Raw genomic sequence first — 47,973 nt, 5'->3', positions numbered from 1 at the left:
ATATTCATCAAGTCAGCGTTTGACAGGCTGGTGCTGCGGTCGATGACAATACTGACCGCCAAACGGGAACTGCTGCCGGTACTGACTGTGCTCAAGCTGAAGGGCAAACTCTGGCCATCTTCGGCCAGAGTGAAGTTGCTGCCCGTCAGGCCACCGAGCGACTGACCAAACTGATCGGTCACCGTGACCAGCGCGCTCATATCCGGACAACTGCTGGCATCAATCTGGTTGATCACCAGGTTCAAGGCAGACAGCTTTTCAATTTCAACGGTCGCTGTGGAGGTGTCATTGCTCGGGTTCGGGTCTGGTGTTATTGCGCTCACACTGACCGTATTGTCGATCGCACCGGCCGGTGCCGTATCAGACACTTCAACTTCCAGGGTGAAACTGGCAACCGCTCCGGGCGTCAGATCGCCCACGCTACATTCAACAACGCTTAGGCCAGTACAGTCAGCACTTGCGCTCAACAACGCCAGGTCACCAGGCAGCGTATCGGTGAGGACGACGCCTTGGGCAGTATTGGGGCCATTGTTGCTGACGGTGAGCGTATAGCTGAACTGCTCTCCAGGCGCAGCCGTGGCCACTGAGGCAACCTTGGACACCACCAGGTCAGAGCGGCTCGGCTCCAGTGTGCTCGGCCCACACAGTCCAGTCGATACGCCGTCTTTGGAGTAGGTGCCAGAGAACACCCCAGTGCCCGACGCGTTCGCCGGCGGTGTCAAGTCGTATTGGAGCGTGCGGCTGTTTGCATCAAAGTAAGGCCCAAACTTCACCGTACCTGTCCCACTGTCGAAAACGCCGCCTTGAACATTGCTGACCGCCCAGCTCGACGGCGGCTGGTCTTCAATCGCATACGAGCCCGTCCCCGTCTCAGGCTGGGTCTGGATCGTCACGGTCAGCGGCAGACCCGGTATGTAGCCCTCAGGCAAGACACGCTGGGCTTCGCATCCAATCACGCTCGTTCCATCAAACGTGATCGTAAGCAAACCCTGGGCCTGACGGTCCAGCAGAGACTGCGGGATCGTGCCCGTCAGGCTCGGGTTCTGGGCCAGGCCCAGAAACTCAAGGTTTGTATCCAGGTTGCCCAGCTCCATCGGAACTGGGCCCGATAAATTATTGCGCTCAAGATCGATCTGAGTCGCATTGGTCAGCTCGCCCAGTTCAGGTGGAATCGGGCCGCCTAGCTGATTGTTAGAAAGCCAGAGCCATTGCAAATTGGTCAGCTGCGATAGTTCGGCTGGAATTGGGCCGGTCAACTGATTGTCTTCCAACCAAAGCCTTTGCAGATTGGTCAGCTGCGACAGCTCGACCGGGATGGGGCCGGAAAGCTCATTCTGCCAAAGCGACAGAGACGTCAATTGACCTAGCTGCCCTAATTCAGGTGGAATAGGGCCACTAAGCTGGTTGCTGCTCAGCGAGAGCAATTGCAGATTGGTCAGCTGCGACAGCTCCGGTGGAGTCAGACCGGTCAACTGATTGTTATTTAGAACAAGTTGTCGCAGATTACTGAGTTGCGATAGCTCAACCGGGATGGGGGCAGCTAACTGATTGAAATTTAGTAGGAGTTGGCGCAGATTACTGAGTTGCGATAACTCAACCGGGATGGGGCCAGACAACTGATTGAATCGCAAGTCGAGTAGTTGCAGATTGGTGAGCTGACCTAGCTCAAAAGGAATAGGGCCACTAAGCTGATTGCTGTCGAGACCAAGCTGTTCAAGCGCAATGAGCTGCCCCAACTCCGGTGGGATCGATCCCGACAGCTCATTGTTCCGAAGCGACAGAGACGTCAATTGAACTAGCTGTCCTAATTCAGGTGGAATGGGGCCGGATAACTCATTGCTACCAAGCCGGAGCATTTGCAGATTGGTCAGCTGCGACAGCTCAGCCGGAATGGGGCCAGTCAGTGCATTGGAGTTCAATACTAGCGATTCCAAATTGCTAAGCTGCCCCAATTCAGGTGGAATAGGACCGCTTAACTCATTGCGAGAAAGAGAGAGGCGTCGCAGATTCGCCAGCTGAGACAGCTCGACCGGGATGGAGCCACTCAACTGATTGTTGCTCAGCGAGAGCGTTTGCAACTTGGTCAACTGCGACAGTTCCGGTGGAATTGGACCAGCCAACTCATTCCCAAACAATTCGATAACTTCCAAATTGGATAGCTGACCCAACTCAGGAGGAAGTGACCCTGACAACTGGTTATCGTAAAGACTAATGAAGGTGGCGGAGCTGAGCTGTCCCCATTCTGGTGGGATTGGGCCACTAAGCTGATTATTTCCTAAAAAAAGTCTGTCGAGCGAGCCAAGTTGACCTATCTCCGGCGGAATTGTGCCGGTCAATCCATTGTTCTCTAGGAATATTCTGACAACGGCACCACCTGCACACGTCACTCCAAACCAGGAGCACTCTGTTCCCGCCGCACCCAGCCATCCAGCGTTGTTTGTCCAGTTGTCGCCGTCGGTCGCGTTGTAAAGCGCAATCAACGCATCGCGCTGAGCTACGGGATCTGCAGTTGTACTGATCGATAGACTCCAATTCAGACTAAAGGCTCCAGCAGATTGCGCACTTCCCCCAAACACACTCACGGCGTACTCCCCAGCCGGAATCGATTGAGTGAGTAGATTCGAGGAAGTTTGATTGACAGCTTCGGACTCGTTGACAAGATCCGACCCCACGTTTCGTATCATGAGTCGGAGTTCATTAATGGGACCGGTACCGCCGGAAGAGGTAAGAGTCAGACCTTCAATCTCAAGGCCAGCTGGAACTGTCATTAGGAAACTATCTTGGGTATCTCCCGCACTAGCTCCATTGCAATCGTTGTTCGAACAATTGCCCGCCAACCCCCCGGAAATCGTGTTCAAACCGGAATCCAGAACCCCTACGGAGACACCAGAAGTAAAACTGGAACCCCCTGGAAAATCTGTGGTCTCTTGAACATCCAACGCAGCAACCGGGACAGCAATTAGGGTAAGAGCCACCGAAAGCAATAACCGGACCTGAAGGAGCAGGCCATCACTCGCGATACTGCGGTTCAGCTCATGAATTGAAATTTGTTTAGATGTCATAATGTCCTCAAAAACCTTTTCTCATTGCGTAGCTTTCTCGGCCTCGCTGGAGCCGGGCGTCAGGATCAGAAACAACAAGACCACACACAACAGCTGGCGAAACTTCACATCAATCATGGGCAATACCGTCTCCAGGAATAGGATTTCATCGAACCGGTTCAGCGGGCACAGCGTGCCCAAGGGTATTGTCTGTACCGGCAACCCGGTAACGCGCGCGGGGCGTAGCCGCACGGGCTCCAAAAGCAGTGCAGTGCCTAGAGCCGAGATCGCCTTGGTAGCCTGAGTGGGCTGAGGTTTTTTCATGCGTCCCCCTGTAAAAACTGTTGCTTTCAGGCAGGCTCTTCCAACGCGAAGCGCCCTTATTGCCTTAAGGGCGTAAACCATGCCTGAAAAGGGTCATGCAAAAACGTGATGTTCAGCACGCCCTCAAACGCCTGCCGTGACCCTAGCAAACCCAGCGCGAGATTTCAAACTCTGGTCCTACCGCCCGCCACAGTAGGCCGAACTCAAGGTGCGGCTGGTTCGGCTTCGGCAGTCAATGCCCGCAAACGCTGGCGATAGGATTGCGCGCGGTCGACATCACCGGACTGCTCGGCAATGCGCTGGAGCAGGTCAAGATTGTCGGTCAGGGATTTGGGGCGGACGGGGATTTCGGAACTCTCGTAAAGCTGCGCGACCGCCAGGGCTTCGGCTTCTGCCTCGGCCAACCGGCCATTAACCAGCAGGGCGTCGGCATGGACGTTTCGAAAGTGACCGAGGAGCCAGTGTTTGGAGTCAATCACTTGCTCGGCGCCGTCGAGGGCCGATCGGGCCCACTGCAGGGCCTGATCGGGTTCGGCCAGATTGAGATAGCACCAGGCGATATTGACTTCGGCAATGGCCTGCGCGCGTGATGGTTGCCCCTGGGCGCGCATGCGATGGACCTCCCGGGCTTTCATCAATAACGTCAGGGGTTTCTCAAACTGTCCTTGGGCCATCAGGGCACTGGCCAGATTGCTGCGGGTGACCGCCAGGTCGTGATGGTCGTCCGGCAGCAGTTGGCGCTGAATGGCGAGGGCCTCGGCAAAGGCTTCGCTGGCCTTTTCCCAGTCCTGGCTCCGTTCGGCAGCCAGTCCGATCGCGCCCCAGATCGCAGCCATGCGCCGCGTTCGGGGCCCTACAAGTTCGCGCTCCATCTCTGCGGCCAGGTAGGCGCTCTCAAGCGCCTGGTCGAAGCGCCCGGCCTGCATAAGCACGTAGGCCCGGTTGATGTAGCTGGGTACGGTGCGAACATGGCGCGGCCCGAACATTTCGATGCGCAGGGACAAGGCCTCATCGGAGACCGCCAGTGCCTCATCGACCCGTCCCTGCCTTGAGAGCACGTCAGCCGTATTGAGCAGGATCGTGGCCAGCGTTTCGCGATTAACCGGCGTTCGTCGCGCCGCGGCGGCAGCGCGCTCGTACCATCGCAAGGCCTCGGCCGGCTGGCCCCTGAAACTTTGCACCAGGCCAAAACTGCTGGCGATCAGGGCTCGGCCGTGATGCTCGGACTCCGGCACAATCTGAAGAGCTTGCTGCAGGGCCTGCTCAGCGACCTCCAAATTGCCAGCGCTGAGCTCAAGCTGGGCGTGAGCGACCCAAACCCGCCAGTGGGCCTCGGGGTGCGGCCGATTCAGTTCGGCTGCCAGCAGCTCTCTGGCCCGGTCAGTCTGCTCAGTTTGCCGCAGCGCCGTGGCTTGTCCCGCCAGGAGCGCCGCGCGCAAACTCGGCTCGAATTCGGCGTCTGTATCGAGCAGCGCCAGCGCCTGGTCATAGATGGTAATGGCCGCGGCATGCTCGCCCAGCACCCGGCGAATGTCTGCAATGCGCAGCAGCGTTTCGGCCGCCAGAAGCGGATCGTCATCGGCATCCTTCTCAGCGCGTTGAACGGCCGCAGCCAGCATTTCGTCCACGCTGGTGGCCGAAGCACGGGTTCCGGTCGGGTCGGCTGCCTGAATGGCGCCCAGCAACAAGTCCGACGCGGCGCGAGCGCGGGTGGCCTCGAATTCGGCCCGGTCGCGCTGCAGGCGCAGATCGCCCGCCTGCCAGGCAAGCTGGCCGGCCAAAATAGCAATCGCCAGAACCGATAAGGCACCCAGCGGCGCGGCGATCGGGTGGCGCTGGATCAGCTTTTTGAGTCGATAGGCCGGGCTGTCCGCACGGGCCATCACCGGGCGGTGGGCCAGAACCGCGCGGAGGTCGTCGGCCAGAGACTGAGCACTGGCATAGCGCCGGCTGGCATCCGGGTGCATGGCGCGAGCAATCACGGATCTCAAGTCAACCGGAAGCAGACTGCGATCGATCCCCGCGGGTCTGGTCGATTTTTCCAGCCGGGCCAGTGCATCGGTGACCGAAAGGCCGCTTAGGTCATACGGACGCTCTCCCGTCAGGAGCTGATACAGCAAGACCCCCAAAGCATAAATATCAGCGGAGGCGGACGCTGATTCCCCGCGCAGTTGTTCCGGGCTGGCATAGTTGGGAGTGAGCCAGCGCGTAAGGGTCGCCGTGACAGCCGCACCGTCGTCGGCCAACACCCGAGCCACACCAAAGTCCAGCAGAATCGGGTTGCGCTGAGCATCAACGACAATATTGTCGGGCTTGAGGTCAAGATGAACGATCATCTCTCGGTGCGCCGCCGCCACCGTCTCGGCCACCCGGACCATCAGCGCGATCTTCTCTCGTTTCGACCAGTCGGCAGCGGCCTCATCAATAGGCCGGCCTTCGATGAGATCCAGCACCAGGTAGGGCCAGCCTTGCTCGGCTCGTCCCCAGTCGCGCAAACGGCAGATGCCCGGATGATTCAGGCGCGCCAGCATCCTGGCCTCTCTCACGAAGCGCTCGGCTACTGCCGCATCAAAAACAGGCAGCGACAGAAATTTGATGGCAGCGCGCTGCTCCACCCCTTCGGATGCTCGCCGAGCCGAAAATACGACACCCATGCCGCCTCGACCCAGCTCGCCGATCAGCTCCCAATCACCGACGCGTTGCCCGATCAGTTGCTGTGGATTGAATGCAGCCCAGCGGCGCACCTGGCCATCAATCAGCCCATCCAGATCCAAAGTCTTTGCCTCATGGGCATCGAGCAGTGCCGCAAGTCGGCGGGCCAGATCAGGATTGAGTTGTGCTAATCGACTCACCTCGGACACTCGCGCGCGCTCATTCATCGCCGCCAGGCGCGCAAAATGCCTTTCTAATTCTCCAGGATCAACCATATCGAGCGCCTCCGTCGTTAACGGCGTCGCCGAGCCATGCGCGGGCAAAGTTCCAGTCGCGCTTGACGGTCGACAGACTGACTTCCAGTGTTTCGGCGATCTCTGGCATGGTCAGCCCTCCAAAACAGCGCAGATCAACCAGCTCGGCATGTCGAGGGTATTGCTCGGCCAACTTAGCCAAAGCGGCTTCGAGATCCAGCAAGCGGACATCGTCATAATGATGATCCGACTGCACCAGCGCCAGCGTGACACGAACCCGGTCACCGCCTCGTTTATGGGCCAGGCGTTCGCGGGCCTGATCAACCAGCAGATTGCGCATGACGGTGGATGCCAACCTGAAAAACTGCTTGCGATCCGTCAATGCCTCGCTCGGCGGACGGATGCTCAGCCAGGTCTCATGCACCAGTTCGGTCGGCGTCAAAGGCCGTCGGGATTCATCCCCGAGCCGCGCCTGAGCCAATTTGTGCAGATGACGGTAGACCAGCGTCCCCAGCCGAGCAGCTATTTCAGCATCGCCTGGATTGGCCTGCCAATCGAGCAGGTAATGGGTTATCTCAGTCACTTTTGGCATGGTGTCTCAATTGACAATGCTTGCGCTGAAGCTTAGCCGCACCTTCCCGTATAACCGCCATGGCCACGCGCTACAACCTGCGCGAACCGGCCGAGGAGCTTGTGTTCTCGCCCGGCGAAGCAGCCAGTCCATAGCGGTCGGCCAGGACGACGAACTGGTCCTGGACCAGGGCGCGCTCGGTGCGCAACAATTCGACCAGTTCGCGCTCGTCCCAGAACAGGGTGCGCACCAGGATCCGGTCGCGGTAACGCAGTATGTTGCGCCGATAGCGCAGGGCGACGAACCCGGTCGGCGGCAATGCGGCCAGGTAGACCAGGGTCGGCGCCAGACCCAGCTCGGTGTGCTGCCAGAGCCCGTAGCCGATCAGCGCGTAGCAGGCACCGAACCCCACCACGCCGAGACCGAAGTAGGCGAACACCCGGATCGCCTCGTCGCGGACCAGCAGCGCGCCGAGGCGGGCGAACGCGTACGGCAGTACGTTGTGAATCAGCCCAAACAGGGCGATTGGCGCCATCAGGATTGCGTAAGCGGTCATCTTCAGGCGCAGCAGGCGACCGGTGACCGGCGTGCCGGTGGATCCGGCCAGGGCCTGGCGCACCTCGGTCTGGCGCAGATGGTCGCGGAAACGCTCGACGTTGCGCCGCAGTTCGACAACGCGCGCCGGATCAGCCTGCCACGCCTTTCCGACCACTGCCCCGATGAACTGGCGGGTATAGACCCGGCGCTGGAACGCGGCCGCTGTATCAGCTGAACTTCGGCTGTAGAGTCCGGTCAGTCGCCCCAGCCAGCGCTTGACAAAACGCTTGCGCTGCGGCGGCGCCGGAGGCGGCAGATCGGCCACCTCGCCCAGCGATCCGGCCAGGGCATCGACGAGTTGATCAACCAGTTCGGCCAGCCGATCATCCTCCAGGTGGAGGGTCTGGCGCCGCAGCGCCTGCTGCACGTCATCGGTCAGCCTGGCAACGGCCTGCTCGGGATCGCACCGATGCAGTTCGGCGTATTCGGCCACCCGAATCGGGCGACCGATGCGCAGCAGGGCCGCCGAGCCCAGAAACTCGCGGTGCTCGAGATTGACCCCGGCCGGCACGATCACCAGGCCCAGCGCGTAGTCGTTGCGCGCCTCGGCACCCAGCGCGATGCGGGCAATGCCCTTGCGCAGCTGCCCGACCTGCAGCCGCGGGGAATTGCGGCCCTCGGGAAAGACCCCGACGCAGCCGCCACGATCCAGCAGATCGAAAACCTGGCCGAAGACCGCCTGGTTGCGGTCGGCATGGTCGCCCACCTCGCCGCGGCGATAGATCGGGATGGCGCCCAGGGTGCGAAACAATGCCGCCACGGCGGCAAAGCGGAACAGCCCCGAGCGGGCCAGGTAATGAATCGGCCGGCGAATCTGGGTCGACAGGATCACCCCGTCGAGAATCGAGCTGGGGTGATTGGCGGCCACGATCACCGGTCCAGTAGCCGGCATTCGCTCCATCCGAACCGAGCGGATATCGACGAAATACAGCCGGTTGATCAGGCGCAGGAATCCGATCAGCAGCGCATACAGCCTCATGGCATCACATCATCGCCGATTTGCCCGACCCATTCTGGGCTATGCTCTCACAACCACTTCCTCAACCCCCCGGTTTCGTCGAGCATGAGCAATGCCTATCAAGCCTCCGACATCGAAGTATTGCAGGGACTGGAACCCGTCCGGCGCCGGCCCGGCATGTATACCGACACCACCCGGCCCAACCACCTGGTCGCAGAAGTGGTTGACAACGCCGTCGATGAAGCGCTGGCCGGCCATGCCCGCGCCATCGATGTCACGCTGCACGAAGACGGCTCGGTCGAGGTCGTCGATGACGGCCGCGGCATGCCGGTCGATCCACACCCCGAACACAAGCTGCCCGGTGTCGAACTCATCCTGACCCGACTGCACGCCGGCGGCAAGTTTTCCGGCAAGAACTACACCTTCTCCGGCGGGCTGCACGGGGTCGGCGTCTCGGTGGTCAATGCGCTGTCGAGCCGGCTGCTCTGCCGCATCAAGCGCGACGGCAAGGTCCACGAAATGGCCTTCGAGCACGGCGAGACCACCCGCCCCCTGCACGTCGTCGACGACGTCGGCAAACGCAACACCGGCACCACGGTGCACTTCTGGCCCGACGGGCAGTACTTCGACTCGGTCAATATTTCGCGCCCGCGCCTGAAGCATCTACTGAAAGCCAAGGCAATCCTCTGCCCGGGCCTGAAGGTCAGCCTGGATGACCGGCCTGGTGGTGAGATCGAGTCCTGGCAGTTCGAGGACGGCTTGACCGACTACCTCAGCGACAGCCTGGCCGATCTCGAACGGATACCGCAGGCACCGTTTACCGGGGACTTTTCCGGCGCCGACCAGGAAGCCGCCTGGGCGCTGGCCTGGTTGCCCGAAGGCGAACTGCTGCAGGAATCCTACGTCAACCTGATCCCGACCCCGGCCGGCGGCACCCATACCAACGGTTTGCGCACCGGCCTGATCGAGGCCCTGCGCGAGTTCTGCGACATCCACAGCCTGCTGCCGCGCGGGGTCAAGCTCAGCCCCGAAGATGTCTGGGAGCGCCTGAGCTTCGTGCTGTCGATCAAGCTGGCCGACCCGCAGTTTTCCGGACAGACCAAGGAGCGCCTGAGTTCGCGCGCGGCGGCCAGCTTCGTCGCCGGCGTGGTCAAAGACGCCTTCGCCCTGTGGCTGAACAAGCACGTGGCCGACGGCGAGACGATCGCGCGGCTGGCCATCGACAACGCCCTCAAGCGCCAGAAATCGCGCAAGCAGGTCGCCCGGCGCAAGGTCACGGCCGGCCCCGCCCTGCCGGGCAAGCTCGCCGACTGCGCCTCGACCGACCCCGAAGAGACCGAGCTGTTCCTGGTCGAGGGCGACTCGGCCGGCGGCAGCGCCAAGCAGGCCCGAAACCGCGAGTACCAGGCGATCATGCCGCTCAGGGGCAAGATCCTCAATACCTGGGAGAGCGAGCCCGACCAGGTCTTGAGGTCGCAGGAAGTCCACGACCTGGCCATCGCCATCGGCATCGATCCGGGTTCGGATGACCTGGCCAAGCTCAGATACGGCAAGGTCATCATCCTGGCCGACGCCGACTCCGACGGCCTGCATATCGCCACCCTGCTCGCGGCCCTGTTTCTCAAACATTTCCGCCCCTTGGTCGAGGCCGGGCGAGTGTTCGTGGCCATGCCGCCGCTGTATCGCATCGACGTCGGCAAGCAGACCTTCTACGCGCTGGATGCCGAGGAGCGGCGCGGCCTGCTGGCCCGGATCGAGGCCGAGAAGATCAAGGGCAAGCTCAGCGAGACGCGCTTCAAGGGCCTGGGCGAAATGAACCCGCTACAGCTGCGCGAATCGACCATCGATCCCGACACCCGGCGCCTGGTCCAGCTGACCATCGATGATGCCGCGGCCACCGACGCGATCATGAACATGCTGCTGGGCAAGAAACGCGCTTCCGACCGCAAGAACTGGCTGGAAGAGAAAGGAAATCTGGCCGAGATCGAGGTTTAGGCTGGGGCTCGGGGACGAGGAGGCCAGATTCACGGAACCGTGCCGGGATATCTGGTCTATTAATGGTATGAAAACAAACATTCAATTTCTCAAACGCCGGCAGCTGCTGACTGCCGTCGGTCTTGCGGCGCCGGCCTTCTGGCTGAGCGGATGTGGTGGGCAGCCGGCCTCCGCGACCGCAGACGCGAATCGGCCGTTCCAGACCCTGGAGCTTTCGGAAGACCAGTGGCGCGAAATCCTCACCAGCGAGGAATTTCGCGTCCTGCGCGGCGAAGGCACGGAGCCGGCGTTTTCCAGTCCGCTGGATGCCGAATACGGCGACGGGACTTACATCTGCGCCGGCTGCAACCTGGCGCTGTTTTCGAGCGAGCACAAGTTCGATTCGGGTACCGGCTGGCCGAGTTTCTGGCGGCCGATCGACGCGGATCACGTCGGCACCAAGCGCGACTTCAAACTGATCCTTCCGCGCACCGAGTATCACTGCGCGCGCTGCGGCGGGCACCAGGGCCACATCTTTGAAGACGGCCCGGAGCCAACCGGCGAGCGCTGGTGCAACAACGGCGTGGCCCTGCGGTTTGTGCCGGCGGGCGAAGAACCGCCGGCGCTGCGGACACGCGCTTGACGATGGCTGGGAAGCTTGGAAACCGGCGATGAAAACTGATCAAAAGACTTTCGGCTGGCTGAATCGTGCGCTGATTGCTGTGGCCTTCCTGGTGCCAAGCCTGTCGGCCATGGCCGAAGAGCCGGGTGAGCTGGCCCGCGCGACCTTTGCCGGCGGCTGCTTCTGGTGCATGGAGCCCCCATACGACAAGCTCGACGGCGTGATCGAAACGATTTCCGGGTTCAGCGGCGGGGACGTGGCCAACCCGAGCTACGACGCCGTCGTGCGCGGCGGCACGGGCCACCTGGAAGTCGTTCAGGTGGTCTATGACCCGGCCGTGGTCGGCTACGACCAATTGCTCGACGTGTTCTGGCGCAATATCGATCCGTTCCAGGCCGACGGTCAATTCTGCGACCGCGGGCCCATGTACCGATCGGCCATCTTCGTCGACGATGAAAAACAGCGCGAAATGGCCGAAGCGTCGCTCGAACAAGTCAGCGCGCTGGGCCTGGAAGACGGGCCGATCGACACTCGCATCCTGGACTTCGATGCCTTTTATCCGGCCGAGGATTATCACCAGGATTACTACCTCAACAATCCGACGCGCTACCGGTTCTATCGCTGGCGCTGCGGGCGCGATCAGCGGCTCGAAGAACTGTGGGGAAACGAGGCCGGCGGCGCACCATGACTTCTGACTCATGCCATCGGCCCGTCCGCGGGGCATGATGCGTGCAACCGATCGGCTCAAGGCCGGTCCGATCCTCCAGTCCATCAACACCCCAACAGGAACCAGAGACTCATGCCGCGAGCCCTGATCCACTATGTCCTGGTCGCGATCGCGCTGACCTTGGGCGCGAGCACCCTGGCTGCCGCGCAAACCGATCGTATCCGCCACATCACCACCGTCGAAGGCATCAGCGAATACCGCCTCGACAACGGCCTGCGGGTGCTGCTGATGCCCGACCCCAGCCGGCCGACCGCAACCATCAACATCACCTACTTCGTCGGCTCCAAGCACGAAAGCTACGGTGAGACCGGCATGGCCCATCTGCTCGAGCACATGCTGTTCTACGGCACGCCCGATCACCAGGACATCAAGGCCGAGATTTCCGAGCGTGGTGGTTCGGCCAACGGCACCACCTGGTATGAGCGCACCAACTACTTCCAGACCCTGCCGGCCGGCGAAGAGAACCTGGAGTGGGCGATCCGCATGGAAGCCGACCGCATGGTCAACTCCGTCGTCGATGGCGACGACCTGGCCTCGGAAATGACGGTGGTGCGCAACGAGTTCGAAATGGGCGAGACCAATCCGATCGGGGTGCTGATGCAGCGGGTGATGGCCACCGCCTATCTCTGGCACGGCTACGGCCGCTCCACCATCGGCGCGCGCTCCGACATCGAAAGCGTGCCGATCGAGCGCCTGCATTCGTTCTACCGCCGCTACTACCAGCCAGACAACGCGGTTCTCATTCTGTCCGGCAACATCGACCCGGAGCGCTCGCTCGCACTGGTCGAGGAATACTTCGGCGCCATTGAAGCGCCCGAGCGCAGCGGCGACATGCTGCTGTGGCCGACCTACACCCGCGACCCGGTCCAGGACGGTGAGCGTTCGATCACCGTGCGCCGCTCGGGCACGGTGCGCGCGCTGATGAGCGCTTTCCACATCCCTGCCGCCGCCCACGAAGATTTCGCCGCCGTTGAGGTGTTGGCGCACCTGCTCGGCGACATGCCCTCCGGGCGCCTGTACGACCAGCTGGTCGACAGCGAGCTGGCCACGCGGGTGGCCGCCTTCAGCCTGCGCCTGCGCGAACCTTCGCTGCTGCTGCTGTTTGCCCAGACCCGCGACGGCCAGGACCTCGACGAGGTCGAAACGGCCATGCTCGATACCCTGGACGGCCTGGCTGAGGAGCCGCCGACCGAAGAAGAGGTCCGGCGCGCGATCAACGCCCTGACCCGCAACATGGAAATGACCTTAAACGACAGCGGCCGGGTCGGCATTCAGCTAAGCGAGTGGGCCGCAGCCGGCGACTGGCGCCTGATGTTTCTGCACCGTGACCGGCTCGAACAGGTCACGGTCGATGACGTGGTCCGCGTCGCCGACCGTTACCTCCGGTCCAACAACCGCACCGTCGGTCGCTTCTACCCCGAAAATCGCCCGGCCCGCGCCGACATTCCCGAGGCCCCCGATCTCCAGCCGCTGCTGGCCGACTACACCGGCCGCGAAGACCGGGTCGCCGGTGAGGCCTTCGTCCCCAGCCCGGAAAACATCGAACAGCGGCTGATCCGCTTCGAGCTGGCCAATGGCGCACAAGTCGCGCTGCTGCCCAAACAAACCCGCGGCCAGCGGGTGTTTGGACGCATCACCATGCGCACGGGCAATCTCGAAAGCCTGCGCGGCCAGGGCCAGGTTCCGTCGATGACCGGCAGCATGCTCGGCCGCGGCACCGAGAACCTCAGCCGCCAGGAGATTCGCGATTCAATCGACGAGCTGCAGTCTTCGCTCAGCGTCGGCGGCGGCGCCACGGTCGGCGCCAGCCTCGAAACCCAGCGCGAACAGCTGTTGCCGCTGCTCGAGGTGGCCGAGGAAATGCTGATGCGTCCGGTCTTCCCCGAAGACGAACTCGCTGAACTCAAGCGCCAGCAGCTCAACGGCCTGGACCAGCAGCGCGACGATCCCGGCGCGGTCGCCGGACGCCTACTCGGCCGGCATTTCAATACCGTCGACCCGGCGCATCCGGACTACGTGGCCGACTGGGACGAACAGGCCGCGCGCATCGAGGGCGTCGAGCGCGATCAGCTGGTTGATTTCCATCGCTCGCACTATGGCTTCGGGCCGGGCACGACCATCAGTTTTGTCGGTGACTTCGATCCCGAGGAACTGCGCGCGGCGCTGGAATCGCGCTTCGGCGGCTGGACCGCCCAGACCCCGTTTGAGCGCATCGATCGCGAGCACGAACCGATTGTGCCGATGGCGCTGAGCGCCCAGCTCGACGACAAGGCCAACGCGGTTCTGGTCGGACGAACAACTTTCCCGCTGGACGATGAACATCCGGACTATCCGGCCCTCAGCCTGGCCGGCCATTTGATCGGCGGCGGTTTCCTGAGTTCGCGCCTGGCCACCCGCATCCGCGACCAGGAGGGCCTGAGCTACGGCGTCGGCGCCGGATTCGGCGCTTCCAGCCTGGACGAAATCGCGAGCTTTCAGTCCTATGCGATGTTCGCGCCCGAGAATCGCGAGCGGCTGGTCGAGGTGATGTTCGAAGAACTCGACCGGGTCGTGAGCGACGGCTTCGAGTCAGACGAAGTCGAAACCGGCCGCCGCGGCTACCTGCAGCAGCGCGAGCTGCAGCGCAGCAACGACGCCAGCCTGGCCGGCATGCTCAACTCCAACCTGTACCTGGATCGCGACATGTTCCATCAGGCGCGCTTCGAGCAGGCCCTTGAGCAGCTCAGCGCCGACGAGGTCAATGCCGCCGTCCGCCGCCACTTCGATCCCGAGCGCATCACCACGGCCGTCGCCGGCGATTTCACTGAAGACGCCAGCGATTGACGTTAAACAACAGGATTCCGGAGAAGCGGCCGGGCCGGTCAGGTAGAGCGCTTGAACCAGTCCGGCCGGGAACGGGCGCAGGCAATGAAATGGGGGTTGAGCAGGGACTCGCGGGCGTTATAGGTCAGTGGCTCGCCGGTCTCGACATTGAGCACCTGCCCGCCGGCGGCCTCGACCACCGCCTGAGCCGCGCACGTATCCCATTCGCTGGTGGGGCCTAAGCGCGGGTAGACGTCGGCGGTGCCGTCGGCGACCAGGCACAGCTTGAGCGACGAGCCCATGACGACCAATTCGGCCCGGCCCAGCGCCTCGACGAAAGCGTCGACCTGGGGCGTGTTGTGCGACCGGCTACCGACCACCTGCCAGGGCCGATCGGCCTTGGGGTCGGCGACCTGAATGCGGTCAAGCACCCCGCTGCCCACCTGGCGCCAGGCGCCCTCATGGCGGGCGGCGAAATACCACTTCTGCAGCGCCGGTGCATAGACCACCCCCAGAACGGGGCGATGATCGCGGACCAGGGCCACGTTGACGGTGAACTCGTCGTTGCGCTTGAGAAATTCCCGGGTGCCGTCAAGCGGATCGACCACCCAGCACTCGGTCCAGTGCCGGCGCTCGTGCCAGGGGGCCTGCTTCGACTCCTCGGACAGAATGGGAATGTCGGGCGTCATCTCCTGCAAACGGGCCACCAGCAGCCGATTGGCCGCCAGGTCGGCCGCCGTCAGGGGGCTGTCGTCGGTCTTGTGCTCGGTCTCGAATCGCTCCGGATCGGCATAGATCTCCAGGATCGCGGCACCGGCCTCGGCCACCGCATCACGAACCTGCTGCAGGGTCTTCTTCAGATCCATGCTGGCTCAGAAATGGCCAGCCAGGCGCATGTCCCGCAAGCGGCTTTCGGCCAGTCGCGCCAGGGTCGTGCCCGAGTGCTCGCTGCGCACCTGCTCCAGCGCGGCGCGTGCCTCGGTCCACTGGCGCAGCTCGAAATGACTGAAGCCGACTTTCAGCAGCGCATCACCCTCCTTGCTGCTGCCGGGATAGCGCTCCCGCAACTGATCGAAAAAGCGCAGCGCGGTTTCGAAGTCACGCGTAACGTAGTAGGTTTCGGCCAGCCAGTACAGCGCGTTCGGCGCGTAGCTCGATTCCGGAAAGCGATCGAGAAAGGTGGAAAATCCCTCGGCCGCATCTGCATAACGCTGCTCTCGCAGGGCCCGGAATGCCCGATCGTAGGCGGCCTGCTCCTCCTCGGTCGGCGTTCCCAGGTCACGCGCAGCATCCGCCGTTCCGCCCGCCAGCGGTGCGACTTCCATGCCGGCGTCGATGGGCGCGCGCACGTCGGGTACGTCTGCAATCACCGGGGCTTCCGGCGCCGTTGAACCGGCGTCATCTGCCTCGGGATCAGCGGACGCCTCGTCTTCAACCGGTTCGGCCAGCGGAGAGATCGCCGTGACCCCGTCCTGACCCAGCGCCTGCAGACGCTGATCGAGGTCGAGATATTGATCGCGCTGGCGCCGACGCAGGTTTTCCAGCTCGCGCTGCTGCGCCTCGACCAGGCCACGCAATTCGCGCACCTCTTCCAGCAGGGCCTGCATCTGGTAAACGGTATCGCTGCCGTCCTGGGCCCGGGTCGGAAGCACGACGGCGGCACTCAATGCCGCCGCCATCACCACGCTACAAAATCGTGTGGTTTGCCTGACCATCAGCGAGCGGTGTAGACGATCTCCACACGCCGGTTGCGCTGCCAGCAATCTTCACTGCTGTCGCGACACACCGGGCGCTCCTCGCCGTAGCTGACCACTTCGATCTGGCGACCGGCAACCCCGGCAGCCCGGAGCAGATCCTCCACCGCGTTGCCCCGGCGCTCGCCGAGACCGAGGTTGTATTCCCGCGATCCACGCTCGTCAGCGTGCCCCTCGAGAATGACGCGGGCCGTCGAGTTGCCCTGGATGTAGGCAGCGTGGGCGTCGATGATGGGACGGAACTGGGCGCGGACGTCCGACCGGTCGAACTCGAAGTAGATCGTGCGCTGGCTCAGCAGGCTGTCCGGGTTGTCCAGGTTGCGGGCATCGGTGAAGTCACGCGGGTCGACGCGATCGACCTCTTCTTCCACCGGCGGTGGCGGCGGCGGAGGTTCCGGTGCCGTCGGTTCTTCCCGGACATCTCGTGCGCAGGCCGCCAGAAAGGCAGCCAGCATCACGAGGGCGACGAAACGAATTGCAGTCTTCATGAAACCTCCCGGATCCTGTCAAATGAGATGTTGGCGCTTCAAAATTAACGTAATATCGGTGACCAGGCCGGCTCGCGGACGTCGCCTTCACTATCCACCAGTCTCTGGCGAATGCGGCCATCGGCGGATACCGCCGCCAGCACGCCGCGGCCATTTTCGCGCGACCCGTACAACAGCATACTGCCGTTCGGGGCAAAGCTCGGAGACTCGTCCAGCCGGCCGTCTGATAATACACGCAAACGCTCGGTTTCGCGATCATGGATTGCGATCCGGAAATCGTTGTCGCCTTCGCTGTAAACCGTCGCCAGGAAGCGCTCCTCGAGCCCGATCGAGACCCGGGCGTTGTAGTTGCCCTCCCAGGTCACCCGCTCGACGTTGTCCCCGTCGGCGTCCATGACGTAAATCTGCGGCCGACCCGCCCGGTCAGAGGTGAAGTAGATTCGCTCTCCGTCCGGCGACCAGGCCGGCTCGGTGCTGATCGACCAGTGCTGGGTCAACTGCTCTTGGCTGCCGCTGTCCAGATCGATTACCCAGACATCCGGACTGCCGCCGCGCGACAGACTCACCGCCAGCCGCTGACCATCCGGCGAAAAAGCCGGCGCCCCGTTGATGCCGGGGCTTGAGCTGACCACCTCGGTCTGGCCGGTAAACAGATCCTGGACGATGACGTTGGACCGTCCGGTCGCAAACGACACGTAGGCCAGCCTGCGGCCCTCCGGTCCCCAGGCCGGCGACAGCAGCGGCTGGGTATTGCGCACCACCGTCTGCGGGTTGAAGCCGTCGGCGTCGGCCACCACCAGCTCGAACAGCTCGTCCGGACCGCCGATGTCGGTGACCACCACGTAGGCAATCCGGGTGGCAAACGCCCCGGGAATGCCGATCAACTCCTCGTAGACCGCGTCGGTGACGCGATGGGCGCCGAAGCGCAGATCCCCCGGTGCGACCGGCAGGGCCTGCGACAGCAGGATGCGGCCGCTGTGAACGTCGAGCAGGTGGTACTCGATCTCCTGGCCGATGCCGTCGGGCGCATCGATCACCCGACCGATCACGATGTGATCCACGCGCAGCAGGCGCCAGCTGCCGAAGCGCACTTCCGGCGGCCGGGTGGGACGCTCAATCATGCTGTCTTCGGCCATCGGCTCGAACAGCCCGGAACGGGCCAGGTTGGCGCTGATGATTTCGTGTACCGGGCTGGCCGGCTCGGGCATCTCCGATTCCCAGGCAAACGGCACCACGGCGATCGGCATGGCGCCTTCGACGCCGTCGACGATCTCGATGCGCAGCTGGGCCTGGGCCAGCAGCGGCAGCAGCAAAAGCCCGAACAACACGACCGCGCGCAGACCGCTAGCCATCGAAACGGAATACAAACTCGATTTCTCTGTTAAAGACACTCTCATAACCTCGATAGGGTAGCTCACCGACCCGGTTAACGGCCGCCACGATGGAACGACGGGTGGCCTGGTCGGCGTTGCAGGGTTGGACGATTTCGGCGGCGATGATTTCCCCGCCCGGAATCTGGAATACGCGCACCGTGCACTCCACGCCGGGTCGGGTCGTGGGCGGCCGGTTCCAGTTGCGCGTAACCAGGGTACGGATGGTGATGATGTACTCCTCGCGAAGCGTCGCGCGCCGGGCATCGGCCTGGGCCTGCTCGTCCTGCAGGCGCAGCCGTTCGGCCTCCTCCTGCGCGCGCTGCTCGGCTTCCTGCGCCTCGCGCCGTTCGGCGATTTCGGCCAGGCGGCGCTCCTGCTCCTCGCGCTGACGTTCAGCGGCCTCGCGCTGGGCGCGCAGTTCGGCCAGTTCGGCCAGGCGCTCCTGTTCCTCGCGCTGGCGCTCCTCCTCGGCCAGGCGGCGCTGCTCTTCGCGTCGGGCCCGGGCCTCGGCCTGGCGCTCGGCCTCCAGCTCGCGCTCGCGGCGCTCGATTTCCTGCTGGCGCCGGGCCTCTTCCTCGGCCTGGCGACGCTCCTGCTCCTGGCGCTCCTGCTCCTCTTGCTGGCGCTGACGCTCAGCCTCTTCCTGACGCTGCCGTTCTTGTCGCTGCTGTTCCTGGCGCTGCTCGCGCGCCTCGCGCTCGGCATCCTCGGCCTGGCGCTGCTCGGCCACCGGCCCCTGATCGACCAGCGTGACCTGTACCGGCGGCAGTTCGCGCTCGAATGGCTGCCAGTTCCAGCTGCCGAGAACCAGCACCGCCAGCATGAGCAAATGCACGCCCAGCGCCAGCCCCAGCGCCTGGAGCTGATCCCGTATGGCCTGCTTGCGGGTTTCTGAAATCACGCCTGGAAATATTTCACGCCGCCGATGAAGGAACATGAAGGCCGGTTGACCAAGCAGTCGCCTGTCGGTCTGCAAGCGGCCGAGCTGAGCTCACCCCCGATTCCCATGCCATCAAAACCCATCCTCTTAACAAGTCTGCGTTCATCGCCATCCATGCGCGCGAACCGTTGGTATCGACTGAGATTTTCCCGGCAAGCTTGCGCAGATCCACGGCCCGGGCCGGTCACTCCTGCTCGGGATCGCCGGTGAGCCCGACCGAGGCCACGCCGGCGCGCTGGAGCTCGACCATCGCGCTGTAGATGAACTGGTAGGGCACGTCGCGATCGCCGCTGACGGTGACCTGCAGCTGGGGGTTGCGCGCCGCGATCGCCGCAACCGTCTCGCGCAGGGTGTCGCCGTCGATCAACTGCGGCGCATCGCCGGTGTCGAGGTAGAACTCGCCGCTGCGGGTCACCGTCACCAGCAGCGGATCACCCTGGTCTTCCATCGGTTCGGCCGCGCCGGTGGGCAGCTCGACCTCCACGCCGAGGTTCATCAGCGGGGCGGTGACCATGAAGATGATCAGCAGCACCAGCATCACGTCGATGTAGGGCACGACGTTCATTTCCGACATGCGCTTGCGCCGGCGGCGGACGTGGACTTCCGACATGGCGCTCAGCCCTGCTCCCGGAGACGCCGCGCCTGGCGGTGCAGGATGCCGGCGAACTCCTCTTTGAAGTTGTCGAAGTGCATTTCCAGCCGATCGACCTGGGCGGAGAACTTGTTGAACGCCACCACCGCCGGAATGGCGGCGAACAGGCCCATGGCGGTGGCGATCAGTGCCTCGGAAATACCGGGCGCGACCATGGCGATGGTCGCCGACTGAGCGCCGGCCAGACCGCGGAAGGAATTCATGATCCCCCAGACCGTGCCGAACAGGCCGACGTAGGGGCTGACCGACCCCACGGTCGCCAGGAAGCTGAGCTGGTTTTCCAGCCGCTCGAGCTCACGCGTCAGGGCCACGCGCATGGCCCGCTGGGCGCCGTTGCTCAGGGTCTCGGGATTGGCGTGCTTGTCTTCGCGCAGGCGGGCGAATTCGCGAAAACCGGCCTCGAAGATCGACTCCAGGCCCTCGCGCCCGGCGCGGTTGCCGGCCACGGCGTCGTAGAGCTTGCTCAAGTCGGCGCCGGACCAGAATTTCTCCTCGAACTCGCGCGCGCGCTTGTCGGCCCGGGCCAGCATCTGGCGCTTGCGGAAAATCACCATCCAGGACAGGATCGAGGCCAGCACCAGCAGCAGCATCACGCCCTGCACCAGCAGGCTGGCCTCCATGATCAGTTCCCAGATCTGCAGCTGTTCGTTCGATTGCATGGGTTGTTCAGTTTCCCTGGAATTGACGGATAGCCGCGTGCAACTCGCGCGGCATGCGGGTCGGCCTGAAGTTGGCCGCGCTCAGGCAGGCGATGGCCACCTGACCGCAAGCCAGCAGCAGGCCGTCTTGCCGATGCACCTGCTGGCCGATGCGCATGGATGCGGCCCGAAGCTGTTCGACGGCGACATCGACGGCAAGTTCATCCTCGAGCCGGGCAGGTTGGCGAAAATCCAGCTGGACCGAGGTCACCACGAACAGGCAGCCCGTGCGCTCGCGCAAGCCCACCTGCGGAAAGCCCAGCGCCAGCAGCCAGTCCGAGCGGGCCCGCTCCATGAAGTTGAGGTAGCGGGCGTGGTAGACCACGCCGCCGGCATCGGTGTGCTCCCAGTAGACCCGGTAGCGCCAACTCGAGGGCACGGCGCTCACGGCTCGCCGGCCGGACTTGACCCGAACAGGTCGCCGGCAGGCGCTTCGGGCGGATTGAGTCCGAAATGACGCCAGGCGCGCGAAGTCGCCATGCGGCCGCGGGCGGTGCGCACCAGGTAGCCTTCCTGGATCAGGTAGGGCTCGATGACGTCTTCGAGCGTGCCGCGCTCTTCCGACAGCGAAGCCGACAGGCTTTCCACCCCGACCGGACCGCCGCCGAAATGCTCGATCAGCACCTGCAGCAGGCGCCGGTCCATGGTGTCGAAACCGCGCTGGTCGACCTGCATCATCTCCAGCGCGCTGGCGGCCACCGCGCCGGTGATGCGGCCGTCGGCGCGCACCTGGGCGAAATCACGCACCCGCCGCAGCAGGCGGTTGGCGATCCGGGGCGTGCCGCGCGAGCGTCGGGCGATTTCGCCAGCGCCGTCGTCCTCGGCCGGGATGTCGAGGATGCCGGCCGAGCGCGCGACGATCCGGGCCAGGTCGTCGATGCCGTAGAACTCCAGGCGCTCGACGATGCCGAAGCGATCGCGCAGCGGCGAGGTCAGCAGGCCGGCGCGCGTGGTCGCACCGACCAGGGTAAAGCGCGGCAGGTCGAGCTGGATGGAGCGCGCCGCCGGGCCTTCGCCGATGATGATGTCGATCCGGTAGTCCTCCATGGCCGGGTACAGCACCTCCTCGACCACCGGGCTCAGGCGGTGGATCTCGTCGATGAACAGCACGTCACCGGGCTCGAGGTTGGTCAAGATGGCGGCCAGGTCGCCGGCGCGCTCCAGCACCGGGCCGGAGGTCTGGCGCAGGTTGGTGCCCATCTCGGCGGCAATCACGTTGGCCAGCGTGGTCTTGCCCAGCCCGGGCGGGCCGAAGATCAGCACGTGATCCAGGGCCTCGTGGCGCCGGCGGGCCGATTCCAGGTAGATTCCCAGACGCTCTTTCATCACCGGCTGACCGATGTACTCGGCCAGCCGGCCCGGGCGCAGGCTTTCCTCGATCCGGGCGTCCTCGCCGGTCGTCGCGGCGCTGATCAGGCGCTCTTCTTCCATGCCCTCAGCCCTGCATCTTGTGCTTGAGTGCCAGGCGGATCAGCGCCTCGGCCGACTGGTCGGGGGCCTCGACCGAGCGAATCATCTTCAAAGCCTCGGTCGAGGAGTAGCCGAGCGCGGTCAGGGCCGCGCGCGCCTCGCCGGCGGCGTCCATCGCCGCGCCCGCAGCACCGGGGCCAGTCTGCAGATCGCTCAGGCGTCCGCGCATCTCCAGCAGCAGGCGCTCGGCGGTCTTCTTGCCGATACCGGGCAGCCTGGTCAGGGCCTGGGCGTCGCCGGCCTCGACCATGAGGGCGAAATCGCGGCTGCTCACACCCGACAGGATTGCCAAGGCCAGGCGCGGGCCCACCCCCGAGACCTTGAGCAGCGATCGGAACAGCTCGCGATCGGCCGCCTCGACGAAGCCGTAGAGGGTGTGGGCGTCCTCGCGCACGATCAGCTGGGTGAGCAGGGTCAGCGGCTGGCCGAGCGGCGGCAGGCGGTCGAACACCGACAGCGGCGCTTCGACCTCGTAGCCCACGCCGGCCACGTCGACCAGCAGATACGGCGGCTGGCGCTCCAGCAAGGTGCCGTGCAGACGGGCGATCATCGCAGGACCACCCCGGCCGGCAGGCGCGCGCGGGTCTGGGCGGTGTGCAGGTGGCACAGGGCCACGGCCAGGGCGTCGGCGGCGTCCTCGGCCGGCGCTTCGGCCAGCTTGAGCAGGATGCGGGTCATGTGCTGGACCTGCTCCTTGGCCGCCCCGCCGCGCCCGACGATGGCCTGCTTGATCGCGCGCGGGGCGTATTCGTGTATTTCCAGGCCGCAGGCAACGGCCGCGCAGACAGCCGCGCCGCGCGCCTGGCCCAGCTTGATCGCCGCCTGCGGATTGCGGCTCATGAACACCGTCTCGACCGCGGCGATGTCGGGCCGAAAAGCCTCGATCAGCTCCTGCACGCGGGCAAAGATCATCCCCAGGCGCTCGGGCATCGGCCCCCCGCCCAGGCGGACCGACTCGGCGTGGACCAGCACGTCGCCTTCGATGATGCCGACACCGGTAATCCGCGAGCCGGGATCCAGGCCGATGATTCTCATCGCCCCAGCCGTATCCCGCATTCTTCAATCATCGTAAGCCTCGGCCGGCATGTCGGCGTTGGACCACACGTCCTGGGTATCGTCTAAGTCTTCGAGCATATCGAGAAACTTCAGCACGCTGCGACCGGTCTCGACGTCCACCTCGACCAGCGTGCTGGCGCGCTGGGTGACCTCGGCTTCGGCGTACGCCAGTCCGGCCTCCTGCAGGGCATCGCGCACCGCCTCGAAATCCTCGGGTGCGGTCAACACCTCGATGCTGCCGTCATCGTCGCTGACAATGTCTTCCGCGCCCGCTTCCAGCGCGGCTTCCATCACTTCTTCCTCGCCGGTGCCGGGTGCGAAGCTGATCACGCCTTTCTTTTCAAACAGGTAGGCGACCGACCCGTCCGTGCCCAGGTTGCCGCCGTACTTGGAAAACGCGTGCCGCACCGCGGCCACGGTGCGGTTGCGGTTGTCGGTCAGGCAGTCGACCATCACCGCCACGCCGCCGGGCGCGTAGCCCTCGTAGCGCAGCGCCTCGTAGGACGCGCCCTCGAGTTCGCCGGTGGCCTTCTTGATGGCGCGCTCAATGTTGTCCTTGGGTACGTTGGCCGCGTTGGCCTTGTCGATCCCTAAGCGCAGGCGCGGATTGGCTTCCGGATCGCCGCCGCCTTCGCGCGCGGCCACGCTGATCTCTCGGATCAGGCGGGTGAAGATCTTGCCGCGCTTGGTGTCCTGCGCTTTCTTCCGGTGTTGGATATTGGCCCACTTGCTGTGCCCGGCCATGGGGTAGATTCCTGCAGTCGGTCAGCCTGACATTCTAGCGCATGGGCCGCGCCGGTCTCGCGCGCGCAAGAGGGTTTCAAACCGGTTCAGGCCCAAGTCAGCCGAACGGGGTACACTCGGCTAAACCAATGATGTCAGGAGACCGCCACCATGCGCCTGTCCGCACTAGTTCTCGCGCTGATGATCGCCGGCAACGCCAGCGCCAACGGCGAACTCAACGTTCTTACAGACCTGTTTTCCCCCTTCCCGCCCGGCTGCGTGGCCTTGAGCCTGCCGGAGGCGGCCGCCTCCGGCGATAACCTGATGTGGGATGAGACCGTCTTGGCGCCGAGCGTGGAAACCGGAACGCTGGACAGCGAAGTCCGCGTGCAGATCTGGCGTACGGGCTGTACCGATCAGGGACGCTCCGTGGTGATGGTCAGGCTGCAGAACCTGAGCGACTCGCTGGTGCTGGTGCCGCAGATTTTCGTCGAGGCCGGCGAAGCCGAGCTTCCGTTCCACGAAGCCCAGCTGATCACCCGGCCTGCCGTCGGCAACATCGGTGCCTCCGGCAACGTCATGTCGGCGGCCGGAGAAACCTTCATGGTCTCGGCAGATCCGGTTTCCATCGACGAAGAAACCTTCTTTTCGGTAGATGAATACAACGAATTGTTTACCCTGGAACTGTTCTGGGGCGGATTTGCGCCGGCCGTCAATCAGGGCGAGCTGTTCCCGGTCTTTCCTTATGAACCCGAGCTCGATCCCCCGCAGTTCGACTTTCCTCTGCTGCACGGGCGCATGAGCGGCTCCTACACCGTGCCGGGCAAGGCCGCCACCGGGCTGTTTCTGAACGTGGCCGAAACCCTGATCGACACCCCGGACGGTCCGGTAGACGCCAATTTCATCTTCGCGGTGTTTTTCACCTACTTGAACGGCGAGCCGGTATGGGTGGTCGGCAACACGCCCGGCATCGAGCCCGGTCCGGACCTGGTCGAACTGGACATGCAGATCATCGAGGGCGGTCGATTCTTCACCGACCCGGGCTCTTTCACCGACGACGACGTCATCCGCGATTCGATCGGTACGATGCAGATCGAGGTGCTGGACTGCAATACCCTGCTGCTGAACTACGACTTTGCCGGCAGCGGTCTCGGCGTCGGCAGCCTGACCGTCGAGCGCCTGGCGCGGATCGCTGGCTACGACTGCAACCCCTGGAACTGACGAAAGCGGATCAGCCGCCGCGGTCAAAACGGCCGCGGCGCAGAAACCCGGCAACCGCCGACACGACCTCGGCCGAAAGCACCAGGCCGGTATGCGAGACCGGCAGCTCGATCGCATCGGCCGCGCCGGGCAGGCGGGTCTCGGCGGCGGCGATGGTGCCGTCGTGCGGCAGCGGCAGCTTTTCAAACATCCGGCCCAGGCCCATGGACCGGGTGCCGGCCACCACCCCGGTATCGCGCCCGCCGGGCGCGTGCGAAAACCCGTATTCCAGCGCCGTGCGCGCCTTGCCCACCACGGGCCGGGTGATTTTCATCTCGGCGATCCGTCCCGCGGCGGCCGAGCCCTGCACCGGCGCGCCCAGCAGCGCGACCCGCCCCGGCGGCAGGCCGGCCCACTCGTCGAACATGCGCAGGATCACCAGCCCGCCCAGGCTGTGGCCGACGAAATGCAGCGTCCGGTGGTCCAGGGCGCGGGCAAAATCGAACAGTGCGCGCGCATTGCTCGCCAGCGAACGCGAGATCGTGGGCTAGGCAAACCGGTGCGTCCTGAAGCCGTGCGCCTCCAGGCGGCGCGCCATCAGCGCCAGGCTGACCGGACCGTACCAGAGCCCGTGAACCAGCACCACCGGCGCCCGTTCGGCGGACGCGGGGGCGGTCGTTGCGGTCATTTTCCCGGCTTGAGCTGAATATGCAGCTCGTCAAGCTGGGCGGCATCAACCACCGAGGGCGCCCCGGTGAGCGGACAGCCCGCCGTGGTGGTCTTGGGAAAGGCGATGACCTCCCTGATCGAATCCTCGCCGCACATCAGCGCAGCAATCCGGTCGATGCCGAACGCAATCCCGCCGTGCGGCGGGCAGCCGTAGCGCAGGGCTTCGAGCAGGAAGCCGAAGCGCTGCTTCGCCTCGGCTTCATCAATGCCGAGCAGGTCGAACACGGCCTGCTGCAAAACGGGATCGTGGATACGAACCGAGCCGCCGCCGATCTCGGCGCCGTTCAAGACCATGTCGTAAGCGCGCGACACCGCCTCACCGGCATGCGCCTTGAGGCTTTCCGGGTCGGCCACGGCCGGTGCCGTAAACGGGTGATGCAGGGCGTCGTAGCGCGCCTCGTCCGGGTCGAACTCGAACATCGGGAAATCGACCACCCACAGCGGCCGCCAGCCCGGCTCGACCAGCGCCAGGTCGCGCCCCAGCTTGAGCCGGAGCGCGCCCATGAAGGCGTTGACCACCGGCTTTTTATCGGCCCCGAACAACAGCAGGTCGCCGGCCGCGGCGCCGGTGGCCTCGAGGATGCCCGCGACGGCACTGCCGTCCAGGAACTTGGCGATCGGCGACTGCACGCCCTCGATGCCGGCTGCCGGGTCCTTGACCTTCATCCACGCCAGCCCCTTGGCACCGTAGCGCCCGGCGTAGGCGGCGTAGTCGTCGATCTGCTTGCGCGACTGCCCGGCCGCACCCGGTGCTTTCAGGGCCACGACGCGACTGCCCGGGTCGTTGGCCGGCCCGGAGAAAACCTTGAATTCGACCTCGCGCACGGCATCACAGATCGTCACCAGCTCCAGCGGGATGCGCAGGTCGGGCTTGTCGGAGCCGTAGCGGCGCATGGCCTCGGCCCAGCTCATGCGCGGGAACGGGCCGGGCAGTTCAACGTCGAGCACCTCGCGGAACGCCGCCCGCACCATGCCTTCGGCAATCGCCTGGACGTCGGCTTCGTCGACAAAGGCCATCTCCAGGTCGAGCTGGGTGAATTCGGGCTGGCGGTCTGCGCGCAGGTCCTCGTCGCGGAAACAGCGCGCGATCTGGTAGTAGCGGTCCATGCCGCCCATCATCAGCAGCTGCTTGAACAACTGCGGCGACTGCGGCAGGGCGAAGAAACTGCGCGGCTGGGCACGGCTGGGCACCAGGTAGTCACGCGCGCCTTCCGGCGTGGCCCGAGTGAGGATCGGCGTTTCGATATCGAGAAAATCGTGACCATCGAGATAGCCGCGAATGGCGCGGGTCAGGCGGGTGCGCAGGCGCAGGTTGCGCTGCAGGCGGTCGCGCCGCAAATCCAGATAGCGGTACTTCAGCCGCACCTCCTCGCCGTCGTCGTCGCTCATCAACAGCGGCAGCGGCGCGCTGGCGTTGAGGATTTCGACCGTCTCGGCAAGCAGTTCGACCCGGCCGGTGGCCATGTCCGGGTTCCACTGGCTCTCCGGTCGCAGCCGCACGGTGCCGGTAACCCGGACGCAGAACTCGTTGCGCAGCTTCTCGGCCTCGGCAAAAGCCGGCTTGTTTTCCGGCTCGACCACCACCTGCAGCACGCCGGCGTGGTCGCGCAGGCCGATGAAGATCAAGCCGCCGAGATCGCGCGAGCGCGCGACCCAGCCGCACAGGACGACGGACTGGCCGGTGAGGTTTTCGGTGACGTTGCCGCAGAGATGGGTGCGCATGATTATTTTAAGGACCAGGGATTAGGGGGGAGGGCCTAAGGGTTACGGGTTACGGGTTACGGCGACTTAAGGGTTTTCCTTGGACCGTGATTCGCGCCAATCGCCGCATTCAAGCCGCTTTGCCGGCAGAGGGCTTGGAGGATTTGCTTTCGGACTTGGGCTGAGTCGACTTCGACTCCGACTTGGCGTCGGACTTGGCCGCATCGGCTTTGCCGTCTTTCCCGGCGCCGTCGGAATCGCCGGCCAGGTTGCGCTTGCCGTCTTTTTTGAAGTCGGTCTCGTACCAGCCGCCGCCCTTGAGGCGGAAACCGGCGGCCGAGATCAGCTTGGTCAGATCGGGCTTGCCGCAGGCCGGACAGTCGACCAGCGGGGCGTCGGACAGTTTCTGCAGTTTTTCCAGCTCGTGGCCGCAGGACTGGCAGCGGTATTCGTAGATCGGCATGAAAGCAATCCCCGTAAAGTGGACGAAAGTTAGGCGTCCGGTTTCCCGAACGATTCGGAAATTGGGACCGATCGCCGTAAATTCGAGTCCTTGCGCGCTCTATTTTGCCAGAAACCGGCTTCGGCCCCTCGGCTATCATTCGCGGATGCCGTCTTCCCCCGCGCCATCGTCATCGGATCCCGAGCTGGCCGCCTGGCTGGAGGGCCTTGATTTCGCCTCCGGCCAGTCACTGGGTCGCAGCAACCAGGGTGAAGTGAGGCGCTTTCGCTTTCGCAACCAGGACCTGGCGATCAAGGCACCGAGCGGGCGCGGTCCGCTGCGCTGGCTGCGTCTGCAGTCGCTCAGGCGGGAGTATCGAAGCTACCGACAGCTGGCCGGCCTGGCAGGATTTCCACGCTGCCACGGCCTGTTCGGGGACCGCTATCTGGTGCTGGACTACATCGAAGGCACGGACTTTCGCCATGCGGTACTGCCCGAGGGGCAAGCCTTTTTCGATCGCCTGCTGGGCATCATTCAAGCCATGCACGCCCGCGGTATCGCCCACGGCGATCTCAAGCGCAAGGATAATCTGCGCGTTGCCGCCAACGGCGAGCCGGTCATCCTCGATCTGGGCACCGCGGTACGCTGCAAGTCGGGCAGCGGCGCGCTCAGGCGCAGGCTGTTCGCGTTCATCCGCCAGACCGACCTCAACGCCTGGGTCAAGCTCAAGTACGGCCGCTACGAGAACGTCGCTCCGGAAGACCGGGTTTATCTCCGGCGATCCTGGCTGGAGCGCTGGCTGAGCCGGTGGTGGCCCGGGCGTCGCTGAGCCTGCCCCGCGGCCGATTCAATCCGGCCAGGGCATTCATGCCCAGGCAGCGGCCAGGCGCTTGAGCCCCTCTTCGATCGACACCGTGGGTTCATAAGCCAGATCACGGCGCGCGGCGGCAATGTCGTACCAGTGGGCGGTGGCCAGGTGCTCGACCACGAACCGCGACAGCGGCGGATCGCTGCGGCGGCCGGTCAGGCGCCACGCGCCCTCGACCGCGGCGGCCAGGGCGTGGGCCACCGCAGGCGCGACGCTGCGGATGTTCGGGCGCTCCCCGGCGGCTTCGAGCAGGCGCGCGATGATCTCGCCGTTGGCCAGCGGCTCGCCGTTGCTGATGAAATAGGCCTTGCCGGCGGCGGTGGCGGGGCCGGCCAGGTTATCCAGGGCCAGCAGGTGGGCGTCGGCCGCATTGTCGATGTAGACGGTGTCGATTTTTTTCTCCGGGGCGGGCAGGCGCAGCCGGCCGGCGCGATTTTTCTCGACCAGGCGCGGCAGCAGCTGGTTGTCGCCTGGCCCCCAGATCAGGTGCGGGCGCAGCGCGCAGCTTTTCAGATCCGGGCCACTGGCGGCCAGTACCAGCCGCTCGGCCCGGGCTTTCGTTTCCGGGTACGGGGCCTGGAAGTGCTCGGCGTAGGGCAGCGATTCGTCGCCGTTTTCGATATCGCCGCCGCCGTGGACCACGCTGGGCGAGGAGGTGTAGACCAGAATGGGAATATCGTGCCGGGCGCAGGCGGCGAGCACGTTTTCGGTCCCGACCACATTCGGCCGCTCGAAATCCGGCGCGTGCAAACCGGGCCCGGCCCTGGCGGCGACGTGAACAACGGCCTCGCAGCCTTCAGCGGCGGCCAGCACCGCCTCGGGATCGGCGATATCGCCAAGCCGGCACGTCACACCCAGCGCCTCCAGCTCGGGGTAGGCCGAGCGATTCAGGCTGACGACGGCATCACCGCGTTCAATGACTCGGCGGACGATGGCCTGGCCGAGAAAGCCGCCGCCGCCGGTGACGAGGATTTTCATCATTCGATCTCTCTTTTTTCAATCCCGTACAAGGAAACCGCGGATGAACGCAGATTAACGCAGATGAACACGGGTATCATGTGTCGGGAGTTCCAACGCCGACGTCTCCCAACCGTCAGCTTCAAGCCACTACGGATTCATCATGTCCCAATACGTCTATACCATGCACCGCGTCTCGAAAACGGTGCCGCCCAACCGAACCCTGATCAAGGACGTATCGCTGTCGTTCTTTCCCGGCGCCAAGATCGGCGTGCTGGGGCTCAATGGGGCCGGCAAGTCCACCGTGCTGCGGATCATGGCCGGGGTCGACAAGGAGTACGACGGCGAGGCGCGGCCGCAGCCGGGGATTCATATCGGCTACCTGCCGCAGGAGCCGGAGCTGCCCGAAGAGGTGACCGTGCGCGAGGCGGTGATGATGGGCGTGGGCGAGATCAAGGAGCAGCTGGAGCGTTTCGACGCCATTTCCGAGCGCTTTGCCGAGCCGATGAGCGACGAGGAGATGACCGACCTTCTGGCCGAACAGGCCGAACTGCAGGACAAGATCGACGCCGCCGGCGGCTGGGAGCTGGACCGGACTCTGGAAGTGGCCGCCGACGCGCTGCGCCTGCCGCCCTGGGACGACAAGATCGCCACCCTGTCCGGCGGCGAGCGCCGGCGCATCGCCCTGTGTCGGCTGCTGCTGTCCAAGCCCGACATGCTGCTGCTCGACGAGCCGACCAACCACCTTGACGCGGAGTCCGTGGCCTGGCTGGAGCGCTTTCTCGACCAGTTCCCCGGCACCGTCATGGCGGTGACCCACGATCGCTACTTCCTCGACAACGTCGCCGGCTGGATCCTGGAGATGGATCGCGGCCACGGCATCCCCTTCGAGGGCAATTATTCCTCGTGGCTGGAGCAGAAGGAAGCCCGCCTGGCGGTGGAAGAAAAGCAGGAGGCCTCGCGCCAGAAGACGATCAAGTCCGAGCTCGAATGGGTGCGCACCAACCCCAAGGGCCGCCAGGCCAAGAGCAAGGCGCGTCTCAGACAGTTCGAGGAGCTCAACTCCAAGGACTTCCAGCGCCGCAACGAAACCCAGCAGATCTACATCGCGCCCGGCCCCAGGCTGGGCGACCAGGTGATTGAGTTCGACGGCGTCTACAAGGGCTACGGCGATCGCCTGCTGATTGAGAACTTAAGCTTCAAGGTCCCGCCGGGCGCCATCGTCGGCATCATCGGCGGCAACGGCGCGGGCAAAACTACCCTGTTCAACATGATCGCCGGCACTGAAGCGCCCGACCGCGGCGAGGTCCGCGTGGGCGAGACCGTGGAGCTGGCCTACGTCGACCAGCGCCGCGACAGCCTCAACGACGAGCGCCAGGTCTGGGAGGAAATTTCAGACGGGGCCGATGAGATCGTGATCGGCAACTATCGCATCCCGGCGCGCGCTTATGCCAGCCGCTTCAACTTCAAGGGCTCCGAGCAGCAAAAGCGCGTCGGCCAGCTCTCCGGCGGCGAGCGCAACCGCGTCCACCTGGCCAAGGTGCTCAAAAGCGGCGGCAACGTGCTGATGCTCGACGAGCCGACCAACGACCTGGACGTGGAAACCCTGCGCGCCCTGGAAGAGGGCATCCTGGCCTTCCCGGGCTGCGTGCTGGTGATCTCGCACGACCGCTGGTTCCTGGACCGTATCGCCACCCACGTGCTGGCCTTCGAGGGGGACTCCCACGTCGAATGGTTCGAGGGCAATTTCTCCGAGTACGAAAAAGACGAGAAGCGCCGGAGAGGCGACCAGGCCGGACCGCACCGGCTCAAGTACAAAAAGCTCAAGGACTGAAAACGCGCGGGTTCCAGCCCAGCTGCTCGCGCGCCGGGCGGTCGTCGACGACCAGATCCTCGGCCTGGCGGGCGAGCATGGCGGCGTTGATATCGCGCAGCCGGCCCAGTGCATGGGCCGCGCTCAAGGCTGCGCGCAGCAGCCAGGCCGGGGTCGACACCACGCGCACGCTGTGTCCCTGGGCCGCTGCAATCCGGCGCAGCATGTCCGGGTAGCTCAAGCGTTCTCCACCGCCCAGCAGCCAGCGCCCCTGGCTGCGCTCGTCCATGGCCAGCACGGCGAGCGCCAGGGCGGCCAGGTCGTCGGCGTGAACCGGCGCGCGCAAGCCCCGCCCCGCCACGGGCACCAGCGGCAGGCGCTGAACCAGCCCGGCCAGCCGGCTGACGTTGGCGTCCCGGCCACCGCCGTAGATCATGGTGGTCTTGAACAGGCTGACCAGGGCATCGCGCCGGCGGCAGAGATCGAGCAGGCGCTGCTCGTCGGCCTGGATCTGGTCCATCAATGCCCGCTCTTGCCGATCGACCGAGTCGGACTTGAACAGCGTGCTGGCCGAGCTGACGGCGACCACGCGGCCGATCCCGGGGGTTGCCTCGACCTGGGCCGCCGCCAGCCCCACCGGCCCGAAGCTGACCAGCGCGCCCGGATCGGCCGGCGCCGGCCCTTGTTCAAGATCGTGCTGCAGCCAGGTCACGCCGGGCCGGCTCTGTGCCGGCGGCTTTCGCGATACCGCCAGCAGGTGGACGCCGTCCAGTCCGCCGGCGCGCGCCACGAAGCGCTGCCCGGCCGCCGTGCTGGCGCCCAGCACCAGCATCACCGGATCGGCCCCTAGCGCCGCCGCCACAGCGTCAGCGGCGTGACCAGCACGGCGTGGGCGTGAATGCCAAGCCACCACAGGCTGCGACTCCAGAGCGGCCAGGGCGGCTCCGGGTGACGATTGAGGTAGCGCCAGAGACCGCGGTGTTTTTTCCACATCGTTCGCACGGGTCGGCTGCGCGAAGACACCCCGCCGGCATGCGAGACCGCCACATCCGGCAGCAACCGAATGGCCCAGCCCGCTTCCTGCAACCGCGTCATCAGATCCAGATCCTCGAAATGCAGCGGGTAGTGCTTGTCGAAACCGCCGACGTCCAGAAAAGCCTGGCGCCGCAGCAGCATGCAGGCGCCCGAGACGGCTTCCACCTCGCCCGGCTCGGCGGCGCTGGGCAAATGGGTGAGATCCACCCCCGTGGCGCCCCGGAAACGAAAGATCTCGTTGACAACCCGCTGCCGGGTCGGCAGGCGGCGGCGGCTGCCGCGCTGTTCGTTGCCGCTCATGTCGAAAATGCGCCCCGAGACCAGGGCGGCTTCGGGATGACCGTCCAGGTCTTCGACCAGTCTCAGCAGCGCCTGCGGCACCAGCAGGCAGTCGGGATTGATGATCAGCAGGTATTCGGTCTGGACCGCCCGCGCGGCCAGGTTGACTCCGCGCGCGAAACCCAGGTTGCGCGGCGAGCGCCGGGCGCGAACCCCCGGTAGGTCGGGCAGCAGCTCCAGGCTGCGGTCCTCCGATCCGTTGTCAATGATCTCGATCGCCGGCGGCTTGCTGTCGTCGCCGCGCAGCGCGCGCACGCAGCGCTCCAGCCAGGGACCAGAGTTGAAGTTGACCACGATGGCCGTGACCCGGGCCAGCGGGGAAACGCTCGCGGCCGGGGATGAGCTATTCACCGGCCGAACCAGCGCCGCCACCAGGGTTTTGCCAGCGTCGCCTTGAGCGAGGCGATCTCGGCCTCGCGCTCGGCCAGCACTTCGCCGGCTCGGATGTGCTTGCGAACTTCGTCGTTGTAGTGCTGGTAGACCGACTCAGCCCGATCGCCGTACAGCGAGACCGCCGGCAACTCCGGCAGGGCCGCCCGGGTGGCCGCGGCGGCGGCGATGTAGTACAGCGGGGGCCAGTCCGGCGCCACGGTCGACGCCTCCGGCCGGTCGCTTAGCCACTGCGCCGCGCCCTGCCCGTCCATGGACCACAGCGCGGAGACAAACAGCAGCTTCTGCCCCATCAGGCGCACAGCCGGAAAATGCGCGCCCAGCAGCTGCTCGAACTGGTCCCGGTAGAGTTCGCGCACGTGAAACGGATTGTCGTAGCCGGTCTCGTCGCTGTAGGTCTTGCGGTCCGGCGATGAGATCAGCACGAAACCCTCGGGCCTGAGCACGCGGCGAAACTCGGCCATCAGTTCATCGTGCTCGGCCAGGTGTTCCAGCGTCTCGAACGAGACCACCACATCCACGCTGTCATCGGCCAGCGGCAGGTCCAGGCAGCTGGCGCACTCGAACGACAGCCGATCGGCGCCGTAGCGCGACCGCGCATGCTTGACTGTGGCCGGGTCGATGTCGATGCCGGTCACCTGCCGGGCTTTGGCGCTGAGCAGGTGCGAGCCGTAACCCTCTCCGCACGCGGCGTCGAGCACGAGCTTGTCGGTCACCAGCGCCGCGGCAAAAGCATAGCGATGCCAGTGCTCATAGGCCATTTCGCGCACGCACTCGGGCGTGAAACGCTCGCCGGTGAACTCCAGGGATGGGGATTCGATCATTGCCGCTGCCTGCAAGAGACCTTCGGGTCAGAGTCTACCAAGCCGGGCGCGGTTGCCCGGGTCTTTCAGGATGCCAGTTGCTGGTAGCACGCCGCGATCTGGCGCCGCCTGGCGGCAAACGGATCGGCCTTGATGAACGCCCGGACCCGCGCCATGTAATCGGGGTGGCGGGCCAGCAGCGTGTCCATCGCTTCACCGCCCGGCTTGAGGCCCAGGGGCCCGAAGCTGGCGCCGCCCTCATGGGCGACGAAGGCGTGGTCACACAGCACGTGGCGCCAGCCGGCGGCGCTGGCCCGGCAGCACCAGTCGTTTTCCTCGCCGTAGCCGCGGCCAAAGGCGAGCTCGTCAAAGCCGCCGATCTCGTCGATGGCCGCGCGCCGCAGGTACATGCAAAATCCGACCGCGGTGGGGATGTCGGGATAAGTTGCCGGGCCGGATTCGCGCGCCGCCCGGGCCCAGCGGTCCGGGTCGTTCGGCCATCGATTGGGCCGACAAAACTCGGGCACCGAGGCGATTTCGCCGTGGTTGGTCAAGGGCGTGACCGAGGCAATCCGCGCGTCGCTGGCAGCACAGTCCAGCATGGCCTCCAGCCAGCCGGTGCTGACCTCGGTATCGGAGTTGAGCAGAATCACATCGGCCCGCCCGGCCAGCGCCATGCCGAGGTTGGCGGTGGCCACGAAGCCCAGGTTTTGCTCATTGCGTACCGCCACCCATTCGCTCGGCAACTCGGCAAGAACCGTCGCGACGGCCGGATCGGTCGAGGCATCGTCGATCACGATCACACCCGCCGAGTCTTTGTCCAACTTTAGTGCGAGAGCATCCAGACAGCGCCGGGTCTCCTGCGCTGCGTTGAAGACCGGCACCACGACGGCCGCGGTCACTCAGATCTCCCAGTGATGCTGCAGCCGGACCAGGCCCAGCTCGCGGCTGCGGCCGGTCACCGTGAACGTGACCTCGGCGGTATCGTGCACGCGCAGGCCCTCCGGATCCATGGCGTGGCCCCTGACCACGTAGCCCCCCGGCAGCAGCGGCAGATCGGGAAAGCGCAGCGCCAAGTGATAGCATCCGTCCGATCCATCCTGCAGCGCAACCTGGTCATGGTCGCTGGCAACACCGTAGATCGGCGTCCCATCGGCCCGCACCAGGCCAACCAGCGCAACCGGTGCGCGATCGTCGGGCGAGCGCAGCGCCATGCGCACCAGCAGTTCATCACCCATCGTCAGGCGCGGCTCGCCGGCCTCGGCCGAGACGATTTCCAGCGTCTTCACGCCGTACATTTGCGCCGTGGCATGCCCCGAGGACTGGCTTACCGCTTCGGCATCGCGCCGCTCGTGCCAGGCCAGATAGGCCTGGGTCACCTCGAACACGTCACCCAGCGCCCGCGCCCGCCCACCTTCCAGCCACAGCGCGTGGCGGCAGAGTTTTTGCACCTGGTACATGTTGTGCGAAACCATCAGCAGCGTCCCGCCCTGCTCAAGATAGTTCTCGATCCAGCGGATACATTTTTTCTGGAAAGACTCATCCCCGACGGCCAGCACCTCGTCGGTGATCAGAAGATCAGGCGTGACCGCGGCAACGACCGCAAAGCCCAAGCGCACCACCATGCCCGAGGAATAATGCTTGATCGGCTCGTGGATAGACTCGCCGATATCGGCAAAGGCCAGGATGTCGTCGAGCTTCTCGTCGACCTCCTTTCTGCCCAGCCCGAGAAAAGCGGCGTTCATGCGCAGGTTCTCCAGGCCGGTGTACTCGGGATCGAAACCGGCCCCGAGCTCCAGCAGCGCAGCCTGACTGCCGTTACGCTCGATCACTCCGCTGGAGGGCGCCAGCACCCCGGTGATAACTTTCAGCAGCGTCGATTTGCCGGCGCCGTTGGCCCCGACGATGGCCAGCGACTCGCCGCGCCGGACTTCGAAGTCGATCGACTCCAGCACCGTCGTTCCGCCCTCTGTCTGCCCGCGGGTCAGGATCTGCCAGAAAGCGCGCAGGCGTTGCGAAGATCGTACGGTATGAGGATAGGATTTCCCCACAGAAGCTGACTTAAGCAACGGCTCAGTCAAAGAAAATCCTCAAAATGCGGGCTTAGTCTACGAAATACCCAGCTTCCTAACATTACTGCTAATGCACTCGAAAAGAGAAAAACAACTACTTTAAGGTCAGGGACTGCCTTTCCCAAAAAAAAGGCGGATCTCAATTCTTCAACCCACCAAGTGACTGGATTCAGAAAGATCAAATGGCGAATATCCGGCGGAAGCAACTCAGGTGTATACAAGATGGGAGTGAGAAAGAACCAAAACATCATCAAGATCGGTAAAAGTTGCTCCAGATCGCGAAAAAATACCTGAAGGGCCGATAAACCCAGGCTCAGACCGGCCGAAAAAGCATACAAAAGTAATAATGTAAGAACGGCATTAGGAAACCCCACCAAAGTTAGCTGCCCGGAAAACGACTGAATCACCGCGAGGACAACCAGGTACCCCATTAGCTGCAAAAGGAACGCAGCCGTTTGATAAGAAAGAACTAGCACTGCTCGAGGAACGGCGATCTTGGAAATGAGGGCCGCATTATCGCGCACAGCCCTCGCCCCACTAAGAACGCCGTCCGAAAAAGCGAACCACGGCCACAAAGCAACTGCTAGCCAGAGAGCGAAGGGCACCTGTAGCCCGTCGGGGACTCGCGCCTGAAAAATCACTCCAAATACAAATACATAAACACCAAGCAGCAAAAGCGGGGTAAGAACAAGCCAAAGCCAGCCGACACCAACGGAAAGAACGCGGCGCCTTAACTCCCGAACGGTAAGCTGCAAGAAAAGACCGCAATAACTAAGCCTATTGGAGACAGATCTACGGTACGGCTCCGCAAGCCCTGCAAGTCTCACGTTTATAGTCTCCTAGAGGTAACCTGACACGGAGCTTGTCTAATCACATAAAGGCAGCGATTTATTAAGGGCCCACTTGTGTACGACTAAGGACACACGTTCATCCACGCCCTCTTTTGAAATACTTCCGCAGATTCAGTCAGCCACACCAGACAAGGAGGCGTTATAGCGCTCTAGAAGACTACGTATTGCACCTTCCGGAAATTCCTGCGGTGGAGCTTGAAGCTCTCTCAGTTTTCTTTCCAAAGCATTAGTAAGATGCTGTTCACGAGCGAGCTTGATCGCTTCTTCCTTCGCGTCTGGCCAGTCTAGTGCTTCAATCGGATGCCTCTTATGCAGCTGCACCAAATGCCAACCATCAGGTGTACGAATTGGTTCAGAAATACCCCGCCCCTCGCTTAGCTTCGACAGGGAAGAAGCAATGGCTGCGTGCAGGTTTTCGAGGGCCACATCACGATAGAAGCCTCCGTTCTGTTCAAGCAAGGGATCTTGACTATACTCCCTCACGACACGCTCAATATCAATCTGCTGCTCAGCGAAGGCTCGCCAAGCAACAGCGATTTCCTCCATCGCTTCAACTTCTTCTGAAGGTTCATCCACGGGTATCAACACATGATAAAAATCCACCTTCTCCGGGGCGCGGAAGCGTTTGGGATTTGTTAAATAGAGCTCTCTGGCCCTGGCTTCGTAATCAGCCAACTCCAAGTCAGCAAAGAAATTGAACCGGTACAGTTTAGTCAGTTCATTGACCAATTGGCGATACAGCTGTGCATTGACTTCTGGATCGTCTAAAAGCCGCGCCTCAATTGCTCTATTGGCCATTGCCTCAGAAAGAAGAAGGTTTGTGAGCACTTGACCGAGTCGATCCGCGCTCTCCAGGAAGTCAACCCTATCGCCCTCGGGAACCGTCGCTAGAAAAGCATCCATATCCAGATGGGTGATCTCGGAGTCGCCCTGGGTTACTACGACCTCCGACTCGAATGCTATGCAGATTTCTTTTGACGAATCCGCACTTTGAACGTTGCCCGACAGCATAAGAAGAAAGAGCAACAAGACGTGGGCTTGAATTGGAAATTTAAAGCCGTGAATCTTATTCATATTATTGGACTACCCATTGGTTTCCACAACCTGATTTTCCATCCGCACAGCTACTTGGCTGGATATTTTCGGGTGATGTGCCGGCTGGAGAGGACGTGTAGAGAATATTCAGATAATAGGTTTGATCGCTCTCAAGCTTGCAGCTTGCCGTAGACGACGTTCCACCTACAGTTAAGGAACCAATCGAAATCAAACCATCGTTAATAAAGGAACTGCCTTCAAAATAACATCCCGAATCGTTGATTATTTCATTCTTGTTGAAGTCGCCAGGACACGTTGAAATCGTCACCATTTTCCCGCCACCACCGTAGTTGCCTATCGGATTTTGGGGACCTTCAATCTGAACCTGTCGTGAAGTAGTGGGAGATAGACCCTGAGTGGTCAGCCGCATCGCTATGTATTCTTGGTCACTGTCTTCGTTAAGTACGACGTTCCGAATATTTCCAGTATTGACTGTCGTTACTGTTCCGTCACCGCCGAAAATTGCTCCGAAATCGGTGCAATCGGCGCTACTGTTATACAGACAAGTGGTTACTCGAGCCCAGCCTGGTGGAGGTTGACGGTTGGATGGACACGAGGTTGGATCAGGAGGGGGCGAACTAGACTCGGCCAGGTCGACGGTAATCACATTTGACGAACTCGTTACACTGCCGTTAGCGCAGATAAGCCCAGCAGTGTATTCACCAGCTTCCAGGGAATTCGTAGATACGCTTTGCTGAAGACCCGTGGCCCGCGTCGGCTTCAATTCGCCAGCATCCCAGCCTGGCAAATTCCCCAATGTTTCGCAAGACCACGCTCCCCTACTTTCCCATTCGAAATAGACGGTAGTGCCTTGATCAATTGATAGCAGACTTTGTTCGTCGTTCGCTGTGAAGGAGGAAAGGTTGACCTGCACACCGTCGCAGCTTGACGTCGCTTGGCAAACAGTCGGATCAACCGGTGTCGCTAAGACAGTTCCCTCTGACGTGATTTTAACGTCACCCGTGAGGGGGATTTTTGTTACCGAAGGCTCGGTTTGCAGCTCCAAGTCTTTGTCTTGAGCGGCCAAATTAAAAGATAGCGATAGAAACGAGGCTATCAGTATTAGGGCAGAAAGCCTTGCACAAGGTTTCTTATTATGTGTCGGGCGAGCCGAGGTCAGATTACTCATTTAAATTCAGGTTCCAGAAAGTGGAATTGCGATTTCGACTCTTCCAGGACAGAGAAAGTTCAAGGAAAAATCACTATAGCAAAAAGGGCCGCCAGAATATGGCGGCCCTTTTCTTCTCTTGGGAAGCAATTAAGACGTCGAATCTTTTAAAAGACCATAAAGTCTCAAAAGCATTCAGCGTTCCTCAATCACTCCGGTCGGTCGGCCCCTGAGTCTACAAACGCCCGGGTTCCACGATGCTGATAAGTTCCACCGTAGTTGGCCAGCACGCCTGCACCTGCATCGCCGTTGGTGTAAGTGGTTACACCGAACCCGACAACAGGAAGACCAAAGACCTGGCGTCCATCGGTACTGCTTACACTACGTCGTACGCCATCGTTGTCCTCGAAAACGCCTGAGTTAGAGGGGATAGCGCCCAACTCAAACCGCGCCCAACCGCTATCGAACGGCAGTTCGAAGTTGGTGTAGCCAAGCGAACGAAACGGACTTTCACGCAAAGGCTCACCAAGAATTTCGGTTGCGTCCGGCAACGAGTCGTCCGACGCGAAGCGAATCACGTTGGCCTCCGCACAAAGCTGGAACAAGTCAGGGGCCTGTTCCGGGGGCGGCGGCGAGACGATTGGGGGACCGACGTCGATACCCTCGGTCTGCTCCTCTCGATCCCAGAAACTGATGCTCATGTCTTCGCAGGCGAAAAACCGGCGATCCACCGCACCGTCATCGACGGTATAGAACCAAGTGCGGGTGAACGGCGGAATCGCGTCATCGCCAGGGTCGATCAAGCCCTTACCCAGAGCGTCAACGTGGAAACGCCGGGTGGGGAAGGTCATCACCCATTCTGTTCTGGCGTTGATGTCTGCATCGGTCACGTATTCGTTAAGCACTTGGTCCAGCGTCAGTGCGGCGTTCAATGCAAGCACCGGTGTCGTGCTATCCCACTGGTTGTTTTCGAGAGCCCCGTTGTCGAACACAAAGCTTTCTGCGTTCGTGCCCGAGTTCAAACCGGGCAGGACGCTACCAGGGTTGGTATGCGAGCCAGTGCCGGCAGCCCAGAAACCGTCGATAGCCGTCGCATTGTAGGAGAACATCGTGCCGTCGGCGACGTTGATGATGCTACCGGAACCATACAGTCCGCCGGTCGCGCCATTGAACGTCGCTTCCTCACCTGTGCCGCTAGTGAACCCGAAGTTCGCACTCTGCAACCAAAGCGCGACCGGATCGTTCTGAGTCCAAAACCGTTCCAGCAGACTACAGGCACGAGGAACGCCGTTAACATGCTTCGACGCCCACTCAACGATTCCAGGCGTAATACCGTCTTCATTCGGATCGTAGCTACCGCCTTCTCCGACAGCCATTTCAGCCATTTCGATCACTTCGATATAGCCGGATGCCGTTCGCTCAATGCCCTGCGGACCACCGTCAAAGTTGGTCCGAGCGCCGGTGTATTCGAAATCGAGAAATTCCTGCTCGCCAACGCCGTCTTCGGAGTCACCGACAAAATAGGGGACGGTGCAAGAGGTATCGCGAGTCACCATCTTGGCGCCGCCGCCGTCTGTAGCCGTTATGGATGCGGTCCAGACGTCGAAGGGGGACATGTAAAGGTTGAAGTCAAGCACTTCGCGCGAGTTGAGCGCTTCGATAAAGCGAACCTTTACGGCCTTGCCACGTTCTGCGGTATTCACGATCGAGATAAGCGTGTCGTTACCGCCGCGGGCAGAGTAATACGGGAATAGCAGAACCTGGCCAAGACCGTCGGGATTTACATTGACGGCATTAGCAACGCTAGCCATCCCTGCAATTCCCGTCAGGCCCGCTAGAACTGCGGTCGTCAAGGTATTTCTTTTCATTACAACACTCCTAAAGTTGTTGGACACAGGGCTCTGTGTAATCAAGCGCGGCAGGATCAATTCTCCCTGACCCTAAGCCTGCACCGGAGATTGTAGGATAAATCACCTGCCGATGTAAAGCAATCATGTGGGCGAAAACCACCATTGACCTTCGATCTGCAGCCATCTTTCCTCGTTGATCCGCACCGGACGCATCTCACGGAGAGGCCCCGGCGCCCCAACCGGTTGGTACTCGACCTCCACCCAAACGGAGCAAGATTCTTTCTCACATTCCGAGCGGATCAAATTACTGGACTGCCAGCGGATGGGTCGTCGACCCATGTCATCCGCGAAGTCCTCCCGGGGAGTTGTCTGCTGGAATCCGGGCGTGTAGTACTCCCACGCGGCCTCAAAATCCCGCTCGATCATGTGCTGCCAGCGCGCCATGACGCGCTCTTCAAGGGTCTGTTCGGGCTCGGCCGGGCCTCCGCAGGCGCTGAGCGCCAGGGCGAGCCCCAGCGCGACCGGGATCTTCAATAGCTTGTTTTTCATGGATTTCCTGTTCTTCGGAGGTGAAATTTCATAGGTTCTCAGTCGAGCCGCCGATCGCGTAGCGGCCGCAGGCCGCGGAATTCGCGGGTCATCTCATCCGAAACCTCTTGCAAGCGCTCAGTCGACTCGATCACCGACGGTGTGATCAAGACCAGCGTCTCGGTGCGGGTCATGTCGTTGCGACTCTGGCGGAACAGCGCGCCCAGGCCGGGAATGCGCTGCAGGCCGGGCACGCCGGAGCGCGATTCGGTCTCTTCGTCCTGGATCAGTCCGCCGAGCATGACGGTCTGGCCGGACTGCACGGCCACGTCCGTTTCGATTGAACGGGTATTGACAGTCGGATTGTCACCCACGCCGGGCGCGCCCGGAGAGGACACTTCCTGGCGAATTTCCAGGTAGACCAGACCGCCAGGGTTGACCCGGGGCGTCACATTCAGCGTTACGCCAGTACTGATGAACTGGACGTTGCCGATGGTGCTGCCGGTGCTGCCCACCGACCCCCCGATAAAGCTGGTCGACTGGACGGGCAGCTGGTTGCCGACGTTGATGTTGGCGCTTGAGTTGTTGCGTACCATCAGCGAGGGCGAGGAAATGGTCCTGACGTTGGAGACGGTCTCCAGCGCGTCAATGGTGGCGGCCACGAAGGTCCGGTCCACCGCCCGCCGGGTGACGGTGCCCAATACGTTGGTCCCGGCGCCGAAGATCAGGGCGTTCTGGTCGCGCGACGGCGCAAAACCGTCCGGCAGGGACGGGCCGCCCTGTTCCGGGCCCTCGTTGGCCAGGAACCAGCTGACCCCGTAGCGCAACTGGTCGGTCAGCTCCACGATCAGCACCTGGGCCTCAACCAGCACCTGCAGCGGCTCCTCGTCCAGGCGCTGGATGGCCGAGAGAATGGCGTCGTACTGGCTGGGCGAGGACTGGATCAGCAAAGAGTTGGTCTCGGTCACGGCGGTGACCCGGACGTCCTCGTTATCGCCCAGGGCCAGACCGCCCTCGGTGGCGCGCGGCTGGTCCTCGCCCTCGGACTGCTCGCCGCGCGAGCGCTGGAATTCACCCACGCTGCTGACCGAGGCCGGCTCCATGCCCGGCGCCAGATCGCCGCGATCGGCGCGCTGATTGGCACTGCGCGAGCCGCTGGTGCCAAAAATATCGCCCAGGTAGCCGGCCAGCACGTCGGCCTCCAGATTCTTGACGCGATAGACGTACAGACGGGAACCCGCTTCGGGGCTGGAGCGGTCCAGCCGGCGGATCCAGCGCTCGGCCTTGTCCAGATACTCCTCGTTGGGGGTGATTACCATGAGCGCGTTGAGCCGCTCCAGCGGCAGGAATCGGAACATGCCGGCCAGCGGCGTCTCGCCGCCCTCGCCGAACACCGCTTCAAGCTCCGGCAGCAGCTCGGCGACCTCGATGCGCTCCAGGCTGAACATCCCCACCGACATGCCGGCGAGCCAGTCGACGTCGAAGGTCTCGATGATCTGCAGGTAGTTGCGCAACTCGTACGGCGTGCCGGCCAGAAACAGCAGGCTGCGGGCGTTGTCGGCCCTGAACACGCCGTCCTCGCGGGCGTAGGGCTCGAGCACCTCGGCCATCTGGCTAGGCGCGATGTAGCTCAGCGGCACCACCATGACCTCGTAGCCGCGGCCGTTTTCGGCCGAATCGAAGCGCGGCACCAGATTGCCGCGCACTGCCTCGTTAATCGGCAGGACGTGGTAGCGGCCCTCGCGCCAGATCAGGGTGGCTCCATTCCAGCGCAGCAGCATCTCGAGCACCGGCATGACTTGCTCACGGGTCAGCGGGCGGGCGGTGGCGAAGGTCACCTCGCCGGAAACCCCCGGGGCGATGGTGTAATTTTCCTGAAACAGATGACCGAGAACAGCCTGGACGACCTCCTGGATGCCCTGGCCTTCGAAATTCAGGGTGATCTCGCCGTCTTCCCCGGGGGGTTCGGCTCGGGGTCGGGTCACGGAGTCGTCGATAAACAGACCCGAGCCAGGGAAGCGCTCGCTTTCGGAAAAGGCCGCCTCGCTCGACGATTCATCGGCATCGTCCGGGGCACCCAGAAGAATCTCGTCGTCGGGCTCGACGGCCACGGGTGCAGCGTCTCCGGTCACCCGAACCTGTTCGCCTTCTTCGGGCACGGTCTTGTGCGGCGTGCTGCTGCAGGCGGCCAGCAGGAAGACAGTCGCAAACGGAAGAAATTGGAACTTCATTGTTTATCCTGTTGTTCGCGGGCGCGGCGCTCGGCCTCCGCTCTGAGTTCGGCGCGACGTTCGGCCACGCGGCGACGGATTTCTTCTGCCCGCGACAGCGCCTCGGCGTCGGCTTCCTCTTGTTCGGGGTCCTCCGCTTGTTCCTGTTCGGCGGGCGGCTCCTCTCCGGCATCACTTCTCGTGCGCGTCGGGCGGGTCAGACCACGGGTGTTGATCTCAAGTTCCAGTCCCGTGCTCTGGCCGTCGACAGAGACGAACTGGACCAGGCGCGAGTCGATGCGATCCAGTTTCCAGGCCGCCTGCTCGCCCTCCAGGCTCATGCCCTCGCGCAGCAGTACGGTGCGGTCGGCTTCCTGGTCGCGGATCATGGCCATTCGCATATCGGGGGTGATGATGATGCCCGCCACGCTTGCGTTGAGGTCGGGAATGGGTTCTTCTTCCTCGATCTCTTCTTCGATTTCCGGTTCTTCTTCCACTTCCGCCATGGCGATCACCGGCAGGCGCCGGTCGGAGAAAAACACCGGCCGGCGGTAAATCTCGCCGTATTCGTCGAAGGCTTCCAGCCCTTTTTCCGGCGACGCGACCGCCACCCTGGGGACGCGGGTTTCACCCTCGGGGGCGATACGCTCCAGATTGACCCGCCCCAACAGCATGAACAGCGCCAGCCCGACCAGTATGGTCAGACCGATCAGGCCGGCAAGCAAAGTGGTGAGCAGGTTGTTGCGGGTATCGATCATGAACTGCGCGATGCGGCCTCGGTCAGGAATCCGTACATATTGAAGCTGATCTCCACCCGACCGTAGCTGCCGGCCCCGCGACGGCCGGCCCGATCTGCCGAGATGCGCTGGCGAACCATGAGATTATCCACGAAAACCAGCGGCTCGCGGTCTTCCAGCGCGTAGAGCACCCGACTGATATCGTCCAGCGGACACTGCATGCGGACATTGACCGTTACCTGCTCAAAGCGCTCAGGCTCCTGATCAGGAATGTTCTGGGTCGCCTGCACCGTGCAAAACTCCGGCTGCAGCGCCTCGCTGTCGATGATCTCACGCAGCTGCCGTGTCAGCGAGGCGGCCGCCGAGCTGAAGCCGTTCTCCTGCAAAAACAGAGTGTTGCCAGCGCGCTGCTCGCGCAACTCCGCCAGCCGGGCCTGGAGATCGGGCTCGCGGGCCACGGCCGCCTTGAAGCGCGCGGCCTGCTGCTCCAGCCGATCGGATTCTGACGCCAACTCGGCGTGGCGGACCACGAACCAGTGAAAACCGCCTATGTAAACCAGGATGGCGGCGATGATCAGCAGGCCGACGGCCAGCGGGCGATTATTCTTGCGTTCCGGCAGCCACTGCATCCTGAAGTCCCCACGGGGTGATTGTGGCCCGGAGGTTGAATCGCTCCTGGCCGCTGTTGGGATCGATACTGACCGATCCCCGGAATTCGGTCTCGCTGAACAGGTAAGAGTCGTTGACCAGCTCGATCAGTCGCTGCGAGCCATTGGCCATGCCGGTCATGATCAGCTCGCTGTCGCGCACCTGGACCTGCTGCAGCCACATGTCGTTGGGCAACACCCGGGTGATTTCGTCGAGCACGTTCATCATCACCGGCTGGGCCTGGCGATGCTCGGCCAGGAAGTTCGCCGCGGCCACCGCGTCGTCGAGTTCGCGCTGCAGGGCCATGACTTCCTCGGCCTGGCTTCTGAGCGTATCCAGCTCGGCGCGCAACTGCTCATTGCTGCGCTCGCGCAGCCACAGCGACTGGGCCATGACCAGCGCCAGCAACAGCACGCCGGCCAGCCCCAGCGCCCAGTTCAACCGCGCGCGGCGGTCGACGTAGCCGCTTTGCATGGATTCGGGCAGCAGGTTGAAGCCTTCCTTGCCGGCCACCCGCCCCGCGGCCGGATCCAGGCGCGCGCTGTCCATAAGATGCAGCCGAACTCCAATCGCCTCGATCCTGTCCAGCACCGCCTCCAGGCGACTTCGAGGCACAAGCCGCATATCCAGACGCAGACGGCCACTGTCGGTCTCACGCTCAACAACACGGAAATCGTGCCAGACCTGGTCGGCGCGAAACGGCGTGAGCTGGTCGAGCTGGTAGCTGACCGCCTGGTCGAGGTTGGACTCCACCGCCAGCGGCAGGTCGACCGGCGCTTCCAGCACCAAATCGGGCGGCAGCAGCAGGGCGACCTCAGGCTCGCCCTCTTGAAACGAGTGCAGGTGGTTTTGCCAGCGCGTGCGCACCAGGCCCGGGTCTTCAGCCGCGCCAAAGGTATCCAGTTTTTCGGGCACCTCGCCGCCGCGCCAGACCTCCAGTGTGCCCGCCTCGTCCACGGTCAGCAGCCACAGGCGCGGGACCGGCGCGATCATGCGCCGGCGCCAGCGCGCGGGGATCAGCGCGGACAGCTCGCTGCGCCACCAGCCAAGAAACGCCGCCAGCGGGCTGGCCAGGTAGCGCGCCCGCAGCGTTTTGACGATGTCGTCGAACTGGGTCTTTTCGACCATCACTCCTCAACCTGTTCTTGCCAGCGCAGCACCCGAAACGGGCGGCCGCGCGTGGTATTGCCCAAGGCCACGGTCGCCTCGATCACGGTCCAGGCGCCGTTGTCCAGCTCGGCCCGCGAGCGAATGCGGTAGGCCCGGCCGCGGCTGCGCAGACTCACCATCTGACCGTTTGGCATCATCAGCGCGTTGACGTCGGCCGGGTGAGCCATTTCGCGCTCCTCGACAAACAGCTCGGCCAGCTCCCGGTCCATGTCCGGCAGCAGCGCCAGCACCTCGACCGGCGCAAACGCCGGATTGACCTCGCCACCGCCGTCTACGGTCAGCAGCGGCTCGACCTGCTGAAACAGCGGATAGGTCATGCCGATGACCTGCTGCAGCTCCTCGACGGTGCCGAACGGCTCGTTGGCCGGCCCGTAAGGATAACCCGCCGCGACGTATTCATCGATCTCGGCGCCGTAGACTCGCATCAGGTCATCGGTATCGCGCCAGTCGGCGATCGCGGCGGCCATGAATATCGCTTCCTGTTCCTCGACACCCTGGGCCATGAACAGTTCAGCCAGAAATTCCTCTTCGGCGTTGTTGAGATCGACGCGGCCCGTCTCGTCTGCAACCCGAATCTCGATTTCTGCTTCTCCGAATGTGAGCCCATATGGCCTGCCGTCTGCCACCCAACGGGTCTCCATATCCGGATTTCGGAGCTCAAAAACGGCTCGATGAACGCCGGCTTCAGCCGCGTAGCGGGCCGCCGTGGTGTCAAACAGGTAGCGGGCCTGCAAACCCTCAGTGCGCGCCAGAACAGCGTACACCCCAACGACAATCGTCAATAGAGTCAGCACCCAGAGGACAACAATCAGGGCGATACCCTGCGAGTGCGTTTGCGAAAACTTTCTCATTGCCTCGCTCGCGGCGCACGACGACGCCCGCCCAGCAGTTCAACTCCTCTGCGAACTTCGCCGCGCGCGCCGGTGCCAGCGCCGCCGCTATCGACCATCACCGGCGTGACCAGTTCCGGCCAGTTCAGGCCATCGATACGCCCCATATCAATATTGAGCCCAACCGCCAACGGCAGACGCGCCGTTTCTTCCCAGAAATCTGCCCAGTAGGGCGTCTGGTCTTCTTCGTCCAGATCCATGAAGAAAAACCCGCCGTCCTCCAGCCCTTCCAGCAACACGACGCCTTCGCTGTCTTCCAGATCGCCGGGCAGATAGCCGTTGAGCAGGGCGAAGTAAAAGACCAGGTCCAGGCCGTCCTCGCCGCGCTCGAGGCTGAACTCCTGCACGTAAGCCCCGCCATAGCTCAGGTAACCCGGCATGGGCGCGACGAAGCGCACGCGCTCGGCCTCGCCTTCAAACCGAATCTGTTCGCCTTCTTCCATATCCTCAGGCTGCTCGATGATCAGGGAGCGGGCCTGGCTGAGCTGGCGGCGGACGAATTGATGGGTGACGCGCAGGCGGTTGGTTTCCTCAATCCGCTCCTCGCCGCTGGTGGTCGCGCGAATGCTGGCGCGAAAGCCGCCGTAGGCCATGCCCATGATCAGCGCCACCAGGGTGATGGCCAGCATCACCTCGATCAGGGTAAAGCCGTGTGTTCGCCGCATCAGGCTACACCCCGTCCTGCTGCCGCTGTTCCCAGTTGACGTCGACGCCGCGCAGGGTCTCGAAGACCGCCTCACGGGTGGGGTTCTCGCCCCACTCGACCACCAGGCGCAGGTGGTACAGCGCCACCGGCAGCTCGTTCGGATCGAGCCCGCGGTCGTCGAACACCTGTTCCTCGCTGACCTCCAGCGTCCAGGA

The 47,973-nt window shown here is 63.5% G+C and carries 46 protein-coding genes (1 of these 46 only partly in view); 7 read left to right on the top strand and 39 right to left on the bottom strand.

What is annotated here, in order from left to right:
• From G3I74_RS04630 to G3I74_RS04610, 5 genes are all read right to left on the bottom strand, one after another.
• Nucleotides 1-3,062, bottom strand: a 3,062-nt coding sequence (locus tag G3I74_RS04630; protein ID WP_164210422.1) for a leucine-rich repeat domain-containing protein, incomplete at its 3' end; no start/stop codon positions are given.
• Nucleotides 3,063-3,083: 21 nt separating this feature from the next.
• A complete protein-coding gene (locus G3I74_RS04625) occupies nucleotides 3,084-3,365 on the bottom strand; it encodes a hypothetical protein (protein WP_164210421.1) in 282 nt (93 codons plus the stop codon).
• 203 nt (nucleotides 3,366-3,568) lie between these two features.
• On the bottom strand, nucleotides 3,569-6,019 hold the full coding sequence (locus G3I74_RS04620; protein WP_239056592.1) for a tetratricopeptide repeat protein: 2,451 nt from the start codon (nucleotides 6,017-6,019) through the stop codon (nucleotides 3,569-3,571).
• A 265-nt stretch (nucleotides 6,020-6,284) separates the two neighbouring features.
• Complete coding sequence (locus G3I74_RS04615) at nucleotides 6,285-6,863, bottom strand: ECF-type sigma factor (RefSeq protein WP_164210419.1); 579 nt, start codon at nucleotides 6,861-6,863, stop codon at nucleotides 6,285-6,287.
• Nucleotides 6,864-6,933: 70 nt separating this feature from the next.
• Nucleotides 6,934-8,418 (bottom strand): 1-acyl-sn-glycerol-3-phosphate acyltransferase, encoded by a 1,485-nt coding sequence (locus tag G3I74_RS04610; protein ID WP_164210418.1) that lies wholly within the window; start codon nucleotides 8,416-8,418, stop codon nucleotides 6,934-6,936.
• An 84-nt stretch (nucleotides 8,419-8,502) separates the two neighbouring features.
• On the opposite strand from G3I74_RS04610, the gene parE reads away from it, so the two are divergent.
• From parE to G3I74_RS04590, 4 genes are all read left to right on the top strand, one after another.
• On the top strand, nucleotides 8,503-10,392 hold the full coding sequence (gene parE, locus G3I74_RS04605; RefSeq protein ID WP_164210417.1) for a DNA topoisomerase IV subunit B: 1,890 nt from the start codon (nucleotides 8,503-8,505) through the stop codon (nucleotides 10,390-10,392).
• A gap of 67 nt (nucleotides 10,393-10,459) precedes the next feature.
• A complete protein-coding gene (msrB, locus tag G3I74_RS04600; RefSeq protein ID WP_164210416.1) occupies nucleotides 10,460-11,014 on the top strand; it encodes a peptide-methionine (R)-S-oxide reductase MsrB in 555 nt (184 codons plus the stop codon).
• 28 nt (nucleotides 11,015-11,042) lie between these two features.
• Entirely contained in the window at nucleotides 11,043-11,681 is a 639-nt protein-coding gene (msrA, locus tag G3I74_RS04595; protein WP_338063057.1) for a peptide-methionine (S)-S-oxide reductase MsrA, read from the top strand.
• A 111-nt stretch (nucleotides 11,682-11,792) separates the two neighbouring features.
• Nucleotides 11,793-14,543, top strand: a complete 2,751-nt coding sequence (locus G3I74_RS04590; RefSeq protein ID WP_164210415.1) for a M16 family metallopeptidase — start codon at nucleotides 11,793-11,795, stop codon at nucleotides 14,541-14,543.
• A 38-nt stretch (nucleotides 14,544-14,581) separates the two neighbouring features.
• Here the strand turns inward: G3I74_RS04590 and cysQ are convergent, their stop codons facing one another.
• From cysQ to G3I74_RS04530, 12 genes are all read right to left on the bottom strand, one after another.
• Entirely contained in the window at nucleotides 14,582-15,388 is an 807-nt protein-coding gene (gene cysQ, locus G3I74_RS04585) for a 3'(2'),5'-bisphosphate nucleotidase CysQ (RefSeq protein ID WP_164210414.1), read from the bottom strand.
• A gap of 6 nt (nucleotides 15,389-15,394) precedes the next feature.
• Complete coding sequence (gene ybgF, locus G3I74_RS04580; RefSeq protein WP_164210413.1) at nucleotides 15,395-16,237, bottom strand: tol-pal system protein YbgF; 843 nt, start codon at nucleotides 16,235-16,237, stop codon at nucleotides 15,395-15,397.
• Nucleotides 16,237-16,764 carry a peptidoglycan-associated lipoprotein Pal gene (gene pal, locus G3I74_RS04575; protein WP_164210412.1) on the bottom strand — a complete coding sequence of 176 codons (528 nt, stop codon included), beginning with the start codon at nucleotides 16,762-16,764 and terminating at the stop codon, nucleotides 16,237-16,239. Before pal ends, ybgF begins: the two co-directional genes overlap by 1 nt.
• Nucleotides 16,765-16,808: 44 nt before the next feature.
• Nucleotides 16,809-18,116 carry a Tol-Pal system beta propeller repeat protein TolB gene (gene tolB, locus G3I74_RS04570; protein ID WP_203594538.1) on the bottom strand — a complete coding sequence of 436 codons (1,308 nt, stop codon included), beginning with the start codon at nucleotides 18,114-18,116 and terminating at the stop codon, nucleotides 16,809-16,811.
• A complete protein-coding gene (tolA, locus tag G3I74_RS04565) occupies nucleotides 18,109-19,038 on the bottom strand; it encodes a cell envelope integrity protein TolA (protein ID WP_164210410.1) in 930 nt (309 codons plus the stop codon). The genes tolB and tolA overlap by 8 nt, the downstream gene beginning before the upstream one ends.
• Nucleotides 19,039-19,261: 223 nt before the next feature.
• Nucleotides 19,262-19,687, bottom strand: coding sequence for a protein TolR (tolR, locus tag G3I74_RS04560; protein ID WP_164210409.1), 426 nt, complete (start codon nucleotides 19,685-19,687; stop codon nucleotides 19,262-19,264).
• Between the two features lie 5 nt (nucleotides 19,688-19,692).
• The gene (gene tolQ / locus G3I74_RS04555) at nucleotides 19,693-20,388 is read right to left on the bottom strand and encodes a protein TolQ (RefSeq protein ID WP_164210408.1); all 696 of its coding nucleotides are present in this window, start codon (nucleotides 20,386-20,388) and stop codon (nucleotides 19,693-19,695) included.
• 7 nt (nucleotides 20,389-20,395) lie between these two features.
• Nucleotides 20,396-20,815 carry a tol-pal system-associated acyl-CoA thioesterase gene (gene ybgC / locus G3I74_RS04550; protein WP_164210407.1) on the bottom strand — a complete coding sequence of 140 codons (420 nt, stop codon included), beginning with the start codon at nucleotides 20,813-20,815 and terminating at the stop codon, nucleotides 20,396-20,398.
• Nucleotides 20,812-21,858 (bottom strand): Holliday junction branch migration DNA helicase RuvB, encoded by a 1,047-nt coding sequence (ruvB, locus tag G3I74_RS04545; protein WP_164210406.1) that lies wholly within the window; start codon nucleotides 21,856-21,858, stop codon nucleotides 20,812-20,814. Before ruvB ends, ybgC begins: the two co-directional genes overlap by 4 nt.
• 4 nt (nucleotides 21,859-21,862) lie before the next feature.
• Entirely contained in the window at nucleotides 21,863-22,447 is a 585-nt protein-coding gene (gene ruvA, locus G3I74_RS04540; RefSeq protein ID WP_164210405.1) for a Holliday junction branch migration protein RuvA, read from the bottom strand.
• Entirely contained in the window at nucleotides 22,444-22,932 is a 489-nt protein-coding gene (gene ruvC / locus G3I74_RS04535) for a crossover junction endodeoxyribonuclease RuvC (protein ID WP_164210404.1), read from the bottom strand. The genes ruvA and ruvC overlap by 4 nt, the downstream gene beginning before the upstream one ends.
• Nucleotides 22,933-22,956: 24 nt before the next feature.
• A complete protein-coding gene (locus tag G3I74_RS04530) occupies nucleotides 22,957-23,697 on the bottom strand; it encodes a YebC/PmpR family DNA-binding transcriptional regulator (RefSeq protein WP_164210403.1) in 741 nt (246 codons plus the stop codon).
• Between the two features lie 150 nt (nucleotides 23,698-23,847).
• On the opposite strand from G3I74_RS04530, the gene G3I74_RS04525 reads away from it, so the two are divergent.
• Nucleotides 23,848-24,897, top strand: a complete 1,050-nt coding sequence (locus G3I74_RS04525) for a hypothetical protein (RefSeq protein WP_164210402.1) — start codon at nucleotides 23,848-23,850, stop codon at nucleotides 24,895-24,897.
• 10 nt (nucleotides 24,898-24,907) lie between these two features.
• Here G3I74_RS04525 and G3I74_RS04520 read toward each other — a convergent pair whose 3' ends face one another.
• From G3I74_RS04520 to G3I74_RS04505, 4 genes are all read right to left on the bottom strand, one after another.
• A complete protein-coding gene (locus G3I74_RS04520; protein ID WP_164210401.1) occupies nucleotides 24,908-25,315 on the bottom strand; it encodes a hypothetical protein in 408 nt (135 codons plus the stop codon).
• Nucleotides 25,316-25,423: 108 nt separating this feature from the next.
• Complete coding sequence (locus G3I74_RS04515; RefSeq protein ID WP_164210400.1) at nucleotides 25,424-25,564, bottom strand: lipase family protein; 141 nt, start codon at nucleotides 25,562-25,564, stop codon at nucleotides 25,424-25,426.
• Nucleotides 25,561-27,327: an aspartate--tRNA ligase gene (gene aspS / locus G3I74_RS04510; protein WP_164210399.1), complete on the bottom strand. Its 1,767-nt coding sequence runs from the start codon at nucleotides 27,325-27,327 to the stop codon at nucleotides 25,561-25,563. Before aspS ends, G3I74_RS04515 begins: the two co-directional genes overlap by 4 nt.
• Before the next feature lie 109 nt (nucleotides 27,328-27,436).
• Nucleotides 27,437-27,769, bottom strand: a complete 333-nt coding sequence (locus G3I74_RS04505) for an FmdB family zinc ribbon protein (protein ID WP_164210398.1) — start codon at nucleotides 27,767-27,769, stop codon at nucleotides 27,437-27,439.
• A gap of 145 nt (nucleotides 27,770-27,914) precedes the next feature.
• On the opposite strand from G3I74_RS04505, the gene G3I74_RS04500 reads away from it, so the two are divergent.
• Nucleotides 27,915-28,577 carry a serine/threonine-protein kinase gene (locus G3I74_RS04500; protein WP_164210397.1) on the top strand — a complete coding sequence of 221 codons (663 nt, stop codon included), beginning with the start codon at nucleotides 27,915-27,917 and terminating at the stop codon, nucleotides 28,575-28,577.
• Between the two features lie 36 nt (nucleotides 28,578-28,613).
• Here the strand turns inward: G3I74_RS04500 and G3I74_RS04495 are convergent, their stop codons facing one another.
• Nucleotides 28,614-29,594, bottom strand: a complete 981-nt coding sequence (locus tag G3I74_RS04495) for an NAD-dependent epimerase/dehydratase family protein (protein WP_164210396.1) — start codon at nucleotides 29,592-29,594, stop codon at nucleotides 28,614-28,616.
• A 142-nt stretch (nucleotides 29,595-29,736) separates the two neighbouring features.
• Here G3I74_RS04495 and ettA point away from each other — a divergent pair, with 142 nt between their 5' ends.
• Nucleotides 29,737-31,407 carry an energy-dependent translational throttle protein EttA gene (ettA, locus tag G3I74_RS04490; RefSeq protein ID WP_164210395.1) on the top strand — a complete coding sequence of 557 codons (1,671 nt, stop codon included), beginning with the start codon at nucleotides 29,737-29,739 and terminating at the stop codon, nucleotides 31,405-31,407.
• Here the strand turns inward: ettA and G3I74_RS04485 are convergent.
• The 17 genes from G3I74_RS04485 to G3I74_RS04405 all read right to left on the bottom strand — a co-directional run.
• Nucleotides 31,397-32,248: a Rossmann-fold NAD(P)-binding domain-containing protein gene (locus G3I74_RS04485; protein ID WP_164210394.1), complete on the bottom strand. Its 852-nt coding sequence runs from the start codon at nucleotides 32,246-32,248 to the stop codon at nucleotides 31,397-31,399. The genes ettA and G3I74_RS04485 overlap by 11 nt on opposite strands.
• Entirely contained in the window at nucleotides 32,233-33,111 is an 879-nt protein-coding gene (locus tag G3I74_RS04480) for a glycosyltransferase (RefSeq protein WP_164210393.1), read from the bottom strand. Before G3I74_RS04480 ends, G3I74_RS04485 begins: the two co-directional genes overlap by 16 nt.
• On the bottom strand, nucleotides 33,108-33,974 hold the full coding sequence (locus G3I74_RS04475; protein ID WP_164210392.1) for a class I SAM-dependent methyltransferase: 867 nt from the start codon (nucleotides 33,972-33,974) through the stop codon (nucleotides 33,108-33,110). Before G3I74_RS04475 ends, G3I74_RS04480 begins: the two co-directional genes overlap by 4 nt.
• A gap of 65 nt (nucleotides 33,975-34,039) precedes the next feature.
• Complete coding sequence (locus tag G3I74_RS04470; RefSeq protein ID WP_164210391.1) at nucleotides 34,040-34,855, bottom strand: glycosyltransferase; 816 nt, start codon at nucleotides 34,853-34,855, stop codon at nucleotides 34,040-34,042.
• On the bottom strand, nucleotides 34,856-35,908 hold the full coding sequence (locus G3I74_RS04465; protein ID WP_338063056.1) for an ABC transporter ATP-binding protein: 1,053 nt from the start codon (nucleotides 35,906-35,908) through the stop codon (nucleotides 34,856-34,858). It lies immediately after the preceding gene.
• Between the two features lie 122 nt (nucleotides 35,909-36,030).
• Nucleotides 36,031-36,780 carry an ABC transporter permease gene (locus tag G3I74_RS04460; RefSeq protein WP_164210389.1) on the bottom strand — a complete coding sequence of 250 codons (750 nt, stop codon included), beginning with the start codon at nucleotides 36,778-36,780 and terminating at the stop codon, nucleotides 36,031-36,033.
• Between the two features lie 207 nt (nucleotides 36,781-36,987).
• A complete protein-coding gene (locus G3I74_RS04455) occupies nucleotides 36,988-37,950 on the bottom strand; it encodes a peptidylprolyl isomerase (RefSeq protein ID WP_164210388.1) in 963 nt (320 codons plus the stop codon).
• Between the two features lies 1 nt (nucleotide 37,951).
• Entirely contained in the window at nucleotides 37,952-39,100 is a 1,149-nt protein-coding gene (locus tag G3I74_RS04450) for a hypothetical protein (RefSeq protein ID WP_164210387.1), read from the bottom strand.
• Nucleotides 39,101-39,288: 188 nt separating this feature from the next.
• Nucleotides 39,289-40,947: a hypothetical protein gene (locus G3I74_RS04445; RefSeq protein WP_164210386.1), complete on the bottom strand. Its 1,659-nt coding sequence runs from the start codon at nucleotides 40,945-40,947 to the stop codon at nucleotides 39,289-39,291.
• Nucleotides 40,948-41,070: 123 nt separating this feature from the next.
• Nucleotides 41,071-41,478, bottom strand: a complete 408-nt coding sequence (locus G3I74_RS04440) for a hypothetical protein (protein ID WP_164210385.1) — start codon at nucleotides 41,476-41,478, stop codon at nucleotides 41,071-41,073.
• A gap of 38 nt (nucleotides 41,479-41,516) precedes the next feature.
• Nucleotides 41,517-43,688 carry a type II secretion system secretin GspD gene (gene gspD / locus G3I74_RS04435; RefSeq protein WP_164210384.1) on the bottom strand — a complete coding sequence of 724 codons (2,172 nt, stop codon included), beginning with the start codon at nucleotides 43,686-43,688 and terminating at the stop codon, nucleotides 41,517-41,519.
• Nucleotides 43,685-44,425, bottom strand: coding sequence for a hypothetical protein (locus G3I74_RS04430; protein WP_164210383.1), 741 nt, complete (start codon nucleotides 44,423-44,425; stop codon nucleotides 43,685-43,687). Before G3I74_RS04430 ends, gspD begins: the two co-directional genes overlap by 4 nt.
• Nucleotides 44,422-45,033, bottom strand: a complete 612-nt coding sequence (gene gspM, locus G3I74_RS04425) for a type II secretion system protein GspM (RefSeq protein ID WP_164210382.1) — start codon at nucleotides 45,031-45,033, stop codon at nucleotides 44,422-44,424. Before gspM ends, G3I74_RS04430 begins: the two co-directional genes overlap by 4 nt.
• Nucleotides 45,005-46,180, bottom strand: coding sequence for a PilN domain-containing protein (locus G3I74_RS04420; RefSeq protein ID WP_164210381.1), 1,176 nt, complete (start codon nucleotides 46,178-46,180; stop codon nucleotides 45,005-45,007). Before G3I74_RS04420 ends, gspM begins: the two co-directional genes overlap by 29 nt.
• Entirely contained in the window at nucleotides 46,180-47,073 is an 894-nt protein-coding gene (locus G3I74_RS04415; RefSeq protein ID WP_164210380.1) for a type II secretion system minor pseudopilin, read from the bottom strand. Before G3I74_RS04415 ends, G3I74_RS04420 begins: the two co-directional genes overlap by 1 nt.
• Nucleotides 47,070-47,777, bottom strand: a complete 708-nt coding sequence (locus tag G3I74_RS04410; protein ID WP_164210379.1) for a prepilin-type N-terminal cleavage/methylation domain-containing protein — start codon at nucleotides 47,775-47,777, stop codon at nucleotides 47,070-47,072. The genes G3I74_RS04415 and G3I74_RS04410 overlap by 4 nt, the downstream gene beginning before the upstream one ends.
• A 4-nt stretch (nucleotides 47,778-47,781) precedes the next feature.
• Nucleotides 47,782-47,973, bottom strand: the 3' portion of a protein-coding gene (locus tag G3I74_RS04405; protein ID WP_164210378.1) for a prepilin-type N-terminal cleavage/methylation domain-containing protein. The gene runs 237 nt beyond the window's last position; 192 of the gene's 429 nt are visible here — the last part of the coding sequence; its start codon lies beyond the right edge, outside the window; the stop codon is at nucleotides 47,782-47,784.

This window comes from Wenzhouxiangella limi, from assembly GCF_010499265.1.
GTDB lineage: Bacteria > Pseudomonadota > Gammaproteobacteria > Xanthomonadales > Wenzhouxiangellaceae > Wenzhouxiangella > Wenzhouxiangella limi.
Note: the sequence above shows the minus strand (reverse complement) of the source record. Positions and strands in the feature narration are given on the sequence as shown.

Coding starts and splice junctions, on each gene's coding strand:
- tolQ (WP_164210408.1), bottom strand. CDS start 20,388: ATGCAATCGAACGAACAGCTGCAGATCTGGGAACTGATCATGGAGGCC.
- G3I74_RS04445 (WP_164210386.1), bottom strand. CDS start 40,947: ATGAAAAGAAATACCTTGACGACCGCAGTTCTAGCGGGCCTGACGGGA.
- ruvC (WP_164210404.1), bottom strand. CDS start 22,932: ATGAGAATCATCGGCCTGGATCCCGGCTCGCGGATTACCGGTGTCGGC.
- ruvA (WP_164210405.1), bottom strand. CDS start 22,447: ATGATCGCCCGTCTGCACGGCACCTTGCTGGAGCGCCAGCCGCCGTAT.
- G3I74_RS04620 (WP_239056592.1), bottom strand. CDS start 6,019: ATGGGTGTCGTATTTTCGGCTCGGCGAGCATCCGAAGGGGTGGAGCAG.
- G3I74_RS04610 (WP_164210418.1), bottom strand. CDS start 8,418: ATGAGGCTGTATGCGCTGCTGATCGGATTCCTGCGCCTGATCAACCGG.
- G3I74_RS04430 (WP_164210383.1), bottom strand. CDS start 44,425: ATGATCGATACCCGCAACAACCTGCTCACCACTTTGCTTGCCGGCCTG.
- G3I74_RS04530 (WP_164210403.1), bottom strand. CDS start 23,697: ATGGCCGGGCACAGCAAGTGGGCCAATATCCAACACCGGAAGAAAGCG.
- ruvB (WP_164210406.1), bottom strand. CDS start 21,858: ATGGAAGAAGAGCGCCTGATCAGCGCCGCGACGACCGGCGAGGACGCC.
- G3I74_RS04525 (WP_164210402.1), top strand. CDS start 23,848: ATGCGCCTGTCCGCACTAGTTCTCGCGCTGATGATCGCCGGCAACGCC.
- G3I74_RS04475 (WP_164210392.1), bottom strand. CDS start 33,974: ATGATCGAATCCCCATCCCTGGAGTTCACCGGCGAGCGTTTCACGCCC.
- msrA (WP_338063057.1), top strand. CDS start 11,043: ATGAAAACTGATCAAAAGACTTTCGGCTGGCTGAATCGTGCGCTGATT.
- parE (WP_164210417.1), top strand. CDS start 8,503: ATGAGCAATGCCTATCAAGCCTCCGACATCGAAGTATTGCAGGGACTG.
- G3I74_RS04440 (WP_164210385.1), bottom strand. CDS start 41,478: ATGAAAAACAAGCTATTGAAGATCCCGGTCGCGCTGGGGCTCGCCCTG.
- G3I74_RS04505 (WP_164210398.1), bottom strand. CDS start 27,769: ATGCCGATCTACGAATACCGCTGCCAGTCCTGCGGCCACGAGCTGGAA.
- G3I74_RS04415 (WP_164210380.1), bottom strand. CDS start 47,073: ATGAGAAAGTTTTCGCAAACGCACTCGCAGGGTATCGCCCTGATTGTT.
- G3I74_RS04410 (WP_164210379.1), bottom strand. CDS start 47,777: ATGCGGCGAACACACGGCTTTACCCTGATCGAGGTGATGCTGGCCATC.
- gspD (WP_164210384.1), bottom strand. CDS start 43,688: ATGAAGTTCCAATTTCTTCCGTTTGCGACTGTCTTCCTGCTGGCCGCC.
- pal (WP_164210412.1), bottom strand. CDS start 16,764: ATGAAGACTGCAATTCGTTTCGTCGCCCTCGTGATGCTGGCTGCCTTT.
- ybgF (WP_164210413.1), bottom strand. CDS start 16,237: ATGGTCAGGCAAACCACACGATTTTGTAGCGTGGTGATGGCGGCGGCA.
- G3I74_RS04625 (WP_164210421.1), bottom strand. CDS start 3,365: ATGAAAAAACCTCAGCCCACTCAGGCTACCAAGGCGATCTCGGCTCTA.
- tolB (WP_203594538.1), bottom strand. CDS start 18,116: ATGGCTAGCGGTCTGCGCGCGGTCGTGTTGTTCGGGCTTTTGCTGCTG.
- G3I74_RS04495 (WP_164210396.1), bottom strand. CDS start 29,594: ATGAAAATCCTCGTCACCGGCGGCGGCGGCTTTCTCGGCCAGGCCATC.
- G3I74_RS04500 (WP_164210397.1), top strand. CDS start 27,915: ATGCCGTCTTCCCCCGCGCCATCGTCATCGGATCCCGAGCTGGCCGCC.
- cysQ (WP_164210414.1), bottom strand. CDS start 15,388: ATGGATCTGAAGAAGACCCTGCAGCAGGTTCGTGATGCGGTGGCCGAG.
- G3I74_RS04515 (WP_164210400.1), bottom strand. CDS start 25,564: ATGACCGCAACGACCGCCCCCGCGTCCGCCGAACGGGCGCCGGTGGTG.
- gspM (WP_164210382.1), bottom strand. CDS start 45,033: ATGCAGTGGCTGCCGGAACGCAAGAATAATCGCCCGCTGGCCGTCGGC.
- G3I74_RS04420 (WP_164210381.1), bottom strand. CDS start 46,180: ATGGTCGAAAAGACCCAGTTCGACGACATCGTCAAAACGCTGCGGGCG.
- aspS (WP_164210399.1), bottom strand. CDS start 27,327: ATGCGCACCCATCTCTGCGGCAACGTCACCGAAAACCTCACCGGCCAG.
- G3I74_RS04590 (WP_164210415.1), top strand. CDS start 11,793: ATGCCGCGAGCCCTGATCCACTATGTCCTGGTCGCGATCGCGCTGACC.
- G3I74_RS04455 (WP_164210388.1), bottom strand. CDS start 37,950: ATGAATAAGATTCACGGCTTTAAATTTCCAATTCAAGCCCACGTCTTG.
- msrB (WP_164210416.1), top strand. CDS start 10,460: ATGAAAACAAACATTCAATTTCTCAAACGCCGGCAGCTGCTGACTGCC.
- tolR (WP_164210409.1), bottom strand. CDS start 19,687: ATGTCGGAAGTCCACGTCCGCCGCCGGCGCAAGCGCATGTCGGAAATG.
- G3I74_RS04615 (WP_164210419.1), bottom strand. CDS start 6,863: ATGCCAAAAGTGACTGAGATAACCCATTACCTGCTCGATTGGCAGGCC.
- G3I74_RS04450 (WP_164210387.1), bottom strand. CDS start 39,100: ATGAGTAATCTGACCTCGGCTCGCCCGACACATAATAAGAAACCTTGT.
- ettA (WP_164210395.1), top strand. CDS start 29,737: ATGTCCCAATACGTCTATACCATGCACCGCGTCTCGAAAACGGTGCCG.